Origin of the sequence: Bifidobacterium sp. ESL0704 (assembly GCF_029392075.1) — a bacterium.
In the GTDB taxonomy this organism is placed as follows: Bacteria; Actinomycetota; Actinomycetes; order Actinomycetales; family Bifidobacteriaceae; genus Bifidobacterium.
Genome location: NZ_CP113929.1, coordinates 115,343 through 173,013 on the forward strand (window position 1 = coordinate 115,343; position 57,671 = coordinate 173,013).

General features: G+C 55.0%; 28 protein-coding genes, 5 rRNA genes and 1 pseudogene (2 of these 34 running past the window's edge). 25 read left to right on the plus strand and 9 right to left on the minus strand.

Features of this window, described 5'->3' with window-relative positions:
- Both OZX64_RS00385 and OZX64_RS00390 read left to right on the plus strand, forming a co-directional pair.
- A protein-coding gene (locus tag OZX64_RS00385) for a SpaA isopeptide-forming pilin-related protein (protein WP_277172981.1) crosses the window boundary here: on the plus strand, window positions 1-1,844 show its 3' portion. The gene continues 187 nt to the left of window position 1, outside the view; 1,844 of the gene's 2,031 nt are visible here — the last part of the coding sequence; its start codon lies beyond the left edge, outside the window; it ends in the stop codon at window positions 1,842-1,844.
- A 211-nt stretch (window positions 1,845-2,055) separates the two neighbouring features.
- Window positions 2,056-3,075, plus strand: coding sequence for a class C sortase (locus tag OZX64_RS00390; RefSeq protein WP_277172983.1), 1,020 nt, complete (start codon window positions 2,056-2,058; stop codon window positions 3,073-3,075).
- 633 nt (window positions 3,076-3,708) lie between these two features.
- On the opposite strand, the gene OZX64_RS00395 is transcribed toward OZX64_RS00390, so the two are convergent.
- Window positions 3,709-8,622, minus strand: coding sequence for an InlB B-repeat-containing protein (locus OZX64_RS00395; RefSeq protein ID WP_277172986.1), 4,914 nt, complete (start codon window positions 8,620-8,622; stop codon window positions 3,709-3,711).
- A 288-nt stretch (window positions 8,623-8,910) separates the two neighbouring features.
- Here OZX64_RS00395 and OZX64_RS00400 point away from each other — a divergent pair, with 288 nt between their 5' ends.
- A complete protein-coding gene (locus tag OZX64_RS00400) occupies window positions 8,911-9,612 on the plus strand; it encodes an ABC transporter ATP-binding protein (RefSeq protein ID WP_277156650.1) in 702 nt (233 codons plus the stop codon).
- Between the two features lie 29 nt (window positions 9,613-9,641).
- On the plus strand, window positions 9,642-13,967 hold the full coding sequence (locus OZX64_RS00405; protein WP_277172988.1) for an FtsX-like permease family protein: 4,326 nt from the start codon (window positions 9,642-9,644) through the stop codon (window positions 13,965-13,967).
- 303 nt (window positions 13,968-14,270) lie between these two features.
- Here OZX64_RS00405 and OZX64_RS00410 read toward each other — a convergent pair whose 3' ends face one another.
- Window positions 14,271-14,630 carry a hypothetical protein gene (locus tag OZX64_RS00410; RefSeq protein ID WP_277172990.1) on the minus strand — a complete coding sequence of 120 codons (360 nt, stop codon included), beginning with the start codon at window positions 14,628-14,630 and terminating at the stop codon, window positions 14,271-14,273.
- Window positions 14,631-15,257: 627 nt separating this feature from the next.
- Between OZX64_RS00410 and ugpC the strand changes: the two genes are divergently transcribed.
- On the plus strand, window positions 15,258-16,385 hold the full coding sequence (gene ugpC / locus OZX64_RS00415; protein ID WP_277156653.1) for a sn-glycerol-3-phosphate ABC transporter ATP-binding protein UgpC: 1,128 nt from the start codon (window positions 15,258-15,260) through the stop codon (window positions 16,383-16,385).
- Between the two features lie 571 nt (window positions 16,386-16,956).
- Window positions 16,957-18,330, plus strand: a pseudogene (locus OZX64_RS00420) (DUF4032 domain-containing protein); the annotation flags it as partial.
- A gap of 590 nt (window positions 18,331-18,920) precedes the next feature.
- Here OZX64_RS00420 and rlmB read toward each other — a convergent pair.
- Window positions 18,921-19,925, minus strand: coding sequence for a 23S rRNA (guanosine(2251)-2'-O)-methyltransferase RlmB (gene rlmB, locus OZX64_RS00425; RefSeq protein ID WP_277172991.1), 1,005 nt, complete (start codon window positions 19,923-19,925; stop codon window positions 18,921-18,923).
- Window positions 19,926-20,495: 570 nt separating this feature from the next.
- Window positions 20,496-21,077, minus strand: a complete 582-nt coding sequence (gene dcd, locus OZX64_RS00430; RefSeq protein ID WP_277143171.1) for a dCTP deaminase — start codon at window positions 21,075-21,077, stop codon at window positions 20,496-20,498.
- Between the two features lie 1,182 nt (window positions 21,078-22,259).
- Between dcd and OZX64_RS00435 the strand changes: the two genes are divergently transcribed.
- Window positions 22,260-22,913: a hypothetical protein gene (locus OZX64_RS00435; protein WP_277172993.1), complete on the plus strand. Its 654-nt coding sequence runs from the start codon at window positions 22,260-22,262 to the stop codon at window positions 22,911-22,913.
- Window positions 22,914-23,286: 373 nt separating this feature from the next.
- Window positions 23,287-24,102: an alpha/beta hydrolase-fold protein gene (locus OZX64_RS00440; protein ID WP_277172995.1), complete on the plus strand. Its 816-nt coding sequence runs from the start codon at window positions 23,287-23,289 to the stop codon at window positions 24,100-24,102.
- 705 nt (window positions 24,103-24,807) lie between these two features.
- Here the strand turns inward: OZX64_RS00440 and OZX64_RS00445 are convergent.
- Window positions 24,808-26,886, minus strand: a complete 2,079-nt coding sequence (locus tag OZX64_RS00445) for a Na+/H+ antiporter (RefSeq protein ID WP_277156658.1) — start codon at window positions 26,884-26,886, stop codon at window positions 24,808-24,810.
- A gap of 401 nt (window positions 26,887-27,287) precedes the next feature.
- On the opposite strand from OZX64_RS00445, the gene OZX64_RS00450 reads away from it, so the two are divergent.
- A complete protein-coding gene (locus tag OZX64_RS00450; RefSeq protein ID WP_277175043.1) occupies window positions 27,288-27,812 on the plus strand; it encodes a nucleoside deaminase in 525 nt (174 codons plus the stop codon).
- A gap of 300 nt (window positions 27,813-28,112) precedes the next feature.
- Here the strand turns inward: OZX64_RS00450 and OZX64_RS00455 are convergent, their stop codons facing one another.
- Entirely contained in the window at window positions 28,113-28,880 is a 768-nt protein-coding gene (locus OZX64_RS00455) for a sulfite exporter TauE/SafE family protein (protein ID WP_348519426.1), read from the minus strand.
- A gap of 440 nt (window positions 28,881-29,320) precedes the next feature.
- Here OZX64_RS00455 and OZX64_RS00460 point away from each other — a divergent pair, with 440 nt between their 5' ends.
- Window positions 29,321-31,681 carry an alpha-galactosidase gene (locus OZX64_RS00460; protein ID WP_277172999.1) on the plus strand — a complete coding sequence of 787 codons (2,361 nt, stop codon included), beginning with the start codon at window positions 29,321-29,323 and terminating at the stop codon, window positions 31,679-31,681.
- A gap of 139 nt (window positions 31,682-31,820) precedes the next feature.
- Here OZX64_RS00460 and OZX64_RS00465 read toward each other — a convergent pair whose 3' ends face one another.
- Entirely contained in the window at window positions 31,821-33,089 is a 1,269-nt protein-coding gene (locus OZX64_RS00465; RefSeq protein WP_277175044.1) for an ROK family transcriptional regulator, read from the minus strand.
- Window positions 33,090-33,423: 334 nt separating this feature from the next.
- On the opposite strand from OZX64_RS00465, the gene OZX64_RS00470 reads away from it, so the two are divergent.
- From OZX64_RS00470 to ilvA, 5 genes are all read left to right on the plus strand, one after another.
- Window positions 33,424-34,767, plus strand: coding sequence for an extracellular solute-binding protein (locus OZX64_RS00470; protein WP_277173001.1), 1,344 nt, complete (start codon window positions 33,424-33,426; stop codon window positions 34,765-34,767).
- Between the two features lie 30 nt (window positions 34,768-34,797).
- Window positions 34,798-35,751 carry a sugar ABC transporter permease gene (locus OZX64_RS00475; RefSeq protein WP_277173003.1) on the plus strand — a complete coding sequence of 318 codons (954 nt, stop codon included), beginning with the start codon at window positions 34,798-34,800 and terminating at the stop codon, window positions 35,749-35,751.
- Window positions 35,752-35,765: 14 nt separating this feature from the next.
- Window positions 35,766-36,671, plus strand: coding sequence for a carbohydrate ABC transporter permease (locus OZX64_RS00480; protein WP_277173005.1), 906 nt, complete (start codon window positions 35,766-35,768; stop codon window positions 36,669-36,671).
- 630 nt (window positions 36,672-37,301) lie between these two features.
- Entirely contained in the window at window positions 37,302-40,034 is a 2,733-nt protein-coding gene (locus tag OZX64_RS00485) for a bifunctional alpha,alpha-trehalose-phosphate synthase (UDP-forming)/trehalose-phosphatase (RefSeq protein ID WP_277173006.1), read from the plus strand.
- A 296-nt stretch (window positions 40,035-40,330) separates the two neighbouring features.
- Complete coding sequence (ilvA, locus tag OZX64_RS00490; protein WP_277173008.1) at window positions 40,331-41,596, plus strand: threonine ammonia-lyase; 1,266 nt, start codon at window positions 40,331-40,333, stop codon at window positions 41,594-41,596.
- 144 nt (window positions 41,597-41,740) lie between these two features.
- Here the strand turns inward: ilvA and OZX64_RS00495 are convergent, their stop codons facing one another.
- Both OZX64_RS00495 and OZX64_RS00500 read right to left on the minus strand, forming a co-directional pair.
- On the minus strand, window positions 41,741-42,160 hold the full coding sequence (locus OZX64_RS00495; protein ID WP_277173010.1) for a pyridoxamine 5'-phosphate oxidase family protein: 420 nt from the start codon (window positions 42,158-42,160) through the stop codon (window positions 41,741-41,743).
- A gap of 14 nt (window positions 42,161-42,174) precedes the next feature.
- Window positions 42,175-42,933, minus strand: a complete 759-nt coding sequence (locus OZX64_RS00500) for a Sir2 family NAD-dependent protein deacetylase (protein WP_277173012.1) — start codon at window positions 42,931-42,933, stop codon at window positions 42,175-42,177.
- Between the two features lie 798 nt (window positions 42,934-43,731).
- On the opposite strand from OZX64_RS00500, the gene OZX64_RS00505 reads away from it, so the two are divergent.
- The 10 genes from OZX64_RS00505 to OZX64_RS00550 form a co-directional block, all read left to right on the plus strand.
- Window positions 43,732-45,254 (plus strand): 16S ribosomal RNA (locus OZX64_RS00505).
- A gap of 423 nt (window positions 45,255-45,677) precedes the next feature.
- Window positions 45,678-48,744: ribosomal RNA gene (locus OZX64_RS00510) — 23S ribosomal RNA — on the plus strand.
- 160 nt (window positions 48,745-48,904) lie between these two features.
- A 5S ribosomal RNA gene (rrf, locus tag OZX64_RS00515) occupies window positions 48,905-49,021 on the plus strand.
- Together the 16S, 23S and 5S rRNA genes form the textbook arrangement of a ribosomal RNA operon.
- A 360-nt stretch (window positions 49,022-49,381) precedes the next feature.
- Window positions 49,382-49,822 carry a GNAT family N-acetyltransferase gene (locus OZX64_RS00520; RefSeq protein ID WP_277173014.1) on the plus strand — a complete coding sequence of 147 codons (441 nt, stop codon included), beginning with the start codon at window positions 49,382-49,384 and terminating at the stop codon, window positions 49,820-49,822.
- Between the two features lie 225 nt (window positions 49,823-50,047).
- The gene (locus tag OZX64_RS00525) at window positions 50,048-50,311 is read left to right on the plus strand and encodes a type II toxin-antitoxin system Phd/YefM family antitoxin (RefSeq protein ID WP_277156667.1); all 264 of its coding nucleotides are present in this window, start codon (window positions 50,048-50,050) and stop codon (window positions 50,309-50,311) included.
- Window positions 50,308-50,571, plus strand: coding sequence for a Txe/YoeB family addiction module toxin (locus tag OZX64_RS00530; protein WP_277173016.1), 264 nt, complete (start codon window positions 50,308-50,310; stop codon window positions 50,569-50,571). Before OZX64_RS00525 ends, OZX64_RS00530 begins: the two co-directional genes overlap by 4 nt.
- A 469-nt stretch (window positions 50,572-51,040) precedes the next feature.
- The gene (locus OZX64_RS00535; RefSeq protein ID WP_277173019.1) at window positions 51,041-53,698 is read left to right on the plus strand and encodes an AAA family ATPase; all 2,658 of its coding nucleotides are present in this window, start codon (window positions 51,041-51,043) and stop codon (window positions 53,696-53,698) included.
- Entirely contained in the window at window positions 53,695-55,257 is a 1,563-nt protein-coding gene (locus tag OZX64_RS00540; protein WP_277173021.1) for a hypothetical protein, read from the plus strand. The genes OZX64_RS00535 and OZX64_RS00540 overlap by 4 nt, the downstream gene beginning before the upstream one ends.
- Window positions 55,258-55,718: 461 nt before the next feature.
- A 16S ribosomal RNA gene (locus tag OZX64_RS00545) occupies window positions 55,719-57,241 on the plus strand.
- Between the two features lie 425 nt (window positions 57,242-57,666).
- Window positions 57,667-57,671 (plus strand): 23S ribosomal RNA (locus OZX64_RS00550) (it continues 3,095 nt past the right edge of the window).

Below are 57,671 nucleotides of genomic sequence, written 5' to 3' on the forward strand. Positions count from 1 at the left end.
AGGCAAAAAATCTGTCTGGTCATACTTTTGCAGCAGTTCGACTGGGAACCTACAAGGCGGCTTCAGTCGACAGCAATGGCAATCTGACAGGTTTCATGCTTGATACTGATCAGGCTGTGCTCAATGGATCGAAGGCAGCACTGAAGAGTATCAAAGATTTCACGCATGATTCCAATTATTCCTTGGACAACCCGGTTGGTGAGTTGGCTTCGAATTATCTTGGTTATAAGGCGACTGATAATTCGAAGAACGATGATGAGACCTCTTATGATCCCACTGCAAACAATAATGCTACCTCTCAGTGGGCTGGTGGAGTTCGTGATTTTGTGACGTCATTGACTAAGCAAACTGACTTCATTACCAAGTTCACGTCTGCCTCAGCTGATGCACATACAGCCAATTCGGGTATGCGCGCTCCTCTGAGCAGTACCAATACTAGCTTTACCTTCTCTGTCAAGCAGCCTGGTCTTTATGCAATCGAAGATGTGACTGGCGGAAGCACCAATGGTAGAACGGATTCCATTCCTATGCTTGTTGGTACGGCTGTTTTCGAAGATACAGGCTCTGGCAATTCCAAGGCTTATGCCAATGTTGCTAATGGTGGTAATAAATTGGGTGAAGTCGCCATGAAGGCTGATATGCCGACCATTCTCAAGGAACGTGTGGACCCTTCAGCATCTTTGGATGCCAATGGTGGTTATATCCAGTACTACATTAAGACCCAAGTGCCGCTGACTACCGGTTTTGACCATTATGTGTTCAACGTGAAGGATGATTCTACTGAACCGTTGACGTATGTCAATGATTCAGATCACAAGACAGTTGTCTATGTGAGTGACACCACTCCGGATCCGGATACCTCTGAGATTATTCCTTCGGGGACATACAAGATTTATAACGGTGACGTTGATGGCACAGCTATAACAGGTGAACCCAGCAAGGGATATTCGCATCGTGTTCTTTTCAACTTCTATGATACATTCGTTGGACATTACAAGCACGGTCAAAAGCTTCTCATCTCTTATTGGATGAAGTTCGATACCAAGAATGGCGATCGTAAGAACGTCAAGAATAAGGCGTTGCTGCAATATTCCAATAGTGTCAACAAGCAGCCGAATAGTGATGGAAACGGAAACGACAATAATTCCGGCAACAACGGAAGTACTGGAGGTTCTGGTAGCTCTGATAACGGAGGAGATAACAATAACGGTCCAGGTGATGGCGACGGTAGCTCTTCTGAAGTTGGTACTCAGCTTTATGACTTCAATTTGTTCAACAAGCTGTATGGTGATAAGGGCGTGGCACTGACTGGATCGGAGTTCCAACTGTTCAAGTCTGCTGACAATTCCGCTAGCAAGGCCGCTGATTTGGGCGAACCGCTTCATTTCGCAGCTGGTGCTGACGGCTCGGGTGTTTATTCGCGTTCGACCAAGCCGGAAGATAAGGTGACTAATCTGACACCTTCTACTACTAAGGGTGATGAAGGCAAGATTACCATCAAGGATCTTGATGCTGGTGACTATGTCGTCAAGCAAGTAAAGGGTGCCACCGGTGTGCGTAATCTGTTCCTGCCGCAATTCACTGTTACGGTCGGTGCGGATACTGCAGGTGCTGCGTACGTCAAGAATTCGAATGATAACTGGAACTTGAAGCTTGTTACCGCAAGTGATAATGCTCCTAATAAGACCGTCACAGTCAATAATGTGACCGCTGTTTCTCAGCTGCCTCTTACCGGTAGTGCTGGAATCGCACTGGTCTTGCTCGCAATCGTTGTACTCGCAATGGTAGCAGTCGGTACCACGGTGCTTGAGCGTCGTCACAAGGCCGCTCGTAGGGCCAAGTGATTGCCGATTCCCGCAAGTGAATGTTAAGATTTTGACATTCATGATAAGGGGATAAGGTAAGGATATTACGTCTGCTGGAATGGGTTGATTCCTGTTCCGGCAGGCGTTTTATTGTTTGATGTACTAATATGGTTCTGCAGAATATAAATCCTCGTTGGGCATAGTATTGTCCATTATTCAAACTTTCCGGCTAATAAGGAATGGCGTTAGATTGACCGAAACATCACCCTATAGCAACGATTCAACGGAGAATTGTGCCCCTAATGTCTCTCATGATACGACTGCTTCCTATCCTTTCCCTGCGTTTCGGGATTTCATCTCAAACTTGAAAGACGACGACAGAGACGTTTACGGGATGGTCATTCAGATTATCCATGATATTGTTGTGTTGGCGCTTATTGTCGCCGTGCTGTGGATACCGATCAATCGTGTCTATAGCCATCAGCAGGAAAGCAAAGCCATTGCCATGTCTAAGCGTGCGGCCGGCAAATGGCCGCAGAGCAATGTTGTTGGCGAGTTGAACGCTGACCGACAATACAACGCTAAAATCGCACAGTCGGGTCAGCTGTTGCTGGGTGACAAAATCGATCCTTTTTCAGATGACGACTCTCATAAAGACCTTCAATCGGCCAATGATAAGGAATATCAGGCTAGGCTCAACACCGTCGACGGCATTATGGGGTCAATAAGGATTCCTAAGATTTCGGTGAAGTTGCCAATCTATCATGGAACTTCGGATGCAGCGCTTGCGCAGGGTGTAGGCCATCTTTACGGCACTAGCCTGCCCGTGGGAGGAGCATCCACAAACGCTGTGCTCTCAGGGCACCGTGGGCTTGCTAGCGCTACTATGTTTACGCGTCTAGACGAACTGCGCATCCACGACATCATCTATGTCGATACGCTTCAGCACACGATGGGCTATCGCGTCACCGGCATCCATGTTATTTTGCCTGAAGACACACATCTTTATAAGGTCGTTCCAGGTAAAGATCTGCTGACATTGATGACCTGCACCCCGTACGGTGTCAATTCCCATCGTCTCATCATTACCGCTCAACGAGGGCGGATTCCGGAAGATATTCCTTCATCGACACCTGGCGATGCCTTGTTGTACAGCCTGTTGACGGCCGCTGGAGTGCTGTTGGGGGGAGTGGTCATCGTTATGGTGCGCCATGCACGCTATAATTTCTCGCCGATTCCATGGCATTCTTCCGGCGAATTTTCACGCTGAGAAGTCCGGTTTTCCATTTACGAGGCTACGAGCTAGGACACGGTGCTTTAGGTTTTTGGTTTCGCTGGTTGGCTGAACAGTCATCATCGATGTGGCAAGCATCCGGAAGTATCCAGTTCTCTTGAATTCTTAGTTAGCTAATGCTTATTGGTGGCTTCGATGGTGTCAGAATTGACGTGAAAGACCGTGTTTCCATGCCCGTGTACACTTATTAGCACAAGTGCTGCTTAGGGCCAACTAGCGGCGTTGCTGGCTTATTTCGAGTGAATAACGAGAACATTGAGGTATCTATTGAGGAGGATTCGAAGGCACCACGGTGTTCATGTCTGTATTTGCCACATAGAGATCTACGGCAAGCCCCTCGGCAGGTTGCAATCGTTGCTGTGAGTTTGGACGTTATGAGGTGGAAGAAGACGCCAAATGTCTGCGTCGCATCAACCGAAAACGAGCAACTTGCCGAAGGATATTCGATCACTTGCAATCAAAAACCGCAGTACGCAACGCTTAACCCACACATAATTGGGCTGTGTTTCTCGGTACTGCGTTTCGGTGCTTTGACATAGTAAATGGCCGGCCACTTTTTATGGCGACCGGCCATTTACTTAGATAGGGAAGAAATCCCTAGTGCTCAGCTTAGTAGGCTATGTGCTGTGAACCTATCGGCTGTTCCTTCTCTGCCTTGTTCCTCTCGTAACGGTGGTACGTGTACATCGCCACGATTACCAGTACAAACAGGAGCAGCAGCCACCAGAGCCACATGAATGAGCTGTGCTGTGTGGTCTCTTGGGAAACGGTGCTGGCCTGGACGCACTTCGGGTTGATCTTTGCCATCTCGACGTTGCCGGCCGCATCCTCAAAGTCAGCGGACTGACGCAGTACGTAACCGGACGGGCAGACAGGAACCTTATGCTTCTTGGCGGGCTTCTTCTGCTTATCCTTCGGGGTGACGACCTGATCCTGAGACGTCGAATCCGGAACCGGAGCAGTGGCGTTCGGATTGACTCCGTTCGCATGACTGCTGCGATGCCTCCAAGCATAGTGGCGGCTGGAACGGCGACGGTTACTCGTGTTGCCGTTGTTGGCGCCACTGTTGTTGCCGTTGGCACCGTTACTGCCGTTACCACCGTTGCCGTTGGCACCGTTACTGCCGCTAGTACCAGAGTTACCACCGTTTCCGTGGTCGCCATGATGACTCCACTGTGCGTAGAGGATGAGGTCGGAGGTGACAGGCGAATCGAAGTCATAGGCTCGTCCGCCATCTTGCTTGAGAGTCCAGCGCTTAAAGGTGTAATGCTCACTCTTCGGAGTCAGATCTTTAGGCGCGGTCACCTTTTCGCCGGACTTGACCGTCATGATTTCCTCGGTCGTTCCGCCGGAGAAGGTGCCGCCGTTGGCCTCGAACTTCACCGTGTACTCGCTGCTAAGCTTCCACTGCGCGTAGAGGGTGGTCTTGCCCTTAACGGTGTCGGTGTTGAGGTTGAACGGTTGGGTTCCCTCCTGGTCGGTGGTCCAGCCTGCGAACGTGTAGCCGTCGCGGGTCGGGTCGCCGGGATTGGTCACCTTGCTGCCGTAGTCGACGGTCTGGTCGACGGTGCCGTCGGCGAGCTTGCCGCCGTTGGCGTCGAAGTGAACCGTGTAGGGAATGGCCTTCCACTGCGCGATGAGGTTGACGTTCGCGGTGATCGGCTTGGTGAAGTCGAACGCCGAGGTGGCACCCTTCTTGTACCAGCCGGCGAACGTGTAGCCGGTGCGGGTCGGGGCCTCGGGCTCGGTCGCCTTGTCGCCTTCCTTGACGGTCTGGTCGACGGTGCCGTCGGCGAGCTTGCCGCCGTTGGCGTCGAAGGTCACCGTGTAGGTGACGGTCCAGTGGGCTTGCAGGGTGGTGCTGTTGGTGATCGGCTTGGTGAAGTCGAACGCGGTATTGGCGCCCTGTTCGTACCAGCCGTCGAACGCGTAGCCGTCGCGGGTCGGGTCGGCAAGCGGGGTTGTGGTCTGGCCCTTATTCACCTTGACGGTCTTCTTGTTCGTGCCGTCGGCGAGCTTGCCGCCGTTGGCGTCGAAGGTCACCGTGCAGTCGCTTGCGGTCCAGTGGGCTTGCAGGTTGACGTCCTTGGTGATCGGCTTGGTGAAGTCGAACGCGGTCTTGGAGCCGTTTTCGAACCAGCCGGCGAACGTGTAGCAGTCATTGGTCGGGTCGGCGGGCTTGGTCGCCTTGTCGCCTTCCTTGACGGTCTGGTCGACGGTGCCGTCGGCGAGCTTGCCGCCGTTGGCGTCGAAGGTCACCGTGTGGGTGACTGTCCATTTGGCTTGCAGGGTGGTGCTGTTGGTGATCGGCTTGGTGAAGTCGAACGCGGTATTGGCGCCCTGTTCGTACCAGCCGTCGAACGCGTAGCCGTCGCGGGTCGGGTCGGCAAGCGGGGTTGTGGTCTGGCCCTTATTCACCTTGACGGTCTTCTTGTTCGTGCCGTCGGTGAACTTGCCGCCGTTGGCGTCGAAGGTCACCGTGCAGTCGCTTGCGGTCCAGTGGGCTTGCAGGTTGACGTCCTTGGTGATCGGCTTGGTGAAGTCGAACGCGGTCTTGGAGCCGTTTTCGTACCAGCCGGCGAACGTGTAGCAGTCATTGGTCGGGTCGGCGGGCTTGGTCGCCTTGTCGCCGTCATTGACGGTCTGGGTGGCTGCGTCGGCGAGCTTGCCGCCGTTCGGGTCGAAGGTCACCGTGTGGGTGATTTCGGTCCAGTGGGCTTGCAGGGTGACGTCCTTGGTGATCGGCGTGGTGAAGTCGAACGCGGAGCCGTTTTCGAACCAGCCGGCGAACTTGTGGTGCGTCCAGGTCGGGTCGGCAGGCTGCTTAGCGGTATCGCCTTCCTTGACGGTCTGGTCGACGGTGCCGTCGGCGAGCTTGCCGCCGTTCGGGGCGAAGGTCACCTTGTAGGTGGCGGTCCATTTGGCTTGCAGGCTGACGTCGGCGGTGATCGGCGTGTCGAAGTCGAACGCGGTATCGGCACCCTGCTCGAACCAGCCGTCAAACGCGTAGCCGCTCTTGGTCGGGTCGGCGGGCTTGGTTGTGGTCTGGCCGTCCTCCACCTTGACGGTCTTCTTGTTCGTGCCGTCGGCGAGCTTGCCACCGTTGGCGTCGAAGGTCACCGTGTGGATTTCGGTCCATTTGGCTTGCAGGCTGACGTTCTTGATGATCGGCTTGGTGAAGTCGAACGCGGTCTCGGAGCCGTTTTCGAACCAGCCGTCGAACTTGTAGCCGTCCTTGGTCGGGTTGGCGGGCTTGGTCACGGTCTCGTTGTCCTTCACCTTCACAGTCTGCGTGGCCTTGCCGTCAGCGAACTTGCCGCCGTTGGCGTCGAAGGTCACCGTGCGGATGGTTGTGATGCCTTTCCACTTGGCGCTCAATGTGACTGGACCTGTCACCTGCGTGCCGAAATCATATTTGGTGCCGTCAGGTGCAAACCATCCGATCAAGTCGTGTGATTCGCCCAAGGCGTCTGTGTAGACGAGTTTACCGGGGTCTGTGGCGTGCTGGAAGCGAAGGACATGCTGTTTGTTGACGACTGGCCCATCTTTGAGCCCAGTATCGAACGTCACATCGTAGCTGTCGGTGGACCACAGGGCGAAGAGTGTCAAATCCTTCGTCATCACGGTATTCGAATAGTCTATAGGTTCGGCCTTTTCGAAAGTGCATTCGTTCGTATACGGCTCACCGCTACCTTCGCCCAGATAGTTCAGATTGACTGAACGCTGAGTGGCGCAGCCGACCCATCCTTCGAATGTGATGTTCGGGTTCTTGCTGCCATCGTCGTTGAACATTACCGGATTCCACATCTGTGCCGGTTTCTGGCCGTATGGTGTCGTCCTAGGCCTGGTTGTGTGGCTGCTTCCATTCGGGGTGCTGCCTCCGCGCAAATCAAACGTCGCCTGCGGATTGTGGAAGTCTTGATTGTTGATGATTTCAAGAGATCCAAGGTTCTTGCCGCTCTTGGTGACGATGTTGTCGCCGAGCGTATAGCTGACTTGGCTGCTGCTCGAATCGATCTTTGACACCGTGAAGATGTGGCTCGTGGTGTCGTTGTGGTACAGGTCCGTCGGAAGGGGTGACATAGCGACGCCGCCGCGAATGTAATTCACCGACTTCAAGTGGGGCACTGAGCCGTCGATGTTGTAGTTGTTGCCATAACTGAAGCTGGCGGACCCGTCTGCTCCGATTACGGAAACCTCTGCTATTCGCGGTATCTCTTGAGTTGCTATAACTTTGTTGAGGTTCGACAACGACTCGTCAGCGAGCGGCCGCAAATCGGTTATCTGATTATCGCTGATATCTAGGGCCTCGAGATTGCTCATTTTTGACAGAAACTCAACGTTATAGATGCTGTTGGAGCTCAGGTCAAGGGTATTGATCTTCGAAAGCTGTGCGATTCTATTGAGAATCGGGTTCTGATAAAGGAACAGCGCTGTGAACCCGAATGACTTCAAATGCTCTAGTTTATTCAATATCAGCACGCTGTCCGGGTGAGATTTCAGGTTGTAGGCATTGCTGAATGACAAACTTTCCAAACCAGGGAAATGGTCAACAATAGCTTGGATGTCCGAGTCGCCGTTTCGACCGACGTCGGTGTTGCTCAATGACAGTGTTTTAACATTGTGGAGACCGTAGAACATGCTTGCATCGGAGAAGGCATGGTCTACATCATAGGTATAGATATTGGTCAGTTTCGGTGCTGTGGAGTCTTTGAGATTCTTGCAGCTGTCCGCTATGGCAGCGGTGAAGTTCTGAAGTTTCAAGGTCTCCAGATTTGGCATGTTGTTTAAAGTGATCGGGTCTAGACTTTCAACCCCGTAAAAGCCGGGAGAAGAAACCGCGATCTCATGAGCAGTGGAGGTGTCATATTCCATATTAAAGGATTTGAGGTTCTGGAAAAGATTGATGCCTTCGATGCTTTTTATACTCACGGGAAGGTCAGCAGAGCCCGTCTGTGGGATTCCATCGCTGGAAATGCTGGTTACCGAGTCGAGCCATGCCTGTGTTACAGGGAACTCATCGAATGATTTCGTTTGATTTCCGGTCAAAAACCAGCCGGTTTGTTGCTTAGGATTCGGGTACTGCTCGGTATTGATGAACTTGACAAGGTAAGCTCGGAAGGACGGATCGGGGAAGCAGCCTTTGAGCGTGCCGCAGGACACGGTGGTGTCATTACCTTGGGCTGCGGGCTGCGACGCCTGCTGCTTAGTGTTCTTGGCGTCTTTGCCCTGAGGCTGCGTCTTGTCGGTTGTTTCCTTCGAAGCTGTGTCTGTCTTTGCGGCATCACCGGAAGCGGGCGTTGTCGTTTCTTTCGAAGTCGAAGCCAAGCCACTGGTTGCAGGAATTTGCGCAGACTGTTTGTTGCCACTGTTGTTCGGCGCTACAGGGGTGCTGGTACTCGGTGTCTGCGAAGATCCAGCAGCATTGGTGTTCTCTGGTTGAGCACTTTGTGTTTGGCTGCTTTCGGCAGCTGGACTCGCTGTTTCATCGGCGTTGGCAACAATCGCCGGGCTTGCTACCATACAAGCCGAGGTTACTACCGTCGTTAGTAGAACGATTAATCTTCTAATCGGATTTCGTTTCGTTTTTTTCATCTTTCTCTCTTCCTGGTCGCGCGTGCACTGAAATGCATCGCAGTGCCATGATTTGAAATCCATGTTTTTTATATTGCGTGTATTATAATATCACAAAAGAATAATTATTTTATAGGAAGAGATTTTTTTTGATCAGCAATGATATGATTAATTTTGTTTGTTATATTTGTCATAAAACTTAGGGACAGACTGAAGCTTTTTGGGGAGAGGAATGAGATGGGTTATATCGATGTAATCCACGAGGTTAAACGATACAATACCGGTGGCAAAAGGCTGGTCGCAAATAACGATGTTACTTTTTCCATCGCGCAGGGCGAGCTGGTGATGATTCTTGGGGCCTCTGGCACCGGCAAGTCGACATTGCTCAATGTCATCGGCGGCATGGATAGTTGCGATGAGGGCGATGTGATTGTTGATGGGGAGAACATCGCCAAATATAACGCCAAGCAACTCACCGAGTACCGGCGGCTCGACGTCGGCTTCGTCTTCCAGTTCTATAATCTGGTTCCTAATCTGACCGCACTCGAGAACGTCGAGATGGCCTCCGAAATCGTCCCGTACGCCAATGATCCCATGGAGGCGTTGGCCAGCGTCGGGCTCGCTGACCGTTGCAACAACTTCCCGTCCCAGCTTTCCGGCGGCGAACAGCAACGTGTCGCCATCGCGCGCGCCGTGGCGAAAAGGCCGAAAATCCTCCTATGCGACGAACCGACCGGTGCCCTTGACTACAAAACCGGCAAGCAGGTGCTGCACATCCTTCAGGACATGAGCCAAAAGAACGGCGCCACGGTCATCATCGTGACCCATAATTCCGCCATTGCCCCTATGGCCAATCGCGTTATACGAATGCATGATTCGCGTATCGCTGAGGTCAAGCGCAATGTTAATCCTTGTAATGTCGATCAATTGGAGTGGTGATTTTGCAATCCTTGAGTCCGCACAGTGTCATGTCACAGCGTTCGGCCGCCGGCCGGAACGCCAGTAAGGATGCGTCTGATGCCGAGGTAGAGCTTGCCGATACCACCGCCCAAGGCTTCAGGTCTTCGCACAATAGCGCCAAATCGGAATTCTCGGCACAACGTGACTGGAAGGCCGGTTCTGGCTCGCAAGCAGAAGTCGGAGAAGAAGGGGACGATACCGAGGATTCGCAATCCGAATTTCAGGTCACGCTGACTATTCCTCACTTGCCGCTCCAGTCGGCGCCATCGCGAAAGCCGAATTCCGATTTAGACGAAACCGTTGTTTTCCCTAGGCATGCAGCTGCGAATGTCAACGGTTCCGCGCGAGACCACAAGGAACTTCCCAAATTTGCGCCGCGTGATACGCAACAGGCAACGCAACGGGCGCATAGCCACCTTCAGCAGCCGGCTCAAGCTCAGGCGCAACAGCCGGCGCAGGTTCAGCCGACTCAGGCCAAGCAGGCGCAGCCGGTTCAGGCTAAGTCGCAGCTTCAATCAGTGCATTCTCAATCTTCGCGCCCGCAATCTTTGCAGCCTCAGTTGCAGCCGGTTCATGCCACGCATACGTGGGCGGAGTATGATCCGTGGGCTCTCGACGGTGGCGAACCCGCAGGCGGTTCGGTTCCGTTGCCAAAACGTCATCATTCCATCGTGGCGCATCAGACTTCTCAGGCCGATGCGGTGAGTGTGCCTCAGCCGCAGCAGCCCGCGCAGGTGCGGAGGGACGCGCCTCAGCCCCGGCAACAGCAGCAAACGCAACGGCCGCAGCAGTCGCAACAGCGCGTTCAGCGGCCTGTGAAGGTGCAGCAGGATGTGCAGCGCACCCAGCAACCGCACCGGCAGCAGAGTGCGTGGGGAGCGCAGCAGACTCAGTCGCAGCCGCAATCTGCCCGTCCACAATCTGCGCAGCCACAATCAGCATATTCTCAATCTTCGCAGCCTCAGTTGCAGCCGGTTCATGCCACGCATACTTGGGCTGAGTATGATCCGTGGATTCTCGACGGTGGCGAACCCGCCGGCGGTTCGGTTCCGCTGCCCAGTCATCATCGTTTCTTTGTCGCTCATCGGGCTTCTCAGGCCGATGCGAGCGTGCCTCAGCCTCAGCCTTTGCCTCTGCCGCAACCGCAGTCGCAGCAGCGCATTCAGCAGTCCGCGCAGGTGCGGCGGGACGCGCAACAGCCTCAGCAGTCGCAGCAGCGCATCCAGCGGCCCGTGAAGGTGCAGCAGGATGTGCAGCGTACGCAGCAGCCGCAAAGGCAGCAGAGCGTGTGGGGAGCGCAGCAGGCTCAGTCGCAGTCTCGATCAGCGTATTCTCAATCTTCGCGCCCGCAGTCTTCGCAGCCTCAGTTGCAGCCGGTTCATGCCACGCATACGTGGGCGGAGTATGATCCGTGGGTTCTCAGTGGTGGTGAGCCCGCAGGCGGTTCGGTTCCGCTGCCCCGTCCTAATCGGGTATCGTCGTTCGGAGGTCATACAAACCGTCGTTCGCCCGGGCAGGGAATGTCGGGAGCGCCTCGTCGGTACAGCAAACCGAACGATTCCTTCTCCTTCCATGCTCCGAAAGATGAGCGGTCGTTGTCGTGGTCGGTTTCGGCTCCGTCGACCAATCGTCGTCCGGCTCAACGTGTCAACAATTCCGCTACGCTTCCGCCCATTCCCGCGCGGCCTCACGCATTCGGCGCCTCCGCGGTCGTCGCAGCCGCGTCCTCGAAGCTTCATGCCCGCGCTTGGGATAATTTCCAATCAAGCGGCAAACACAAGATTTCGCATCGTATGCTTTGGCGTGATACCCGCCGTTCGCTGGGCAAGTCGCTGGGCTGCTTCATCTCGATCGTGTGCATGGTGGCGCTGGGTTCGTTCGCCCTCGTCGGTCTGAATGTGACCGGACCGGATATGCGCAACACGGCCGACCAGTATTTCGAACAGCACCAGCTTGCCGATATTTCTGTGATCAGCAAAACCGGTTTCGACGATTCGCAGATCAAAGCGATTAAAAAGGCCTCCGGGGTCACGAAGGTCGAGTACGGCTTCTTCAAGGATGTCGCCGTTCGCCATCGCGATGAGAGCATGCGTATTTTCTCGAGTACCCACAGTATTTCCAGTTACGCCTTGCGCAGCGGCTCGATGCCGAAGAAAGCCAATGAGATCGCGATCGATGCTCAGCAGGCCAAAAAGCATCCGGTCGGTTCCACCGTGTCTTTCATGGAGAAACCCGGTCCGAACGGACGGACCATGCTCAAAGGCACTAAATATAAAGTGACCGGTGTGGTCGATTCCGTGGAAATCATCGGTTCGGTCAATCGTGGTCTTTCGGATTCAGGCTCGGGATCTCTCGACGGCTATGGCGTGGTCCTTCCGAAGGCGTTCGCCGCCTACACGTCATATAATATTGCGCGTTTGCGCTACAAGGCCCTTGACGATATGCCCAATCATATTTCAAGTGATTATGACAAAAAGGTCCAACAGGAAAAGGATCTGCTGGCCGATTCGCTCGACAACCGTGATGCCGAAGTCTCGCAGACTTCCGATTCCCAAGCCGCGCCTTCCACTAGTAGCGTTGTTCCTGCTTCCTACGGCAACGCCTCGGCAGCAGCCCAGACGCAGTCCGAATCTACGTCTGTGCTTCCTACCTACTCGATCGATTCAAGGCGCGATGTTCCTGGCGGTGCCGGATATGTGGCCTATGATTCCATTTCCCAAATCATCGATTCGCTCGGTGGTCTTTTCCCTATATTCATGTATCTGATAGCCGCTCTTCTGACGTTCACCTCCATGACGCGTTTCGTCGACGAGGGACGTGTGGGTGCAGGCACGCTCAAGGCGTTCGGCTATTCGGACTGGGATGTGATGAAGAAGTTCATCGCCTACGGTTTCATAGCTGGCTTGACCGGCGGCATTATCGGTGCCGCAGCAGGGCAATTGGGTATGCCGCGGATCGTCTATAACGCCTACAGCACGGGCTTTGATGTGCCGTCCTCACATCTGCGGCTTGGAGTCGTGGCCACGGTGGTTGCGCTCATCCTTGCCTTCGCGGCCACTGTGTTGCCGGCCTATATCGCGGCCAGCCGCCAGCTCAAGGAAAAAACGAGTGCGCTTCTTGCGCCGAAGCCTCCGACAGGAGGGGCTTCCATCGCTTTGGAGAAGGTTGATTGGTTCTGGAGCAAGCTTAACTTCAAGAACAAGATCACCTTGCGCAACATTTTCCGTTATAAGATTCGTACCATCACCACGATAATCGGCGTCGTCGGAGCACTTGCACTGCTTGTTGGGGGCGTCGGCGTGCAGCGTTCGGTCGATTCGATCAATAATCTGCAATACGGCAATGTCATTCAATATGACCTCATCGCCGGGCAGAGCAATCAGGTGACCAGCACTCAGCAAAAGCAGATATCCAAGGAATTGCACAGCAACAGTATCAAGCGGTTCACTTCGATTCGTTATGAGCAAGGCAACATGAACGCCGGCCCGTACCGCAACAATCAGGACCTGACGATTATCGCTGCCAAGAACGCAGGGGCTTTTGATGGTTATGTGGACCTGCACGAGAGGTCCAGCAAGCGTCATCTTGACCTTGATAATTATGGTGCTGTGATTTCCGAGCGGCTCGCGAAGCTCAACAATGTCAAAGCGGGCGACAACATGACCATTCAGGATGCGAACGGCCACAATCGCGTGATCCCCATCAGCGGGGTCTGCGAAATGTACATCGGCCATTTCATCTTCATGAATTCGCAGTCGTACAAAAAGATATTCCACCAGGACTACGTTCCCAACGCGAATATGATCGGACTGAAAAACCGCAGTTCCTCCAACGCGAAGCATGAGGCGGCAAAGTTCATGGCGCTCGACGGCATTACCCAGGTCTCGCAGAATTCGATGCTCGTTGACCAGACCAATATGCTCGTGCGTTCGCTGAGCCTTTTGATGCAGGTGCTGATTGCCGTATCGGTTCTGCTCAGTGTCGTCATTCTCTATAATCTGAACAATCTCGACATCTCCGAACGTTTGCGTGAGCTGAGCACCATCAAGGTGCTGGGTTATTACAACCGCGAAGCCACGATGTATATCTACAGGGAGACTCTCGGGCTCACCGCCGTTGGCGTCCTGGCCGGTGCGGGTGTCGGTGTTTGGCTGCATGAACGCATCCTCAAGCAGGTTTCAACCGAGAACATGATGTTCAACCCGAGCACCACTGGCGGGCAATTCCTGTTCCCGATCCTCCTGATTGTGGTGATCACGCTTATTCTGGCCTTCTACGTGTCGGCAAGAATAGCGAGAATCGACATGCTCAAGGCTCTGCAGTCCAGGGAGTAACGGACGGGGCCTTTTAGCCTAGCCGCGCTTCAGCGTTCCTCGGGTGTTCCTCGGGAGGCCTTTCATTAGGCTTCCCGGGGCTGTTGTCTCTCGGAGGCTGCTGCCCAAGGGGCGTCGTCTGGCGCCGCAGCCCAGGGGATGTCGCCCGAGGGTCGTTGTCTGAGGCCGTTACGTAGGAAGTTGCTACCGGGAAGCTGTTGCGTAGGAAGCTATTACCCTCTGAGCCCGTTATCTAATGTCCGAGGCTGTTGCATAGGAAGTCGCATCCAGGAAGCCGTTTGTGTATGGCTGCTGAGCGCGTAGTCAGCTGTTCGGCCGATGCTGGTCGTTGTTCATCGGAGCCGTGGCGCCTTCGTTGCTGCGCCGCACGATTTCCTTCGTCAAGGCCTCTATGCTGAACAGTCTTAGTGAGTTGTTGCCGCGTACCCCAGCGGCTTCGTCGATGCTGATGACGCCGGTGTCCACCAAGGCGTTGATGGGGTTGATTCCATAACAACGGGCTATGGTGATGATCTCGGAGGTCGCCAGCTCGTCGGATTGGAACCGCTTGTAAAGCGTCGCGTACGGGATATTGGTACGTTTGGCGATGCTGTTGATGGAGTCGTCGTGGGTGATTCTGCGTAGCCAGGCAATCTGCTTGCCGGATGTGTTTGTTTTTTCCATATTCTTATTTTCCGATAATTGCGTAAAAAAAGTAAGACTTTAAAAATAGTGCTTACGTTTGACGTTTACGTATAGCGTATTAAAACTGGTTGATGTTTCGCCTAAAATAATAATATGTATTGCATTGATAGCAAGAAAAGCCAATTGGCAGTAAGGTTTACGGCGGATTTCTTCACAAGATAATATTAATAATTTATTTGTAATAAATAAAAGTAAAATACTCAAAAGAGGACTGCAAATTCACAGAAACACTTTACGTCAAAAGTTTTATTTAATTTATAAAAATATTTAGTAAAAATGAATAACGACTCAAATTTTCGTCGACAGCATAAAACAATAGCGCTTTTTGCACTGTATATATTGCATATCGCCATGCTCTTGCTGTCATGTTAAGTGCTTGGACTGGCTCGCGTCAGGCTTGTACCTTTTGTGGCGTGTTGTGCGATATTTCGACATTGACCGTGTATAGTTGTTTTTGAGTCCGATGGGGAAGGAACCTCGAAAGGCTTCACTCATAATGAAATGAAAGTGCGGAAATTCGCTTGCCGAGGTTGGCTTGCGGGTGGATGCAAACCCCTTCACAACGGATCGTTCGGCACGTACCTGCCGATGAAAGGAAATTAAATTATGGCAAAAGTCGTATTTGACCATGTCACTCGTATCTACCCGGGCAATACGGAGCCCTCGGTATCCGATCTCTCGCTTGACATCAAAGATGGCGAATTCCTCGTGCTCGTCGGCCCCTCTGGCTGCGGCAAGTCAACGACCCTGCGTATGCTCGCGGGCCTCGAGGAAGTCAACAAGGGCAAGATTTTCATCGGCGATAAGGACGTCACCACGATGCAGCCGAAAGACCGCGACATCGCTATGGTCTTCCAGAACTACGCACTCTATCCGCACATGACCGTTGCCGACAACATGGGCTTCGCCCTGAAGATCGCCGGCGTTCCGAAGGATCAGATTCGCCAGCGCGTCGAAGAGGCCGCCAAGGTCCTCGATCTGACCGAGTTCCTCGACCGCAAGCCGAAGGCTCTCTCCGGTGGTCAGCGTCAGCGTGTCGCCATGGGCCGCGCAATCGTTCGTAAGCCTAAGGTCTTCCTGATGGATGAGCCGCTTTCCAATTTGGATGCAAAGCTCCGTGTGCAGACCCGTACGCAGATCGCCGCCCTGCAGCGTCAGCTCGGCGTCACCACCCTGTACGTCACCCACGATCAGACCGAGGCTCTGACGATGGGCGACCGCATCGCCGTCATCAAGCTGGGCATCCTCCAGCAGGTCGGCGCTCCGACCGAGCTCTATGACAAGCCGCAGAACGTCTTCGTCGCCGGCTTCATTGGCTCGCCGTCCATGAACATCAACACGCACCCTGTCGTTGACGGCAAGGCGAAGATCGGCAGCGACACCGTCGAGCTCGACAAGGACGCCGTCGCCAAGCTTACCCCAGAAGACAAGGGCCGCATCGTCGTCGGCTTCCGTCCCGAGGACGCAACGCTCGCCGCTCCTGACGAGGCCAACGCCTTCTCGCTGAAGGTTGAGAACGTCGAGGATCTGGGCAGCGACGGCTACATCTACGGCAACATCATCACCGATGGTTCCGCAGCCGAGTCCTCTGCGATGATGTCCGACCAGAACAAGCTGACCACGATTCGCGTGAACCCGCGTCAGCTGCCGAAGGTCGGTGACACCGTCAAGATCAAGATTGATCCGTCCAAGATGCATCTGTTCTCCCCGGCCACCGAGCTGCGCCTGAACTGATTCGCGTTTCGCATCGCTTAACTAAAAGGTCCGTACATTCGTGTGCGGGCCTTTTCTTTTGATCGGCGCCGGTTCGCTGATGTCTTGCTGATGTCTTGATCTACTGATTGTGCTGGCGGCTGGCTACTGGCGTTTTTACGACGTTATGCGGCGTTTTTGCGTCGTGAATCCTCCATTAACTCAGGATGGTGGCGCTTATGTGACGCTGGGGGAGGCTGTTGTGTCGTAAATCCTCCATTGACTGGAGGTAGTGGCGTTTTCGTGACGTTATGTGGTGGTGGGGCGTCGTGTTTGTTCCGGTAGCCCAGGTTGTTGGAGCTTTTGCGACGCGGTGTGGTGTTTTTGCGTCGTAAATCCGCCATTGACTCAGGTTGTTGGTGTTTTTGTGACGCTGGGGGGAGGCTGTTGCGTCGTGGATCCTCCATTGGCTGGAGGTGGTGGCGGATTTGTGACGCCAAGGCTTGCCATTGCGTCGTGAAACTGCCAGGAGCCTAATGGCGGATGGCGGATGGCGGATGGCGGATGGCGGATAAAGCCGCCACTATCCTGCGCGGGCGGTAGATTGAGAGGTATGGAAATAAGTGGTGGGATGCAAGGAATGCAAATGGACCCAAGAGCGCTGAAAGCGACATCCGTAACTGCCTCCGAGGTGGGAGGCACCGATGTCGCCGAGCCGCATGCGCTGCAAATCACTGCCGCCAGCTCAAATCCGAAGATGTTCACCCTGCCTTGGGAGAAGCCGCTGGCGACCTGGCCCAAGGAACTGTTGGCCAACCTGCCGCGAGGCATCTCCAGGCACGTGGTCCGTTTCGTGCACGTCGGTGACGAAATCTATGCAATGAAGGAAATCACCAGCCGCGTCGCCGCACACGAATATGAGCTTTTGCGACGCTTACAGAAGCTTGAGCTGCCTACCGTGCGTCCAATCGCCGTGGTCACCGGACGGCATACGCGTGAGGGCGAGCCGCTCGAATCCATGCTGGTGACCAAGCAACTCAAGTTCTCGCTGCCTTATCGCGCTTTGTTCGCCGGAAATCTGCGGCCCGACACTGCCGACCGTCTCATTGACGCGCTCGCCGTGCTGATGGTTCGTCTGCATCTTTCCGGTTTTTATTGGGGTGACGTTTCGCTTTCCAACGTTCTTTTCCTGCGCGACGCCGACGCGTTCTCGGCCTTCCTGGTCGACGCGGAAACCGGTGCGCTCTATACAACGCTGACCGAGGGCCAGCGCAACTACGACATGGATCTTGCCCGCACCAACATCATCGGCGAACTGATGGACCTGGCTTCCGGCAAATTGCTGCCTGACGAGGTCGACGAGGTCGGGGTCGGTGACAGGCTTATCGAGCGCTATGCCTCACTATGGGGTGCGTTGACCGATCAGGAGGACTTCGGTCCCGACGAGATGTGGAAGATCGAGAAGCGCGTCAACAAGCTCAACGATTTGGGCTTCGATGTCGATGAGCTTGAAGTCAAGACCGCTGATGACGGCAAGCGCGTGCTTGTCCGTCCACGCGTGGTCGATGCGGGCTACGCTTCACGCAAGTTGCTGCGTTTGACGGGCCTTGACGTGCAGGAGAACCAGGCTCGTCGGTTGTTGAACGATTTGGACGCCTACCGTGCCTCCACTTGGCGTGATGGGGAAGAGCTGGAAATCGTGGCGACCGATTGGATGCGCGAGGTTTTCGAGCCCGTTGTTCGCATGATTCCCAAGGAATACCGCTCGAAGATCGAGCCGGCGCAGTTCTTCCATGAAGTCTTGCAGAATCGTTGGTTCATGGCCGAAAGGGCCGGACATGACGTATCTACGGCCGTGGCGGCAAGCGACTACATCAAGCACAATCTGCCTAAGTATAACCTCGATTCGAGGGCGCTTGCCGAAATCAACGAGGACGCCGATTCGGGCGTGGTCGACGATAGCTCGACGTATGACAATCCTGCTGATGGCACGGTGAATGGCGACAACGGGGAAAGTGACGTTACGGATACCGTTGGTTTCGACAATGACGACGTTGACAGTATCAATCGCGGTGATTACGCCGATCTCGGGGACGGTCTGGGCAACCTTGGGGCGACTCTGAGCGTTGGAGCCGATGACGGGATTGACCGCGATACCCAAGTATCCGAGGACTTGTGGCCGACCTCGCCTGATCCTGCGCCCACAGAGAGAAGCGCGCGTGGGCCGAGTCAGGCTGATGCTGACGGCGGGGAATCCGCAGGTGCCGGTGATTCAGCGGCCGGTGCTGGTTCTGGCTCTGGTTCTGGCACCGCTACGGAACCTGGCTCTGTTGCAGGTGCTGGTGATTCTGGTTCCGGTCTCGCAGCTGTCGGCGATGGCGAGAGCTGCAACACTGCCACTTCTGCTGACAACGCATATGACGATGATGACTATGATCCGGCCGAATACGATCAGGATGCCGCTGTCTGGAGTCATTGAGCTTTGTAAGTAAATATGAAAATCTCCCATTGGGATTATTTCCATGGGAGATTTTCATATATCGGTTGGTGCGAAGAAATCAGCAGAAAAATCGTTGGCTATTCGGCGCTATCGGCCTTTTCGCCGGCCTTGCTGCGGGCTCGGGAGACGGCGTAGAGGCTGATGCCCGCCGCTACCGAAGCGTTGAGTGACTCGACTTCGCTGGAAATCGGGATGCCGGCGATGGAATCGCAAGCCTCGCGCACCAAACGGCTCAGGCCCTTGCCTTCCGAACCGAGCACGACGACCAATGGATCGGTTTCGAAACCGGACTCGCCGACAATGGCGTTACCGCCGCCATCAAGCCCGACCACGTAGTAGCCGCGTTCTTTCAGCGCCTCGATGGCCTTGGTCAGATTGACCACGCGGGCCACGGGCAGATGTGCGGCGGCGCCGGCCGAAACCTTCCATGCAGCTGCGTTGACGGAAGCCGAGCGGCGTTCCGGCAAGATGACGCCATTGGCTCCGAATGCCGCCGCCGAACGGATGACGGCTCCGAGATTCTGCGGATCAGTGACGCCATCGAGGGCGATGAAGAGCGGCCTGGCGTTGATGCGTGCGCTGCGCGAATCGGCCTCCTCCATGGCATGCGATTTCTTGTCGGCCTTATCCGCCAGTTCCGCAAGCGTGTGGTACTGATAGGGTTGCACTTTCAGGACGATGCCCTGATGGTTGCGCGAATGCGCGATGCGATCCATCTCCAACCGGTCGGCCTCGAGCAGATTGAGCCCCTGCATACCGGCGAGCTTCACGATTTCGCGGGTGCGATCGTCGTGCTCGATGCGATTGGCGATATATAGCTGCGTGCTTGGTACGCCCACGCGCAGCGCCTCAAGCACCGCGTTGCGTCCGACCACCAAATCGTCAGAATCCGAAGTGTAGTGTGCCGCGCGACGGCGTGCTGCCAGCCGAGGGTCGGCGAAACGGCGCTTTTCGTTCTGCTTCTTGGCGCGATATGCCTTGTGATACACGCGGTCCTCGGCTTTGGGCGTCGGTCCGCGGCCCTTCAATGCGTTGCGATGTTTTCCGCCCGAACCTTTGACCGGGCCCTTCTTGTTAGTCATACTCCCAATTGTCCCAGCACCCCGCGCCAACGTGCTCGGCGAATGCAAGCTGCGAGCAAAATCAGGATTAGAGGACCGAAGTCTTGATTTTCATCGCATGAGCGGTACGTTTAGGGTTTTATCGGTCGTGCGGATTGTGATTATCTCTGCGTTGAGCCTGTTGGTGCAGGGGTAATCACGGAAATGGGCTGGAAAGTGTGATTGTCTCTGTAAAAGTGTCGGTTGTGCAGAGAAAATCACGGGAATGGGCTGGGAGGTGTGATTGTCTCTGTAAGGGTACCGGTTATGCAGAGATAATCACGGAAATAGGCTGGAAAGTGTGATTTTCTCTGTAAAAGTGTCGGTTGTGCAGAGATAATCACGGAAATAGGCTGGAAAGTGTGATTTACTCTGTGGATAGGCTGTTGATGCAGAGATAATCACGGGAATGGGGCCAAAACCGTGATTATCTCTGCATGTGGGGGCAGTCGGCTCAGCCGAAGGTGTGTAAGAGAGCCCAAAGCGGCGGCAATCCTTGTGCCGACAAGATGCCGGGCGGGGTGGCTGATGCCAATGGGCCGAACTTCTCAATCAGTCCTTGATTTCGGCCTTATAGAAGTTGACGTATGAACGCGACGGAGTAGGGCCGCGCTGGCCTTGGTAGTGCGAGCCCACGCCGGTCGAGCCGTAAGGATGCGCTGCCGGCGAGCTGAGCTCGAAGAAGCACATCTGCCCGATTTTCATTCCCGGCCAGAGCTTCACTGGCAGGGTGCTCACGTTGGAAAGTTCCAGCGTGATATGCCCTTCGAAGCCGGGATCGATGAAACCTGCGGTGGAATGGGTCAGGATGCCGAGACGGCCCAGCGAGCTCTTGCCTTCCAGCCGTGCCGCGATGGTGCCATCGAGCTTGACGTATTCCCACGTCGAAGCCAGTGCGAATTCGCCCGGATGCATGATCCACGGTTCGTCCGGCCCGACCTCGAATTGTTCGGTGAGGTCGCCTTGATTTTCGGCCGGATCGACGTAAGTGTACGCATGATTGTTGAAAAGCCTGAAATACCGGTCGAGGCGCACGTCGATGGAAGCCGGCTGCACCATTTCGGGCGTCCACGGGTCCAGCGAGATATGGCCGTCGGCTTGGGCGGCGAGGATGTCGCGATCTGACAGCAGCATACGTTCCTCCAGATTGGGTTACGCTCCGAGCGCTCGGCTAGACAGAACCGTGGAAACCGCGATGTTGTCTAGTCAACGTTGGATTACTTTCTGCTTCCAAGTGTAGACGTTACCGACGTCGAAACAGGCTTGATGCCCGTACGTAGCGGATTCGTGAGTCGGAATAGGGCCTCGAGGCATTTTGGCATTGTGCTTTTACCCGCTGTTCCGGTGCCTGTTCCGTGCCTGTTCCGGTGCCTGTTCCGTGCCTGTTCCGGTGCCTGTTCCGTGCCTGTGCCGGTGCCTGTTCCGTGCCTGTTCCGTGCCTGTTCCGGTGCCTGTTCCGTGCCTGTGCCGGTGCCTGTTCCGTGCCTGTGCCGGTGCCTGTTCCGGTGCCTGTTCCGGTGCCTGTGGGCCATGTTCGTCATCGCCTTTTTGCCGATTGAACTTCGCCCGGCCTTGATGTTTGATGTCTAGTGTCGGAATCTTGAATCGAGGGTGTTTGCCGCTGGTGGTAGCCGCCTGGCCGTTGATGCTGGCCGTTAATGTCTGGCCTATGGCATTTACACTGATGTATTTGCGCGCCAGGGCACGGAGGCACGGCGTTGTGGGCTTGCGCTCGAATCGTCAGGTTACGGAGGTTTCGTATATGCTTGGGGACGGGAAATTTTGGCGAAAATCCGGGAAAACAGGCGGAACGACAATAATTTTCAGGTAATTTTCAGGTAATCCGATTCTTGCGCCAAGGATAGTGTAGTTATATAAGAGTTGTCAGCAAGAGCTGACCGGTGATCTTGAGATTTTGGATCTTGCCGATAATTGAACCCTTTCTTCTTCTCTCTTCTCTTCCCCGGTACGTTCTAGTACCGGGGTTTCTCTTTTCTTGTAGGTTTGTCGGCTGTCGGTTTGTCGGTTTGTCGTTCTGTCGTTCTGTCGTTCTGTCGTTCTGTCGGCTGACGGCTGACGGCTATTGGTCTGCCGATGCGGTTGCCATCTACGATATTGCAATACAATACACGGCGTTGCGTGTGGCGCAGTGGCATTGACGCACGAAGCGTGACCAAAGTACGTTATGTTGGCCTCTTGCGATGTACACTAAAGCCAGCGGTTTATTCCGTAGACGAATCTGCCAGCAGGTTCGCCTTTGGATTTTCGGCTGCGTACACGCAAATATGGATTTGAACAGACAGGACAGATGGCGATATGAAAGAGGATTCCGACCATCAAATCAATCAGGCTGACGCGCAGGTTCGCAATGGTTCCCAGCTCGAGAACGCCCATATGTATAACGTCGACGAGTTGCGTCGTCACAGTCCCGCATCACAACGCAAGGCCCGGCATCGCAAGTCCTTTATTATCAGTGCGATAGTGGTTGTCGTCGTTCTCATTCTTATCGCGGTGGCGCTGCAGGTATCGCTCAAAACGCTTAAGCATAATACGGATCCATTGTTTGCAGATGGTACGTCCAAGACGGTTCAGGGAAAGACCAAAGCGCCGGAAAACGATGCCAATCAAATGAAGCAGGGTATCGAGCAATTCGCCGGCACCTGCACAGGCGGTTGGATGGATGTCGATATTGCCAGCCAGCTGCCAGGCGTGGGCGCCGCATCGTTCTGCAAGGCCACGCAGGTCGCGTTCGTTACGTTCCAGACGAAGGCCGCGGCATCGATGGACGGTGACATGGTGCGCTCGCAGGCGCCCAATCTCATCAACCGATATGCGGGCGACAAGATTGACCAGAACGATTTGCGCGTGCTGAGCAACGACCAGTGGATGGCCGTTGGTAAGAAGGATGCAATGACGGCTTTGCAGCAGCAGTGGGGTGGCAAGCTCGAGGAGCTTAGTTCCGGCGATTGAAACTGAAGAAACACCCGTGCTGACTGGACGATGGCGCGGTTTGGAAGAGGGCTGCCTGTTGGTCGCGTGTTGGCAAGAGGAGATTGCTCGTTTCTGAAGGCGGTTCACGGATTATCAGCCTTTTCGTGGTTCGGAATCGTGGTGTTGCTTGTTGCTTGTTGCTCAAGGCGCGCAATATACTGGCTCAACAGGCTCCCCCCGAATTCGATGTCGTTGAATGCGATGTGAATGCGATGATGCCAGCTCCTCTCTCTTTTTTCCCTACCCAAAAAGCGCGCGTTCAATATCGGTCGGTACGATGCCATCCGTTTGTCTTGAATCTGCAAGTGAACATTTTTAGCCGCTGTTGGGCTGGCCGTTTATCATGGTGACTATGAGCGATGAAGCAGTAAACAGCGAACATTCCGACAAACCAGGTTCGAATGGAGGAAACGTGGAAAACGTTGGAAACGGCTTAGTTGGCCGTCAATCCGATGCTATTCCCGGGCGTTTCGGCGACCCGATGGAGATTTCCCATGTCATCTATTCCCAAGGCGGCGGCAGGGCTCGGCCCACGCGGCCGATGTTCCTGTGCCTGCACGGCTGGGGTTCCAACGAACAGGATCTGGCCGGGATGATGCGTTACGTCGCTCCCGGCAACGATTACGTTTCGCTGCGTGCGCCACTGGTGCTGCAAGCCGAGGGGCCGGGCGAGTTCGGCAGCGGTTCCGGGGCCTACAGCTGGTTCCATGACGGCGTGCCCGCCGGCGAGGATTTGGACAGGGACATTTTCGCTGCGGCCACCGCTGTCGACAACTGGGTCAACGAACATGTCGACGCTGACCGTGAGCTGGTGCCTATCGGATTCTCGCAGGGTGCGGCGCTTGCGATTCATCTGTTGCGCGTGCATCCCGAGCGTTACCGTGCGGTCGCAGCACTTTCCGGTTTTGTGGCTCCGGGGCAGGTTGCCGGGACGACTCCGGCCGACGATCGGCTTGCAGAGATGGAAAAGCCGGTTTTCTATGGTTACGGAGACCGCGACAACGTCTTGCCGAAGTATGAGATTTACGGCGCGACCGCCTGGCTTGAGGAACATACATGGCTGACGGTGAAGAATTATCACCAGCTCGACCATGCCGTAAGTCCAGCCGAATTCACCGACCTGACCCAATGGCTCCTGCTCAACAACATCTCATCGGGTGTGGTGTGATTTACTGCTTGGCAAGCGTGATTTCAGAACGCAAGCGTTACATAGTGCCTTTTCCAGTTGCTCGGATCCATTACCGATTCCTTTAGTGCTGGAAAACGGATTTTCCGAGGAAGTTGTATGCAGTTTTCCAGCACTAATGTTAATGGCATGCGTGCTAGTGCTGGGAGACGGGCTCTTGTGGCTGCGTATGTGCAGTTTCCCAGCATTAAGCGTGTTGGCCAAACCGTTAAGCGGAGAATCCGGTGGACTCTCTGTAGGCTTGGTGAGTGCGATGCCTCGAGTGCAAAAGAGCGATGGGAGCCCAAGTAAAGTATGTTTTTCCAACGCCACCAGCCCCATGGGCTCCGTGTAGGCGAGCTGAGCGCGATGCATCGAGCACGAATGATGCAGGTCGAAATGAGTGCCATTGTACAGTTGAGTGCCGGTTACGGTTTCGCCTCAGTATCAGCTGGCTGAGGCGTTAAGCTTGAAGCCTTGTGGGCTCCGCGTAGACGGAGCTGAGCGCGCTCGAAGCGCGCGAAGGATGCAAGTTGAATGGGGCCTCTTGCGCAGTTAGATAACTTCTTACAGTTCTGCTTCCGCATCAACCTGGCGAGCCGTTAAGTAGAAAGTCCAGTGGACTTTCTGTAGGTGAACTGAGCGCGATGTATCGAGCGCGAATGATGCAAGTTGAAATGAGTGCGGTTGTAGAACCGGATATCCTATTTACAGTTCCGCCTCAGCATCAACTTGCATCACATACACGTTCCTTCTCAGACGCTTCGCTTGGTTGCGTGAAATTTCTCCGGAATCAAGCATGTCCTGAATGACGCTGAGCTCGATGGAATAGCTTTCGTGCTTGACCTCGTCGATTTGTGGAGCGTTCTTGGCTGCGGCCACAATGTCCTTGCGGCTGCGTAGTTCGGCACGTGCGCGCTGGTAGTCGCGCAGCAACAGCGTGCAGTATTCCGATTTGTAGGTATCGCCGTGCATTTCCTTGTAGAGCCGGTTAATGACGTGGTCGATGGCATCGATTTGGGTGGCTCGCAGATAATAGTAAATTTCATGCTCGTTGAGCATCGGCGCTGAACGGCGGAACTTGTTGTTGGCTCGCCTTGCCAGCGTGGTGATCTGACGCCGTAGCGCATGCGCTCGCCCGCGAATCTGCGAGACTGCACGATGATGGGTCTTCTTGTCGGCCGTGTGCCGCAGCGTGTTCATGATCTGGTCCATCATGCGCTCGCACGCCTCGATCTGCAGCTTCTGATTGTGCTCATTCATTTGCGTGTCGGCCTGGGTGTTGGCGAGTCGGTCGCGTACGTAATCTTTCTCCCAGTGCAACGCATCGATCTGCAGAGTCTCGAATTCCTCGATGTCGAAGCCGCCGATGCGTTGGCGTAGGCGGGTGATGCGGCTGTTGTAGGAATCGATGACGGGCAGGATTACGCGGCGATTGTCATCGGTGACGCGGTTCGAAAGTTCCTGCACGGTGCGGGTCAATTCCTCGATGGTGATTTCGATGAGCTTTTCTGATTCGTCGGCATCGTCTTTGGCCGGTGCGAGCAGCGGCAGCATGAAATTGGCCAGCAGCAGCGTCAGCACGATCACACCGGAAGCAATGAAAATAAGCTCGTTGCGCATCGGGAACGCGTCGCCGGAGATGACGCTATACGGGATGGTGAACATCAAGGCAAGGGTGATGGTGCCCTTCGGCCCGCCGAATGTCATCACCGCCGCGTCGCGTAGGGAACGCGGTTTCAGAGGTACGCGTTTGCCGGTTTCGGGGTCGCGGGTCGGGGCGGCGATGAGCCAGACCCACAGGAATCGAATCGCGATGGCAACGACGGTGACGAGCAGGATGATGCTGATCAGCGCGGTATTGCTGACATTATGGCTCAGCCAACTGGCCCGCATGGCGCTCGGCAGCTGCATGCCGAGCAGAATAAATACAGTGCCGTTCAAAACGAACGAGAGTACGGCCCACACGCTGTTCGAAACGATATTGGTGCGCGCGACGTTCGGCCCTCCGATGCCGTTGCGGTCGAAATGAACGGTCAAGCCGAAAGCAACCACCGCAAGAATGCCGGAGATATGAAGTTCCTCGGCTCCTAGAAATACCAGGAATGGCAGGAAGAGCTCCATGAGAATGCGCGTGGTCATTGTCTCCCAGCCCAGCTGTCGCGCCAAGGCGAAAATCCAGTTGGCGAGGAAGCCCGCGACGATGCCGACGATAATCCCGCCGAAGAACGAGAGCAGGAAATCCTTGGTAGCGTTGGCCATCGAGAAGGAACCGGTGACCGCTGCCAGAATCGAGAACTGGAAGCCGATGACGCCGGAAGCGTCGTTAAAGAGCGATTCACCGGTCAGTATTCCGGCCTGTTGCTTGGTCAGTGTCGCTTCGCTGGAAAGCGAGGACACTGCCACGGCGTCGGTCGGCCCGAGCGCCGCGCCCAGCGCAAACGCCGCCGCCAATGGAATCACCGGCCATACGGCGTGCAGCATGAAGCCGACGACAGCCATGGTTCCCAGCGCCAGCCCGATGGCCATGGGCAGCGAGAATCTCAACGTTTTGAAGAGCATCCGTTTGTCGATTTCGTGCGCTTCGACGTAAAGCAGGGGAGCGATGAACAGCACCATGAACAGTTCGGGGTCAAGCTTGACGTGCGGGAAAACCGGCAGGAAGGCGAGGGCGATGCCGAGCGCGATTTGGACAAGCGGGGTCGATATTCGCGGAATAAAACGGCTGACGAACGACGAGAGCACAACGGCCCCCAGAATGCAGAGGATCAGCTCGAAAATTGCCACGGATTATCGATTCCTTTCTTGGTTTGGCTTCATTGCGGTTCGGCGGTTTAACGGTTCGGACATATGCGGACACTTCTTATATTCACTATAACGAATGGATGTTTCGGCATTATGCCTCAAGCTTTGCCGATTTGAGGAATCGTAAAGGTTCCGGGTCGGGCCCTCGATGATTTTCTTGGTAATACGGCCTATTTTGTTTGATAAACACCGTTTACAAGAATTTGTGGGCGCTGAAAGTAATGCATTATTCTGTACAATCTTTTCACGTTTTTATCTTGATCGCCGGTTGGATTGAATCAGACTATCGGACGCTGTTACCTCGAACCCGGCCGTTTCCCGTATTTGGTTGTTGATTGCTTTTACACTTAAGGATTATGGACACTGCGAGTTTGCGCTGCGCGATGGATGCCGCGCTTGACTTGGCGCGTGAAGCGGCAGATGTCGGCGAGGTGCCGGTGGGTGCCGTTGTGCTTGATGGCGACGGCGTGGTTATCGGCCGTGGCCGCAACCGGCGTGAAGCCGATGGTGACCCACTTGCTCATGCCGAGGTGATGGCGCTGCGCGAGGCGGCGGACTCACGGAAAAGTCGGATGAACGAGGGCGCGGGTCATGCTCGCAGCAATGACGACGATAGCCGCGATGACCAGACTATGAACAAGTTTGCCAGGCAAAATGCTTGGAATCTGGCCGATTGTACGTTGGTGGTCACGCTTGAGCCATGCCCGATGTGCGCAGGAGCCGCTCTGCAGACACATGTTGGGCGGATTGTGTTCGGCGCGTGGGACGCCAAGCTGGGTGCATGCGGCTCGGTCTGGGATATTCCGCGTGATCCCCATGTCGGTGCTCGCCCCGAGGTGGTCGGCGGGGTGCGCGAGGCTGAGTGTGCGCAAGTGCTCGCCGATTTTTTCGTCTGTCGTCGTAAATGATTCAATTATCGAACCCGTTGACAGCCGTTCCGGCAAATAAATCATAGAAATCGTTCATCATCGTGTGAAATTGCCTCATTATAAGAGATGTTGGTGCCACCAAGTTGCTCTTTTTTGAGGGAATTGCCTTCATAATGTGCGTTTTTGGGGGTCTTGGTGCACCAAGACCCCCAAAAAACGACGAAATTCACACTTATTCTTTCAAAACGGCCTGCTTGGTGGCACCAACATACTGAAATGTTGGAAATGTTGTTTACAAGAGGATGGCATACGCGGGGTAGTGGCTGTACGAGCAGTGAGTTATTTGCGTGACGGCAACGGCGCGATGCCGGGCGTGATCTTCAGGGCGGTCCAAGCGGAGCGCAACATAATGACGAAAAGATAGGCCGCAAGCAGATATGAGCCAACTTTTGCCGAGACAAACGCGGCAACCCAAGCTCCCAGCGGCGTGGCACAAGCCGCTGCAATGCCAATGATCAAGCCGTTCTTGAGATGCACCAATCCGCGCTTCCAATTGGCGATGGTGCCGGTGATGGCGCTGGGGAACATGGCCAGCAGCGAGGTGCCACGGGCGATGAGGTCGCTTGCTCCGAACAGCAGTGAAAGCGCCGGCACGGTGACGGCCCCGCCGCCGATGCCCAGCAGCGCTGAAAGTACGCCGATGAAAATGCCAAGCAGCACAAGCAGAATGCCCTTGATCGCGGTCAGATGGATACTGGAGTTGCGCGAAGGCGTCAGCACCAGTTGGCTGACTAAGACAAACGCCAGAAATACCACGAAGAACCAGCGCAGGAACACTTCGGAAAGCCGTGAAAGCAGCCAGCTGCCGATTTGTGAGCCGATAATCGTGCCGACGACCATCAACAGTGCCGCAATCCAATCGACGTGCCCGCTCATCGCGTAGGAAACCACGCCGGAAATCGAAAGCGGGATGATTGCGGCCAGCGAAGTCGCCGCTGCGTGGCGCTGGGTCATGCCGAGCCACACCAATACCGGCACGATGATCGATCCGCCGCCGATGCCGAAAAGTCCGGAGAAGAAGCCGGCGATCAGGCCGACGACAATCATTACGACGATTTGCTGCGCTGGTCCGAGCGTAACGGGCGTCTCTTCCTTGATTTCCGTTTCCGTTTTGGTTTCGTTCGCCTCGTGTTTCTGCTCGTCCATTGCGTTCCTCATTTTCTTGTTCGTCTCGATGCCGCTGCGTGCGTTGCCGCGGTCGATGGCCGTACACCATACACCATATTGTATGGAGGCCGGCAAAGTTTCCGCCTTGATTCGCGGTGAAAAGTCATGATGTGGTCAAATCGAGGAGAATGAATCGATATTTTCCTTCTGAAAGCCGACCGGCCCGTCATCAAAGGCCGGCGATATAGTTGCCTGTTTCGCAGACACGCGCATCTTTGGGAAAGGAAATCGTACTGTTTTATCATCAAAAGCAATATGGTGACCGGCTGATTCAATCTGGACTGTTCATGAACGCAGCCGCTTTACGGCAAAGGACCACGATGGCGCGTATGCAATTGTTCACAGGCATTTCGGCGGATGGCACGAAGGTTCGTGTCGCGTATGGCGAAGACAGCCCCGCCAGCGTCGCGCTCGCATTGCTGTTTGCTGGCGACGAACTGCCGCGTCTGGTGTACTGGGGCAGACCTTTGCCATATCCGGAAACGTTGATCGATTCGTATGCCGCGTTACGCCCGCAACGTGTCTCCGGCGCGTTGGATGAAACCTCGTGGCCGACCGTTTTGCCGACGCAAGCCGAAGCGTGGAGTGGTGCGCCGCGTTTTGTGGTGCGTCGCGGTGGCGTGGAGCTTTTCTGCAAGTTTGCCGTTGAAGATATCGCGATTGAGAACGGCCCAGAGGCTTCGCGGGTAACGCTAAAAGCCGCGGATCGGGAGCAGGGAGTCGGCCTCACCTGGACTTGCGAATTGGTGACGGGCGGTTTGATCCGCCAGCGTGCCATTGTCGAGAACGTGTCTGCCGAGGCCGCTGCCGGGTTCTCTGGTATTGCTCGATCTGGTGATGCTCGATCTGACGATACCCGATCCGGTATTGCTCGATCCGGTGATGCCCGATTCAGCAACGCTCGATCCGGTGATGCCCGTCCCAGCGAGAACCAGTATGCTCTGTCATCGTCCCCGCTCGAGATCGACAAGGTGGAGCTCGGCTTTGCGCTTCCCGCTCAAGCCTGCGAAATTCTTACGACCACCGGCCACCACCTTCGCGAGCGCTCCCCGCAGCGCCAACCGTTCAATATCGGCCGCTTGGAACGTCTCTCCTTGGTCGGCCGCCCAGATTTCGACGCCTCGCTGCTGCTGGTGGCAGGTGTGCCGGGCTTCGGTTTCGAGCGCGGGGAGAGCTACGCGGTCCACGTCGGTTGGAGCGGCAACAGCGCGCTGAGCGCCGAACGCCTGCCCTATACGCAGGGAGTCATCGGCGGCGGCGAGCGGCTTTTCGGTGGCGAAATAACCTTGGAAACCGGTCAGGAATATAGCACTCCGTGGGTGTACGGTTCATACGGCGACGGCCTCAACGAGGTGGCTTCGCGCTTTCACGCTTACGTTCGCAGTCTCCATCCCAATCTCCGCCAAAAGTCGCGTCCGGTCATTCTCAACACTTGGGAAGCCGTTTATTTCGATCAGAATTACGAGACGTTGCGGGCGCTCGCGGACAAGGCGGCGGCCATCGGTGTCGAACGGTTCGTGGTCGATGACGGCTGGTTTGGCTCGCGTCGAGACGACACTTCCGGGCTTGGCGACTGGCAGGTTTCCAAGGATATCTGGCCTGATGGCCCTCGCAGTCTGAAGGCTCTTTCCGATTACGTACACGGCAAAGGCATGGAATTCGGCCTGTGGTTCGAGCCGGAGATGGCCAACCCTGATTCCAACGTGGTGCGCAATCATCCGGACTGGCTGCTGCGCCCGACTCCCGGCCGTCTGCCGATGCAGGGGCGTAGCCAGCAGACGCTCGACCTCAGTAATCCTGAGACTTTCGCCTACATTTTCGAAGCAATCGATAAAGTCGTGGCCGACCTCAAACTCGATTACATCAAATGGGATCACAACAAATACGTTACCGAAGCGGTTTCCCCGTATTCCGGCCGTCCTGCCGTGCATGCCCAGACGCTTGCGGTCTATAGGATGTTCCGTGACCTGAAAGCCAACCATCCCGGCCTTGAAATCGAGAGTTGCGCGTCCGGGGGCGGCCGCATCGGCCTCGGCATTCTCGCTCTGGCCGACCGTGTCTGGGTTTCCGATTGCGTCGATCCGTTGGAGCGGGCCGATATCCAGCGCTATACCTCGCTGCTCGTTCCGCCGGAGATGATGGGGGAGCACGTCGGTGCGAGCCCGGCCCATTCCACCGGCCGCGTCACCAGCCAGGAGCTGCGCCAGGCGATGGCGTTCTTCGGGCATATGGGCGTGGAATGGAACCTCTTGAAAGAACCGGAAGAAGATGTCGAAAAACTCGGCCGCTGGATTGCCGAGTTCAAGCGGTACCGAGATGATTTCGCCACCGGTTTCGCGGTTCATGGCGACGCTCCGGATTCCTCGGTTCGTCTTGACGGAGTGGTTTCCGCCGACCGGAGCCGCGCGGTTTACCGCTTTACCCAGGTCACCACATCTCAGGTCTATCCGGCCGCTCCGGTGCGTTTGCCGGGCTTGGATTCAAGCGCCGTTTATCATATTCGCCCGCTTCCCATCGATATGGATCTGGATATTGACGGCCAATCCAACGGTCAAACCCCGCTTGGTTGGTGGAACGAACAAGGGATTACCTTGCCTGCAACGTCATTGGAGGCATACGGCATCCGTCCGCCGAGCCTCAATCCCGCGCAGGCCGTGCTGTTCCTTGCCGAGTGTGTGTAAGGTCTGTCGCAAAGAAATCGGGTTTGCCGAGAATTTCTTGGGATAAGCGGAAGTATCGGCAACGGCAGGTGCGTTTTTGCAGTTTTTATTTCCGGACCAAAACCAATTCGTAATGGCCGCACTACATAACACCCGGCCGTCAGCCGATGAACCGCTCGATGACGCGGCTTGCGGCGGCCAAGGCCCAATTGTTCCAAGAGAAGTTAAGGATTTCGAAATCGACCGATGACGCCTGGCTCGGCCGGTACCAGTCGATGCCGCTGCGTATCGATTCCGTGTTCAGTTGTGCGAGCGCCGAGGTTTCGCCGTCGATAAGGATTTTCTCGGGCATTGTCAGGTTGGCGACCGTCGAGATCAGCGCTCCCAGCCGGAAGCACAGGTTGTTGATTAGCAGTCTTACCTGTGGTTTGCCGACCTGTGCGTCGGCGATGATGTCGTGAATATCGGCCGGCCGTCCGATGGTTGTGGAATATTCCTGCGAAAGGGAGTCGCTGGTCAGGCATTGCGAGCACCCGACGTGCCCGGCGTAGCAGCGCGGTCCGTTCGGATCGACCAGAATGTGGCCGACCAGTCCGTAGCTTTTGTCGGGGTAATCGACCGGTCGCCCGTTCTCGCACAACGCGTAGCCGACCCCGCTGCCGATGGTGAGCATGGCGAAGCGCGGCAGGCCGACCCCACGCCCGAACCAGCTTTCGTGGTTCAACAGCGAGTCCATATCGTTGAAAATCGCGGTGGGAATGCCGCAGCGTTGTTCGATCATTCCCGCGAAATCGATGGCGCCGTCCCAGTGCAGGAACGGGGCGTGGGTGATGATGCGGTCGTGGTCGATATGCCCGCCGATGCTCACGGCGATGGCCACGGGTTTTTCCGCCTTCGCATCGTGGTGATTGTTTTGAATTGTTGCGGCTGTTTTGTGTTCGTTGTCAGCGGGAGTCGACCGGGTTGCGCTTAATGCTGCGGTGAGCTGCTTGACCATAGTCGCTACACAGGAAGCCACGGTCTCGGGGTCGGTGGAAGCTAGAGGCTGCGAAATTGGTGGGCATACCGGCCGGCACGTCATATCGGCCAAAGCGGCTGTCGCCTCCATGTCGTGGATATTGATTCCGATGACCGTGTGCTCGCTGGCCTTGAGCCGCAACCTGGTTTGGGGCCGCCCGCGCTTGCTGCCATTTTCTTTCGCATGGAAATCAAAAGGAAGTTTGCCTGGTCTGGAGTCGCTTTCTGGTGCTTCCTCGATGACGTTTTCATATTCCAGGTCACTGGTGATTCGTGACAGTGCCCCTTGCGAGAGCCCGAGAATCTGGGCCAGCGTGGTTCTGGAGATTGGCCCGTATTTTGTGATTGCCCGCGCTACACGATGGGTATAATCCGAGCCTTTGAACCATTGTGGCAGAGGCATTGCCGGCATGCGTGACGAATTACTTGCCTGTGCTGTGTTGTCGGCTGCGGTGGAACCTCGAACGCCGGTAAAGTTGGTCGATAGCCTGCTTTTCTTATCGCTGTTCATGATGTCCTGGGCTCCTTGAGTTGGCGGATGAAACAATTTCGTCAGCTTTCCCTTTATTGATTACCTTGGGTATCGATAATAATTTCTTTCCTAAAAATCAAGAATACCTCGAATTTGTTTCTATAAAGAAAGAAATTAACGGAGTTGGAATGAAATTTTCGCTGTTCTATAGTCTTTGGAACAACAAAACATTGTGGCGAAGGCGTCGCGATGACAAGCCAAAGGAGTCCGTGAGATGAAAGATATCGTCCATACACGTGGCAGTGCTACTAAAGGTAGTGGCGGCCACGCGAATCGAACCTCGCCGCATGCCTTGGCCTGCGTTGCCAAGGTTTTGCGCAAGGGTCTTGTGCTGCTTTGCGCGCTCACAGTAGGTTTGTCACTGGCTGGTTGCGGAGCTTCCAATAGCCAGCAGGTAACTCTCGATTTCTTCCAATACAAATCCGAGGCTGCCGACCAGTTCAAGAAGATGGCACAGCAGTTCGAGCGCGAAAACCCCGATATCCGCATTAAAATCAACAATTCCGCGAGCGCACAGACCGACCTGCGCACCCGCTTCGTCAAAAACCGCGTCCCCGATGTCATCACCTTCAACGGCGATATCAACTTCGGTTCCTTCGCGGCGACTGGCGTCTTCCACGATTTCACCGGTGATCCGCTCGTCAAAAGACTGAACCCCGGCATGGTCAAGATCGCCAGGAATCTCGTGCAAACGACCGATCCCGCCAAGAAACGCCTTTACGGTCTGCCATTCGCTGGTAACGCTTCGGGGTACATCTATAACAAGGCGATTTGGCGCAAGGCCGGCGTCGACCCAAACAATCCGCCGAAAACATGGACGGCCTTCACCCAGATGCTCGACACGTTCAAAGCGCAGGGCATCGATCCGTTGCAGGCCACGCTTGCCGAATCTTGGACCACGCAGGCGCCGCTCGCCTCTTTTGCTGGCACGCTTGTTCCCGAAAGCAAGTACGTCGACTTGAAGGAAGGCAAGACCGATTTCAAGAAGCTCTGGACACTTGCCGGCCAGCGTGAGATCGACCTTTACCGGTATGCGCAAAGCGACAAGGGCGTCACCTATCAGCAGGGCACGCAGAATTTCGCCAAAGGCACCGCTGCGATTATCCCGCTTGGCACCTATGCGATTCCGCAGATCACGATGATCAATCCCAAGGCCGACCTCGGCTTCGCCCAGCTTCCCGCCACCGACAACGCCAAGGCGCAGGTGCTTACAGCCGGTGATGACGTGATGCTCACGATGGGCGCGAACACCAAGCACCCGCAGGAAGCCATGCGCTTCATCCGCTTTTTGATGCAAAAGAAACAGCTCGACGCCTACGCCGACGCACAATCCGCCATCACACCACTCAAAGACACGCATTTCGGCAACAAGGCGCTCGCCACGGTGCGTCCGTTCTTCAAGTCCAACCGCGTCGCCGATTTCTGCGACCACTACATACCGGCATCCATCAACATCGGCGGTTACCTGCAGGGCATGGTCAACAGCGGCGACGTCGGGCAGTTCACCGATTCCATGCAATCCGAGTGGGACAAGGTCCAGGCTCGGACGTTCGACTGAGACAAGATCCAAGAGAATAGGGAAATAATCATGACTTCTGCAACACCTAGCGCAGCGTCAAGTGCCGCGCCCTCGCTCAGCAAATCGACGACTGTGCCAAAACGCAAGAAATCTGCCTTCTCCGATCGCAAGGTCGACCACGCCTTCTACTGGATGGCGGTTCCCGCGGCCATCGTTTTCGCTGTGTTCCTCTACTGGCCGTTCCTGCGTGGCATCGGCTATTCGTTCACGAATTCCAAGGGCTTCGGCGACTATAAATGGATCGGTTTCAAGAACTATGGCGCACTGTTCCGCGATAGCCGCGTCGGCCATGCCTATCTGTTCACCTTCCTGATCGCTGTGTTGATCACGATGCTGATCAATGCCATCGCGCTGTTTCTCTCGGTGGCCTTGAACGGCCGCATCGCCTTCAAAAACGGTTTCCGCGCGATTTATTTCGTGCCCTATACCCTTGGTGTGCTGGTTATTGGCTATGTTTTCAAGTACATTTTCATGACGCCTCTTCCGTCGCTCGGCAAGACGCTTGGCATTAGCTGGCTTTCGCAATCGCTGCTGACCAGCGAGCAATATGCGTGGGTGCCGATCGTCTTCCTGTCGGTCTGGCAGGGCGTCGCTTATTCCGTGCTCATTTATCTCGCCGGTCTGCAGACTATTGATGAGGAAATCTACGAGGCGGCAGCCATCGACGGCGTCAATGCGTGGCAGAAATTCTGGAAGATCACCTTCCCGTTGATCGGCCCGTTCTTTACCATCAACCTGGTGCTGTCGCTCAAGAACGCGTTCAACACCTTCGACCAGGTCGTCGCCTTGACCGACGGCGGTCCCGATTCCAAGACCGAAACGGTCACCTACCTCATCTGGAAGGGCGGCCTCACTGGCGGCGAATACGCTTACCAGACCGCGAACGCCGTGTTGTTCTTCGTCGTTCTAGCCGTCATCGCATTCATCCAGCTCAGGATTTCCAACAGTCAGGAAAAGGTCTGAGGAAAGGTCCAATCATGTCTGCAACTACAATTCCCGCAACTTCTGTTTCGCCGGCTTCCGTTTCTTCAGTCCCGTCCGGCTCAGGAGAGAAACCCAAGAAATACCGCCGAGACCACAACATCAATTGGTGGCTTACCGCGCTTATCGCGGTACTTTCACTGACGGTGCTTGTTCCGTTGTATTTCACCGTTGTCACCGCATTGAAGACGCCGGCCGAAGCTGGTACGTTCGCTTTGCCGACGAGCTGGCAATGGCATAATTTCGCCGACGCCTCGGCCAAGGTGAACTACCCCAAGGCCGCGCTCAATTCGGCGATCATCACCGTCGCGTCCGTGCTGTTGACGCTGCTGACCAATACCTTCGTGGCCTACGCCATCGCCCGCAATATGGATAAGCGCTTCTTCCGCTTCCTGTATTACTTCTTTATCGCCGCGATGTTCGTGCCGTTCCCCGTCATCATGCTCCCGCTGGCCAAGCAGATGGGTTCGTGGCACCTCGACAACCAGCTCGGTCTAATCATCCTGTACACCGTGCTCGGCCTGGGCACGAACCTGTTCATTGCCACCGGCTTCATCCGTTCGATTCCGGTCTCGCTTGAGGAGGCCGCGCGTATCGACGGGGCAAGTACCTGGACCATTTTCTGGAGGATCATCTTCCCGTTGATGGGCCCGATCAACGCCACCATCGGCATTCTCACGGCGCTGTGGGCTTGGAATGACTTCCTGATGCCGTTGATTGTCTTGACCGACCAATCGAATCAGACCATTCCGTTGGCTCAGTATGTCTTCAGCTCGCAGTTCGCCACAAACTATCCGATGGCGTTCGCCAGCTATCTGATGGCCATGGCCCCAATCCTCATCGTCTACATCTTCGCCCAAAAGTGGGTTGTAGGAGGGGTGATGCGTGGGGCCTTAAAGTAAAAAATCGAAGATTTTTAGAAGAACCCTGTGGGTTCTTCGGCTTTAAGGCCCTTGGCGGGACCGCCAAGAAAGAATTGAGTCCGCCCGTAAGGGCGGTCAAAAATGGCAGGCGCGGTTAAGTAAATCCTTCGGATTTAGAAAAGCCCTGTGGGCTTTTCGACTTCACTGCCCTCGCCGGAACCGGCGAGAAGGTATTGAGCCCGTCCGAAGGGCGGTCAAAAATTGCAGGACCGGTTAAATAAAAAATCGGAGATTTTTTAGGGGAGCCCTGTGGGCTCCCCGACTTTACTGCGCTGGCCGGAATCGGCCAGAAGGGATTGAGTCAATCCGAAGGGCGGTCAATAATGGCACGAACCCGTCAAGTAAAAAATCGAAGATTTTTAGAAGAACCCTGCGGACTCCTATCTCCAACAGCCCTCGCCCAGATCAACCCTCCTTCAAACCCGTTTCATCGGGCGCCGATTCAGAAATGCCCAATGAAACGGTTTCCGGGGTTATGCCTTCATTCAAAGGGCTCTCACTATTGAGTTTTGTGAGGTAAGATACATATATAGGTATGTGCCTTTGTGAGGGCAGACCTGAGTCCGCCTCTCGCATGCAGCAGTATCCACGGCGAAGTGAGGAGTAATTATGGCTCGTTTAATTATTGTTTCCAATAGACTTCCGGTGTCTCTGCATGCCAAACCCGATGGTACTTACGCACTGAAGCAAAGCATCGGTGGTCTGGCCACGGCAATTGGCCCGTACCATAAGTCCCATAACGATTGTCTGTGGGTCGGCTGGAGCAGCATCGATCCCGAAACGCGCACGAAGGTCGAAATCGACAAGATTCGTGACGAATTCGCGCGTCGCCGCTGCGTTCCGATTTTCCTGACCCAGCGGGAGATCGACGGATATTACGCCGGATATTCCAACGATACGCTGTGGCCCCTGTTCCACGACTTCGCGCATGAGGCCAAGTTCGATTCGTCCACTTGGAAGATTTATCAAGAGGTCAACCAGAAGTTCGCCGATACCGTCGCTCAGCTCGTCAACCCTGACGATACCGTGTGGATTCAGGATTATCATCTTTTGCTGCTCCCGGCCATGCTACGTGCTAATTTCCCCAAGCTCAAAATCGGTTGGTTCCTTCATATTCCGTTCCCGAGCCCCGAGATTTTTCGCCAGCTTCCCAACGGCAAGGATTTGCTCGAAGGCCTGATGGGTGCGGATCTGCTGGGCTTCCACACCGAAGATTTCTGTGTGAATTTCCTGGCTTCTGTCCGTGCACTTATAGGCATCGAGGTCGACAAGGATGGCCGCATTCCTGTCGGGAACGGCGCGTCGCAACGTTTCGTCACGGTCGACGCCTTCCCCATAGGCATCGATTACGGCCTTTACCGCCGCAACGCCCATTCCAGCCTCGCACAGGCCATGCGCCACGGCATCGAGGCCGTCAGCGGCAAGCGCACAAGGCGAGTCAGCACCTCGTTGACCGCAGAATCCCAGGCCGCAGCGGAGGCGAGCGATCAGGAAGAAAACTGGTGGAGCGCCCATACAGGTGACGAACTTCCCGAGGTCGAGCTTGCACAGTCGGCCGCGGCCAAACGTGGCACCGAAGACAACAAGGTGGTCGTCTCTGTCGACCGCCTCGATTACACGAAGGGCTTGCCGGAGCGTCTGCGTGCATTTGATTTGATGCTGAGCCGCTATCCCGAGTGGGTCGGCCACGTTACGTATTACCTTTTGGCGACGCCTACGCGCGAGGACGTGGAGACATATCGCAAGTTGAAAGATCAGGTCGATCAGCTCGTCGGTGAGATTAACGGCAAGTATTCGCTTCTTTCCTGGGAGCCGATCCATTACATCACCCGTTCCCTGCCCATCAAGCCGGTTTGCGGTATCTATACGGCAGGCGACGTGGCGCTGGTCACCCCGCTTCGAGACGGCATGAATCTGGTCGCCAAGGAATATCTGGCCGCTCGCGATGGCCGTGACGGTGCGCTGGTGCTTTCCGACGAATGCGGTGCCGCCCGTGAGTTGACGGACGCGTTCATCGTCAACCCTTATGACACCGAAGCGGTGTGCGAAGCGCTGCATTCGGCCTTGGAGATCAGTTCTAGTGAGGCCAAGCGCCGCAATGCCGCCATGCAGGCCCGTCTGAAGTATCGCACCGCAGGATTGTGGAGTGCGGAATTCCTGAGCACATTGCGTCAGGTCAGTGATCCGCGTATGGCCGATCGTCGCCTGCAAAGTGCCCAACGCGACCATCTGGTTCGCGAGTGGGGTCAATCGAAGCACAAGCTTGTGCTGTGCGATTACGACGGCACCTTGACGCAAATCGTGCGTACGCCGGGCCGTGCCAAGCCGACGCATCGTTTGCTTGATTTGCTGCGCGAGGTTGGCTCCATCCCTGATGTCGATCTTTATCTGGTCTCCGGCCGTACCCGCGAGACGATGAACGAGTGGTTCGGTTGCCTGCCGATCGGTCTGATTGCCGAGCACGGGGCTTGGCACACCAAGCCGATTGCCGGGGAAACCGCCAAAAACGCGGACGGCAGGACGATTACTCCCAAGCGTTACTGGCGGCGTGCCGACGGTCTTCCAGACCCCGACGAGTGGCGTCCGATTATCGAGACCATTATGAACAAATCCGTCTCCCGCGTTCCGCAGTCGTTCATCGAATACAAGTCCACGGATCTGGCGTGGCACTATCGCATGAGCGACCAGAAGCTGGCTCTGGAGCAGCGCGAACGTCTGGTTGACGAGCTGAACAAGGTCTGCCCGCAGTATGGCTTGACGGTCATGCGCAATGCTAAGGTCATCGAGGTCTGCCCGGCTAACGTCAGCAAGGGCGAGGCGGTAAAACCCCTGTTGGGAAGCGGTCGGTACGATTTCGTGCTCGCGTTGGGTGATGACACCACCGACGAAACCATGTTTACTGCGGTATCCGGCTGTGCGCCCGCCAAAGATCAGGACGATGTGCTCGGGGCGTTCGAAGCCGACAACGCTGGTGCTGCTAAGGTCGGTGTCGCGCAGTCATCTGCCACTGTCGGTACGACGATGTCTGAAAGTGACGCCGCGAAACCCGCCAAAAAGCCCGCAGAGCCCGAAGTCGCGTGGACCATCAAGGTCGGTGCCGGAGAGACCAACGCCCATTCGCGCATCGCCACCCCGACCGATACCGCGCGATTGCTGGGCTACCTGGTGGCTGAATCCGAGGCCGTCGCCGCCGGTACAGCACTTGACGATAAGCCGCAAACCAAGCCTAGGAACAAGAACAAAAAAGCCTCGAAGGCGAAAACTCCGACGAAAATGAAAGCTTCTACGAAGGTTAAGGCCGCGGCAAAAGCCAAGTCCGCTTCCAAGGCGACGTCGAAATAATCGAAGGCATTGATACAGTTATTGCCGCGGTGGCTAGTGGTAAGTAGTAAGTATCGGTATCTTTTCTGCGTTGAAGCTGTAGGAAAGATTACAGTGCGACTTTGCTGGGTTCATTGGACTTGAGACGCTGGTGGATGCGTTGACGGGTGAAATCTGTGACAATAACTCCATCATTGGTGGGTTGACCGTCAAGTTCGTCAATAAAGCCAGCGTCCTCAAGCGTGCATTTTCGAACGCGTATTCGTATTTTGGAATATCATGCCGGCCGTCATGCCGTGCCGCCGTACAATTCCGGTATGAAACAGGAAGACGTTGTCAAGGCACTGCAGCATGATCATGCGGCCGAGTTGAAGAAGGCTGCCGAGAGACTCAAAGGCACCGCTCGTCACACGCGTATTATGCCTTCACCGGCTCTTTCCGAGGCGACCGGTCATGAGATTCTTTTAAAGCCGGAGAATCTTCAGGTTACCGGTTCCTTCAAGATTCGTGGAGCATACAACAAGATTGCCTCTTTGTCGGAAGAGGAATTGGCCAAGGGCATCGTCACCGCGTCTGCGGGCAATCACGCACAGGGTGTTGCTTATGCGGCACGCGAGCGCCACGCGAAGGCGACCATTGTGATGCCCGAAAGCACCCCGCCCTTGAAGGTCGACGCCACGAAGTCCTACGGCGCCAACGTCGTGTTGCACGGCAACCTTTTCGACGATGCCGCCGAATACGCCTCCGAGCTTTCGCGGCGTGACGGATTGGTCTACGTCCATCCCTTCGACGATTACGAGGTGCTGTGCGGGCAGGGCACCATCGGCCTTGAGATTCTTGAGGACGTACCGAATGTCACCGATGTCGTGGTTCCGCTGGGTGGAGGCGGCTTGGGTGCCGGCGTGGCGCTCGCCATCAAGACGTTCAAGCCGGAGGTTCGCGTCATCGGCGCGACCCCAGAAGGTTCGCCTGCTTTCAAGAACTCGTTTGCTGCCGGCACGGTCGTTCCGGCCGACAAGGTGGTCACGTCCGCCGAAGGCGTTGCCGTCGGCCATCCCGGCGATCTTACGTTCGCGATTTTGAACGAATACCTTGATGACCTGATTACTGTATCCGAGCGTGACATCAACGAGATGATTCTGTTGATGATGGAAAAGCACAAGCTGGTGGTAGAGGCCGCCGGTGCGGTATCGCTGGCCGCGCTCGAGCATCTGAGCCTGCGCTCGCGGGTTTTTGCGCAGGCCAAGGGCAAGCACGTCATCGTGCCGATCATTTCCGGCGGCAACATCGACACGGTCACCATCGGAGCTGTCATACAAAAGGGTATGATCGCCCGCGGCCGCATCATGAACTTCGAGGTCGAACTGCCCGATACCCCGGGCCAGTTGGTCAAGGTCGCGCAGGTGCTTGCCGATGCCCGCGCCAACGTCATCGAGCTCAACCACGACCAGTTCAAGGCCTCCGGGCACTATACGGACTCGGTATCGCTCGGCGTCACCGTCGAGACGAACGGCCCCGATCATATCGCCCAGGTCCTCAAAGCCCTCAAGGCCGCCGGTTTCGACCCGAAGCGCATCTACTGATACTCATGCTTTGCCAATAAAGGTGTGGGTACCTTCCGCGGATTTCATTCCGGCGAAGGTACCCACACCTTTATTTAAGGCTCGCAACTTGTTTTGGAGAAGCGACCGGTAAAGATGCGCGCGGAACGGCAGGTCGCCTCATCCTCATCGAATCGTCAAGGTATCGATATGCTCGAGGTCTTGGGTCACGGTCGCCGTCTCGAAGCCGATTTCGTAAAGCAGCATATCGTCGCCCCCGTATTGCAAGGTCTCGGCATAGCCCGGAATCTTGGCGTCGAACCGATCGGCGATGTCTTTAATGGCCCTGTTGCTCGGACGTGCGACGCCTTGCGCTTTGACATGTGCGTTGCCGGTGTGAGGAACGGTCGTGAACGCGACGTGGCCGTTCGCCCGAATTTCCGCTACTTTGTTGTTGTCCTTGAAGGTTGTGAAATACAGAAGATTGTCGTCCGGATCGAAATAGAAATTGACGATTCTCACGTCAGGCATGTTGTCTACAGAAGTGGCGAGCGCGATTTCCGTCTGTTCCGCCATGATATGCAAAAAGGTCTCTTGAGTTTCCATGACAATACGTCCTTTTATTCTTTGTTCTCGGCGATGGTCCGGTCCACCAGTTCCGGCAGCGCCTTGGCGATGTCGTCGTGGATGAGCGTGGTGGCGATGTTGTCATATTGCGTGCGTCCCATATTCATAATGGTCATCGGCACCCCGGCCTGTACGGCGGTCGGCGCCAGCGATGCGGCAGGGAAGACCTCGAGCGTCGAGCCGATCACCCAGAACTCATCGGCCTTGGCCACCCGCGCCATCGATTTTCCCATCGCCCCGTCCGGCAGCATCTCACCGAAGTAGACCACGTCGGTTTTGATCAGCCCGTTGCAGGGCATGTTGCCGCTATACGGCAGCTTGCGGTGGCAATGTGGGTCCGGCTCGTTATCGAGATTGTCCATAATATCGGCGGTTTTATATTCGGCATGGCATTTCATGCAGTGCGAGGTGCCGATGGTGCCGTGTAGGTTGACGATCAGATCGCTGGAATTACCGGCCTTCTCATGCAAAGCATCGAAGTTTTGCGTGGCCAGCAGCGTCAGCAGTCCTGCTTTCTCCAGCTTCACCAGTGCTTTGTGCGCTTCGCCGGGCTGCGCGTTCCACACCGGCGACGCCTTCTGCCAAGCCCAGGAATATTCGCGTGCCTTCTTGTCGCTTATGAACGCGTCGATGTCATAGACGCTCATTTGATCCGGGTGTTTGGTCCACACCCCGTCCGGTCCGCGAAAGTCAGGGATTCCTGCCGAAGTTGAAATGCCGGCACCAGTCAATACCGCAATTTTTTTAGCCATATAGAGTATTGTAGCCGGGCTTCATAGAGCTTGATTGTGTGCCCACGTATATAAAAGGGTCTTTTTGCCGTGGAAGTCACGCCGGGTTTGGTTGGTTGCGATCGACGATTGATGTGCAACAACATGGACTGAGGGGATAAGTGTGGAGAGCGGCGGGTCATGCGCGGTACTGCACGTCAGGCGGTATCGGGCGGACGTACGCCTGGAACGTGTGGTGCGTAGAGCGCTGCAAGGCCGCAAGCCGCTTGTAGGTAAATAAGGAATTGCCATTGCCGTGCGTTGACCCGTCTCAATAGCTGAGACAAGTTCATTGGGGAGGGGAAATGAAAAAGGCTTTGTTTGCCGGTACTTTGCTTTGACACGCCGTAAAAAGGAATTAAGTCGATTTGATTCTTGATAGTAAGGGTCTAAAATAACGCGTAAAGGTGCAGAGACACCTGAAGTGACACGCCGAAAGAATCGCATCATTGCAACGGTTCTTAAGGTTTTTGCGCCCTTCGACTTGCGCGATATCGGATTGTCGCGTATATTTACATCTTGCTGCTCAACACGACAGCTTCTCTTCCAAGAGTTAAGTTGTTTGTTGGTGTGGTGGTGGTTTGAGAACTCAAGAGTGTGTCTGTACTACTTTTTATATGTAAAGCTTTTTTTGATTGCCAGTCCGGCGCGTGCCTCGTTTTCGGGGTGTCCTAGGGGGCTTAATTCGTGTCGGGGTTTTTAGTGTGGACCATTCCCCCTTATGGAATGGTTCCGTCAATTATTATTATGAGAGTCGTTGAACGGCTTTTCTGCAAGTTTTTTGTGGAGGGTTCGATTCTGGCTCAGGATGAACGCTGGCGGCGTGCTTAACACATGCAAGTCGAACGGGATCCGGAGTGCTTGCACTCCGGTGAGAGTGGCGAACGGGAGAGTAATGCGTGACCAACCTGCCCCATGTTCCGGAATAGCTCCTGGAAACGGGTGGTAATGCCGGGTGTTCCGCGTGATCGCATGTGATCGCGGGAAAGGGTTACCGACATGGGATGGGGTCGCGTCCTATCAGCTTGTTGGCGGGGCAACGGCCCACCAAGGCTTTGACGGGTAGCCGGCCTGAGAGGGCGACCGGCCTCATTGGGACTGAGATACGGCCCAGACTCCTACGGGAGGCAGCAGTGGGGAATATTGCACAATGGGGGGAACCCTGATGCAGCGACGCCGCGTGCGGGATGAAGGCCTTCGGGTTGTAAACCGCTTTTGTTGGGGAGCAAGCGAGAGTGAGTGTACCCTTCGAATAAGCACCGGCTAACTACGTGCCAGCAGCCGCGGTAATACGTAGGGTGCAAGCGTTATCCGGATTTATTGGGCGTAAAGAGCTCGTAGGCGGTTCGTCGCGTCTGGTGTGAAAGCCCATCGCTTAACGATGGGTCTGCGCCGGATACGGGCGGGCTTGAGTGCAGTAGGGGAGACTGGAATTCCCGGTGTAACGGTGGAATGTGTAGATATCGGGAAGAACACCAATGGCGAAGGCAGGTCTCTGGGCTGTTACTGACGCTGAGGAGCGAAAGCGTGGGGAGCGAACAGGATTAGATACCCTGGTAGTCCACGCCGTAAACGGTGGATGCTGGATGTGGGGCCCATTCCACGGGTTCCGCGTCGGAGCTAACGCGTTAAGCATCCCGCCTGGGGAGTACGGCCGCAAGGCTAAAACTCAAAGAAATTGACGGGGGCCCGCACAAGCGGCGGAGCATGCGGATTAATTCGATGCAACGCGAAGAACCTTACCTGGGCTTGACATGTTCCGGATCGCGGCAGAGATGTCGTTTCCCTTCGGGGCCGGTTCACAGGTGGTGCATGGTCGTCGTCAGCTCGTGTCGTGAGATGTTGGGTTAAGTCCCGCAACGAGCGCAACCCTCGCCTTGTGTTGCCAGCACGTTATGGTGGGAACTCACAAGGGACCGCCGGGGTCAACTCGGAGGAAGGTGGGGATGACGTCAGATCATCATGCCCCTTACGTCCAGGGCTTCACGCATGCTACAATGGCCGGTACAACGGGATGCGACATGGCGACATGGAGCGGATCCCTTAAAACCGGTCTCAGTTCGGATTGGAGTCTGCAACCCGACTCCATGAAGGCGGAGTCGCTAGTAATCGCGGATCAGCAACGCCGCGGTGAATGCGTTCCCGGGCCTTGTACACACCGCCCGTCAAGTCATGAAAGTGGGCAGCACCCGAAGCCGGTGTCCGAACCCTTGTGGGCGGAGCCGTCTAAGGTGAGGCTCGTGATTGGGACTAAGTCGTAACAAGGTAGCCGTACCGGAAGGTGCGGCTGGATCACCTCCTTTCTACGGAGAATTCAGGATGCTGTTTGGCATCCGGTGTCGGACGCGCCGGGGATGTTCCCCGTCCGTGTCCTGCTGGTGTGGAAAAGATCAGAAACATTCGGCTTTGCTTTTGGTGAAGTGGTGCGGGCATGCTTTTGGGCTCCCGGATCGCCACCCCGACCTTTGGTCGGTGCGATTCGATGCCTTCCGCGGGTGGCGTTCCCTTGATGGGTCGTCGGATGCGGTCGTGCGTGGTGGCTTGAGAACTGGATAGTGGACGCGAGCAAGATATGATTCTTGCTTTGTTAGATGCAATTTTTAAGACCGGTCTCCGATTTTCTAATTGGGGATTTGGTCGATCGTTTTGTGATCATTTTAGTGTGATGATGTGTTGTCCAGAGTTTTTCGCAGTGGTCCTTGCGGCATGCATTCCTTGTGTGGGTGTGTGTTGCTGGTAAGGGCGTATGGTGGATGCCTTGGCAGACAGTACCGATGAAGGACGTGTGGGGCCGCGATAGGCCTCGGGGAGCCGCCGACAGGGCTTTGATCCGAGGATTTCCGAATGGGGGGACCCGCCGGCCGTATGGGCCGGCACCGCATTCGTGCGGGGGGTACGCAGGGAAGTGAAACATCTCAGTACCTGCAGGAAAGGATATTCCGTGAGTAGTGGCGAGCGAAAGCGGATCAGGCCAAACCGGCCGCGTGTGATAGCCTCCAGGCGTTGCGCGGCGGGTGTTGTGGGGCCTGGTGCCCGGATGCTGGAGCGTCCGGCGGAAGTCATAAAGCGGCGTGCTAGGCGAACGGGATTGAATTCCCGGCCGTAGAGGGTGATGGCCCCGTAGCCGGTCGCGCGCTGCCTTCCGATCCAGGTTCCCAAGTAGCACGGGACTCGTGGAATCCCGTGTGAATCCGCCCCGACCGTGGGGTAAGCCTAGATATGACTGTCTGACCGATAGCGAACGAGTACCGTGAGGGAAAGGTGAAAAGCACCCCGGGAGGGGAATGAAATAGTTTCTGAAACCGTGCGCCTACGAACCGTCGGAGCCTCCTTGTGGGGTGACGGCGTGCCTATCGAAAAATGAGTCTGCGAGTCAGTGGCAAGTGGCGAGGCTAACCCGTCGTGGGGGAGCCGTAGCGAAGGCGAGTCTCAAAAGGCGTTTGAGTCGCTTGTCCTGGACCCGAAGCGGGATGATCTAGCCCTGAGCAGGTTGAAGCGCGGGTAAGACCGCGTGGAGGACCGGACCCACCTAGGTTGAAAACTGGGGGGATGACTTGGGGCTAGGGGTGAAAGGCCAATCAAATTCCGTGATAGCTGGTTCTCTCCGAAATGCATTTAGGTGCAGCGTCGCGTGGTTCCACCGGGGGGTAGAGCTACTGGATGCCTGAGGGCGCGTATCGCGTACCGACGGCAACCAAACTCCGAATACCCGTGTGGTAGAGCGCGGCAGTGAGTCGGCGGGGATAAGCTCCGTCGTCGAAAGGGAAACAGCCCAGATCGTCGTCTAAGGTCCCGAAGCGCGTGCTAAGTGGGAAAGGATGTGGAGTCGCATAGACAGCCAGGAGGTTGGCTCAGAAGCAGCCATCCTTGAAAGAGTGCGTAACAGCTCACTGGTCTAGTGGTTCCGCGCCGACAATGTAGCGGGGCTCAAGCACGCCACCGAAGACGCGGCAGTGCCTTTTGGCACTGGGTAGGAGAGCGTCCCGTACGGGGTGAAGCGGCAGCGTAAGCTCGCCGTGGACCGTGCGGGAGCGAGAATGCAGACATGAGTAGCGAGAGACGGGTGAGGATCCCGTCCGCTGGATGACCAAGGGTTCCGGGGCCACGTTCATCGTCCCCGGGTGAGTCGGGTCCTAAGGCGAGGCCGACAGGCGTAGTCGAATGGACGAACGGGTCGATATTCCCGTACCGGCGCAGGACCGTCAAGACCGAAAGTCGGGTACTAACCTCCCGCTCCGCGGATGCCTCCCTTCGGGGTGGCTGATGCGGTGTGGTTGGGACAGACCTTCCGGTAGGCCAGCGCAGGAGTGACGCAATGGAAGAGCCGGCCGCGGCGGTGGTAGTCCGTGGCCAAGCGTGCAGCCGGTGTCGTAGGCAAATCCGCGACACAATACGGCGAGGCGCGATGGTGGGGCCCGTTGGGGCCGAATCCGGTGGTTTCCGTTGCCGAGAAAAGCTTCGGCGCGAGGTGCTGCGGCGCCCGTACCGCAAACCGACACAGGTGGTCAGGTAGAGAATACCAAAGCGATCGAGCGAATCCTGGTCAAGGAACTCGGCAAATCACTCCCGTGCCTTCGGTATAAGGGAGACCCCTTGGGGTGAACCGCCTTGCGCGGGGAGCCTCGGGGGGTGGCACAGACCAGGGGGTAGCGACTGTTTACCAAAAACACAGGTGCATGCGAAGGCGCAAGCCGCTGTATATGCACTGACGCCTGCCCGGTGCCGGAAGGTTAAGAGGATCCGTCATCCCGACTCGTTCGGGGGCAGCGGTGAATTCAAGCCCCGGTAAACGGCGGTGGTAACTATAACCATCCTAAGGTAGCGAAATTCCTTGTCGGGTAAGTTCCGACCTGCACGAATGGCGTAACGACTTCCCCACTGTCTCGACCAGGAGCTCGGCGAAATTGCAGTACGAGTAAAGATGCTCGTTAAGCGCAGAAGGACGAAAAGACCCCGGGACCTTTACTATACCTTGGTATTGTCATTAGGTGGAAACTGTGTAGCATAGGCGGGAGGCTTCGAAGCGGTGGCGCCAGCCATCGTGGAGCCGCAAGGTGAAATACCGCTCTGTCTCCATTTGATGTCTAACCTCGACACGTCATCCGTGTCAGGGACAGTGCCTGGCGGGTAGTTTAACTGGGGCGGTTGCCTCCCAAAGGATAACGGAGGCGCTCAAAGGTCCGCTCAGCCCGGTTGGCAATCGGGTGTTGAGTGCAATCGCACAAGCGGGCTTGACTGTGAGACTGACGGGTCGAGCAGGGACGAAAGTCGGAGATAGTGATCCGGTGCCGGCGCACGGGCGCGGCATCGCTCAACGGATAAAAGGTACCCCGGGGATAACAGGCTGATCATTCCCAAGAGTCCATATCGACGGGATGGTTTGGCACCTCGATGTCGGCTCGTCGCATCCTGGGGCTGTAGCAGGTCCCAAGGGTTCGGCCGTTCGCCGATTAAAGCGGCACGCGAGCTGGGTTCAGAACGTCGTGAGACAGTTTGGTCTCTATCCTCTGCGCTCGTTGGAATATTGAGGAGACCTGCCCATAGTACGAGAGGACCTGGGTGGACGAACCTCTGGTATGCCGGTTGTCGCGCCAGCGGCACGGCCGGTTGGCTACGTTCGGAAGGGATAACCGCTGAAAGCATCTAAGCGGGAAGCCTGCTCCGAGATCAGTATTCCTTGAGGCTTCGAGCCTCTGTAGGCCCCAGGTCAGAACACCTGGTTGATAGGCCGGACGTGGAAGCCCCGCGAGGGGTGGAGCCGACCGGTACTAACGGCCGAAAGGCAATCACACTCCAACCATCGCGGTTGGGCGTGGGGATTCCTCTGCGAATGACATTCGGGCGACACTAGCGCTGGAATGGCACAACTCGATATGCATCAGACACGCGTCCGCTTTCCGGTTCCCGAGCCGCCACATGCCGCGGTCCCCCGGGACCGTGATAACATAAGATTTGCGGCGGCCATAGCCCAGGGGAGACGCCCGGTCCCATTCCGAACCCGGAAGCTAAGGCCTGGCACGGCGATGGTACTGCACCCGATAGGGTGTGGGAGAGTAGCCCGCCGCCGCATCACACTTCACAAAGGGGAAGGCCTCATGGCCCTCCCCTTTTTCGTATGCCCGCGCACACCCGCACGGCCCCGCGGGCACGGGCGTGCAGGCCGCCGGGCACACGCGGCGGGCCGGCGCCGCGCGGGCACGCACGGGACGGGGGCACGGCAGGCCGGACACCCGCCGGCGGCCGTCCCCCCGGCCCGGTCCCGCGCTTCGCCGCCGTCCCGCCGTTCCCCGGCCGGAGGCCCCCGGCCATGCGGGACCCGCAAGAAAACACGGTTTCCCCTACCGCCCGGGCAGGTGGCTGAGTTAAAAATTTTGCAGTTGCAATCGCCCAGGTACATCTTGTCGGAACCTGCAGAAGCTAACATTGCACTATGACAGTAGCGCTGCGCAAGATCGACAAATCGAATTTCTATCAAGTCCTTGACTTGCGTCGTCCTCAAGGCGAGGATTATGTGGCTTCCAACAGCGTTTCCCTCGCCGAGGCATGGCTCTATAGGGATGAGCACACTGTCCATCCTTTTGCAATCTATGACGATGACGTCTTGGTGGGCTTTGCCATGACCCATGACGATTGGGATCACAGAATTTGCGATATCTGGCGGATAATGATACCCGAAGAATATGTGAACCATGGGTATGGCTCACATACGCTGGAACTTTTGGCTCAAAAAGCGAAAGCTGCCGGTATGGTTCGCTTGCGTTTAAGCTACGTACCTGGCAATGCCATGGCCGAACACGTATATGCCAAGGCGGGTTTCACTGCTACCGGTGAGATAGATGACGGTGAGATCGTCATGGAGAGGCCCTTGTAGCTTTTATGTTTCATGGTAGAGCCATGGATGCAGGCGGGTAGTGTAGACGTTGTGTTGTGAGATGCCGAAAGATTTTTCAACCGTCTTGTTTGCACTCCAACTTCATGCTGTGGATTTCGCAATGAGTACCATTGTTCTGTACTCGTAACGGATATGTTAGACTCTCTATAAAACGTACACGAATAGCGTACGTTAATGGAAACAAGATTTATTGCAGGTGAAAATATGGATACGTATACACCAACAGCGGCCAGAAAAAACCTCTATCAGATTCTCAAAGACGTTAATGTCCAGCGCAAGCCCGTGGTGATTTCTCCAGCGCGGGGAAACAAGGATGAGGAGGCTGTAGTCGTCAATCGAGCGGATTGGAACTCGATGATAGAGACGCTGTATCTGGAAAACACTGGTACGTTGGCTACTGCAGAAAATCGACGTGCGGATAACTCTGGAACCACGGATATCGACGATATCGATTGGGATATGCTGTGACCTACCGAGTAGCGATCAAAAATTCCGCCAAAACCGATCTCAAAAAACTCAAGCGTTCACATCTCCAGCAATCGTTCATGCAGGTGGTGGCGGATTTGGAATCCGACCCCTACCAGCCGACCCAATCATTTGAAAAGCTTCAGCCTGCCAGTAGAGGTTTGTATTCGCGTAGGATCAACAGCCAGCATCGTGTGGTCTATGATGTTGATGATCGGACCAAGACGGTGACGATTTATGCTGCTTGGAGCCATTACGAATAAAAGCAGACGAGGGTTTAACAGATCTTGACAGCGTGGTTGGGACTTTTCTGTTCGACCGATATGACAGGCAGCGTGGCCAAACCGTTCAACGGTTGAACCGGAATGCAGATTGGTCGAGGCGATGAGTTTGCAGCTTTCTCGTTTGATAGGGCTCTTCTGTCTTTAGGTATTCGATGAGCTGATTACTGGTCAGGTGTGGTTTCATATTTCGATTGGAACGATGGCTGCGAAAGGTCTCAAGGAAGCGAACATAATGTCCATTATCGGCTCTTCTGGAGAGCGGATGAATAATTCTTCTGTATAGCTCTCAGTTTGAGAAGCAGATTTTTAAATATGGGATTAAGGTGTAAATAGGAAATTTTCATTTTGAACAAGGTGCTCATTTTTGTGACTTGAGATAGTGTAATCAAAGAAAATAACCTGTTGTAATATTTTTAGTCATAACAGAATCCAGCAAGGGGTAAAGCTGATGTCGAACAATCAAATTGATACTTGGACGAGTTTTTATGGTGAGCTTTCGTCTAAACTTGAGCAATATCAAAATAAACGGGTTGATTTGGCAAGGCATATTACCAATATTTATGCATCTTTGAAGGAGCAGAACTGGGAAGGAACTGACGAGAGCAGACATATACAGGGGGATATCGATCCGTTCACAGTATTCAATCTGTTTAACGGCTCGAAAGCGATGAAGACGCGTAAACAGTTCATGGGTGCATTGCGTCAAGAGCTGGGTCTGAAGGCTAAAGTACCTGAAAGTCTTAATGGTATCCCAATCCGGCATATCGGAGTGCCGACATTTTACAACGATCAGCATCAAAGACGAAGCTGGGAAATTGATCAGTTGTGGCACCTGTTTACCGTGGCGCGTAAGTTGTCCTCCGGGGCTCATCGAACCGACACGCAAGTAGAGGAGTTCATACAGGCGTTCAATGATGTGAAGCGAATTAACAGGATGGGATGGAATCTTTCCACGGGGTTGAGCTGGATTCAGCCGTACTACTTTATCTCATTGAACCAATATAACCGCAAATTCATATTGTCTGAACGGAACGGATTCGATGAAGCTGCCAAGCGCATACGGGATTGGGGCAATGTTCCTGATGGCCCTGATGGCAAACAGTATCTTGCGTTCCGTGACGATTGTGCTAAAACAATCGAAAAGGTCCCCAATCGGTATTCTAACTTTGCGGATTTGACGTATCAGGCATGGAAAGCTCACGTCTCTCCCCATAAATCTCAGTTGTCTGAGCCGCATCAGTCCGCGTCTTGGATTCCGTTCTATGAAGAATTGGCTGATAAACTCTTGCCATTTCACTCTAATCGGGGCACGTTCTCCACCGCGGGCTCGCTTCTCGGACATATCCGGCATGCCTTCGATACGCTTCAGGAGGGTGGAATCGGGCTACCGAAACTTGAAAATGATTGGAATCCTACGGATATAGATCCCTTTACGGTTTTCGGTACTTTTAATAAGAAACTAAGCGAATCACATCAATGGATGATAGCTGAGGCGTATAAAAAAGAATTTGGCGTGAAAGCCGATGTACCCCAATCGTTTGAAGGTATACCTAAAACCAGTAACCAGCAGGCGACGTTCTATCTGTTTCAGGATACCAGACCTCAGAATGAGATAGATAGTTTCTGGGAACTGTTCCAGCGAGGTATCGAGCTGGCGAGAAACAATGATGAAGTGAGTCGGTCGGCGTTCATCGAGGCGTACGATTCAGCCAGAATTTTCAGGCTTATTAAGTGGAGGCTAACGATTGGATTGTATTGGATACGGCCAAATACATTTGTCAGCCTTGACGACAAGACCCGAAACAGTATAGAAAATGGGAGCTTAGGGCCAGAGTGTTCACGTCTCATTCGTAGTTGGAATGGTGCCAGACCGACTGGCGAACAGTATTTGGAACTATGCGAGGCATCTCAAAAAGTCATCAATAGCGACGTCAGTAAGTATTCGTCATTTTCTGATGTTGTTGGTGAAGCATATGAGGCATCAAGACATAAATCGTCGGATACAAGTACTGGCGCCGAAACATTCTCAGACGGAGCCATGTCTACTGACGATGGAGACGGCGGTGTCCCAATAGCCGACGGGTCTATTGGAGCAGAAAGCGCAGAATCCAGTAATCCCAACGGGAAAGGTGGCAAGGGCCCGATAGATATCGACGAAGATGGAACCGACGAACAAGACAGGGTTGTCAACCCGATGGTTGACGACATTGTCGATTTATTGACGAAACACAATTTCCCGAACATTATCCTTCATGGCGCTCCGGGTACAGGTAAGACTTATCTGGCTAAGCAAGCTGCTGCGAAGATCATCAAGGTCGACGATATCAGGGCGCTCGCGGAAACGCAGCAGTTCGGTTTTGTGCAATTTCATCCCAGTTATGACTACACGGATTTCGTGGAAGGGCTGCGGCCAGTCATTTCGTCAACGTCACAGTCTGGTTTTGAATTGCGCCCTGGCGTTTTCATGAAATTCGTTGATCAAGCGCGCAAAGACGAGGACAATCCTTACGTTTTTATCATTGATGAGATCAACAGAGGTAACATTTCTCGAATTTTCGGTGAATTGTTCTTTACGCTGGATCCTGGTTACCGCGGGCCCAAGGGACGGGTAAAAACGCAGTATGCCAATTTACATGACGATTGCAGAAAGGCCAAGGCGTCATATCAATTCAATGAGTGGTTCTGGATTCCTAAGAACGTATATATTCTCGGTACGATGAACGATATTGACAGGTCAACGGAGAACATAGATTTTGCTATGCGTCGCCGTTTCCGGTTCAAACAGGTCGATGCGGAATCGAGCAGATTCATGTTGGAACCTGACGAACAGGATGAAGACCAAACGGTAACCAGGAAAAAACAGGCTTTGGCGGGAATGAACGCATTAAACCATAAGATTGAAACCCAGCCTGGATTGGGTAGAAGCTATTGTCTTGGTGCCGGATATTTTAAGGGCGTTGCAGCGGGTGATGAAGAATTCGACGATCTGTGGCATTATGCGTTGGAACCGTTGTTGAAGGATTACCTTTACGGTGTTGCCGCCGAAGGTGTCTTGCAGGAGTTCCACAGTGAATACCTCTCTGCTGTGAATAGTGCGAAACAATGACAGATCCGGTGCAGAGACCTGAGGATGCCAAGCAGGGCAATTATACGCAGATTGAGCTTGCCGACAATAGCATTGTTGCCGATTCCGTTCAATTGTCTGGCAGCGAGTTGGTGAAAAACATTGGTAACCGTACCTTGAAAAATCTCTCTGATAACACCGGTAATACGGAATTCAGCGCTTCTGGCATATATCGTGTGAAGCGTCCCAATCGTCTTTTTATCGTTTCGGGAAGACTAGGAAAGTACAACGATCTCGAAGAGACCAATGTTGTTCTGAGAAAGATTGACGGAAAATGGAAGACGGGGAATGTTATGGGTTTCCTTGGCTACAAGGATGAGCGGCTCACCATAACCTCTCGTTTTCTCAAGGAATCGGACGAGGGGGAGCTTGGGAAACCCTCGAGGGACTATTTCCTGCAGTACATGTTGCAGAAAGTGCTCGGTTGGAAACAGAACCTGGTCAATCTATTGGCGAACGATGACAGAAATGCTCAGATATTTGATTTGCTATTGCTTTTGTTCCCGCAAAAGCTGCATCAAGCATTGCTGAAAGGCTCCTATCGTGAATATGTGAGGAAAGAGCATAACGACACTTCGGTACGAGGCGTCCTGACATTCAATGAATACATCAAGTACGACGCCCACCAACACCCTGACCGAATATGGTATAGGACATCCGAATTGAGCCCGGATAATGACTTGATGCAGTTGATACGTCATACGATAGAAGTCATTAACAGTTTTTTCGGTGAGCTTGGACGGGCAGTGTTGTCCGATTATCGTGTCGTGCAGGATATAAAAACGGTACGGATGGAGACTAATCCGTCATATAACCGGTGTCGGCGAGATGAGCTTATCAAGCGCAACAAGGCCAAAACGGTTCGCGGTAGCTATGCCGTTGAAGAATATTTTGATTTGAAGGAGTTGTGCATTGCTATCCTTGAGCACCGTAACGTGGGGCTTGCGGGTCGTGATGATGACGAATTGAGTGGTGTTCTGTTTGACGGAGCATGGCTGTGGGAGGAATACATCAATAAGCTGTTTCAAGAGAATAAAACGTTGAAGGGCAAGATGTTTCATCCGGAAAATCGTACAAAGAAAGGACAGCAAAAGCTGTTTGCCAAAACCAAAGGTGTCCCGCGAAAGGTTGGAGAAATATATCCGGATTTCATCAGCAATGACGGGCGCACAGTCATTGATGCAAAGTACAAGCGTACTACTGGGATATACGGCCGTGATTATCAGCAAGTACTGGCGTATATGATTCGCTTTGGCGCAGAGCATGGATATTATGTGCATCCTTTGGAAGTTGGCGAAAAAGAAGAAATAGTGACGATGAATGTACTTAAGGGAATCGACACGAGTTGTTGTACCGACGGTACCGCGCTTAACCCGGATACGGATATTCAACAGGTGTGGGTAAAAAAGGTCGGTCTTCGGATACCGAGGAATGCTGAGGACTATGAGTGCTTTTGCAATCTGATGAAAGAGGAAGAAAGGAAGCTGATAGATGGGATATTGCACGACAGTGATGGGGATGGAAATGAGAATGATGGATGATGCAGAAAGAGTTTCAAAAAAAGTGTGGCCATAACCATTGTCTTTTGATAATTTTTTATATATTGAAAACTAAGAAGATTGTTGTAACGCTAAACAGATGGAATTTCGACACGCCGAAGAAACGTTGAAATTTCACCGAATATTGACCTTTTGTTCGAATGCGACTTGCGTAAGTGAGACACCTCGTGTAAGTTATCTACTTGCTGCCTGACGGCGACAACAAATCTTCGAGATTGATTGAAGTTGTTGGTGTGGTGGTGGTTTGAGAACTCAAGAGTGTGTCTGTACTACTTTTTATATGTAAAGCTTTTTTTGATTGCCAGTCCGGCGCGTGCCTCGTTTTCGGGGTGTCCTAGGGGGCTTAATTCGTGTCGGGGTTTTTAGTGTGGACCATTCCCCCTTATGGAATGGTTCCGTCAATTATTATTATGAGAGTCGTTGAACGGCTTTTCTGCAAGTTTTTTGTGGAGGGTTCGATTCTGGCTCAGGATGAACGCTGGCGGCGTGCTTAACACATGCAAGTCGAACGGGATCCGGAGTGCTTGCACTCCGGTGAGAGTGGCGAACGGGAGAGTAATGCGTGACCAACCTGCCCCATGTTCCGGAATAGCTCCTGGAAACGGGTGGTAATGCCGGGTGTTCCGCGTGATCGCATGTGATCGCGGGAAAGGGTTACCGACATGGGATGGGGTCGCGTCCTATCAGCTTGTTGGCGGGGCAACGGCCCACCAAGGCTTTGACGGGTAGCCGGCCTGAGAGGGCGACCGGCCTCATTGGGACTGAGATACGGCCCAGACTCCTACGGGAGGCAGCAGTGGGGAATATTGCACAATGGGGGGAACCCTGATGCAGCGACGCCGCGTGCGGGATGAAGGCCTTCGGGTTGTAAACCGCTTTTGTTGGGGAGCAAGCGAGAGTGAGTGTACCCTTCGAATAAGCACCGGCTAACTACGTGCCAGCAGCCGCGGTAATACGTAGGGTGCAAGCGTTATCCGGATTTATTGGGCGTAAAGAGCTCGTAGGCGGTTCGTCGCGTCTGGTGTGAAAGCCCATCGCTTAACGATGGGTCTGCGCCGGATACGGGCGGGCTTGAGTGCAGTAGGGGAGACTGGAATTCCCGGTGTAACGGTGGAATGTGTAGATATCGGGAAGAACACCAATGGCGAAGGCAGGTCTCTGGGCTGTTACTGACGCTGAGGAGCGAAAGCGTGGGGAGCGAACAGGATTAGATACCCTGGTAGTCCACGCCGTAAACGGTGGATGCTGGATGTGGGGCCCATTCCACGGGTTCCGCGTCGGAGCTAACGCGTTAAGCATCCCGCCTGGGGAGTACGGCCGCAAGGCTAAAACTCAAAGAAATTGACGGGGGCCCGCACAAGCGGCGGAGCATGCGGATTAATTCGATGCAACGCGAAGAACCTTACCTGGGCTTGACATGTTCCGGATCGCGGCAGAGATGTCGTTTCCCTTCGGGGCCGGTTCACAGGTGGTGCATGGTCGTCGTCAGCTCGTGTCGTGAGATGTTGGGTTAAGTCCCGCAACGAGCGCAACCCTCGCCTTGTGTTGCCAGCACGTTATGGTGGGAACTCACAAGGGACCGCCGGGGTCAACTCGGAGGAAGGTGGGGATGACGTCAGATCATCATGCCCCTTACGTCCAGGGCTTCACGCATGCTACAATGGCCGGTACAACGGGATGCGACATGGCGACATGGAGCGGATCCCTTAAAACCGGTCTCAGTTCGGATTGGAGTCTGCAACCCGACTCCATGAAGGCGGAGTCGCTAGTAATCGCGGATCAGCAACGCCGCGGTGAATGCGTTCCCGGGCCTTGTACACACCGCCCGTCAAGTCATGAAAGTGGGCAGCACCCGAAGCCGGTGTCCGAACCCTTGTGGGCGGAGCCGTCTAAGGTGAGGCTCGTGATTGGGACTAAGTCGTAACAAGGTAGCCGTACCGGAAGGTGCGGCTGGATCACCTCCTTTCTACGGAGAATTCAGGATGCTGTTTGGCATCCGGTGTCGGACGCGCCGGGGATGTTCCCCGTCCGTGTCCTGCTGGTGTGGAAAAGATCAGAAACATTCGGCTTTGCTTTTGGTGAAGTGGTGCGGGCATGCTTTTGGGCTCCCGGATCGCCACCCCGACCTTTGGTCGGTGCGATTCGATGCCTTCCGCGGGTGGCGTTCCCTTGATGGGTCGTCGGATGCGGTCGTGCGTGGTGGCTTGAGAACTGGATAGTGGACGCGAGCAAGATATGATTCTTGCTTTGTTAGATGCAATTTTTAAGACCGGTCTCCGATTTTCTAATTGGGGATTTGGTCGATCGTTTTGTGATCATTTTAGTGTGATGATGTGTTGTCCAGAGTTTTTCGCAGTGGTCCTTGCGGCATGCATTCCTTGTGTGGGTGTGTGTTG

What these genes read in the sequence shown, in the direction of transcription:
- OZX64_RS00395 (WP_277172986.1), bottom strand. Translation starts at nt 8,622, where the DNA reads ATGGTAGCAAGCCCGGCGATTGTTGCCAACGCCGATGAAACAGCGAGT.
- OZX64_RS00400 (WP_277156650.1), top strand. Translation starts at nt 8,911, where the DNA reads ATGGGTTATATCGATGTAATCCACGAGGTTAAACGATACAATACCGGT.
- OZX64_RS00405 (WP_277172988.1), top strand. Translation starts at nt 9,642, where the DNA reads ATGTCACAGCGTTCGGCCGCCGGCCGGAACGCCAGTAAGGATGCGTCT.
- OZX64_RS00410 (WP_277172990.1), bottom strand. Translation starts at nt 14,630, where the DNA reads ATGGAAAAAACAAACACATCCGGCAAGCAGATTGCCTGGCTACGCAGA.
- ugpC (WP_277156653.1), top strand. Translation starts at nt 15,258, where the DNA reads ATGGCAAAAGTCGTATTTGACCATGTCACTCGTATCTACCCGGGCAAT.
- rlmB (WP_277172991.1), bottom strand. Translation starts at nt 19,925, where the DNA reads ATGACTAACAAGAAGGGCCCGGTCAAAGGTTCGGGCGGAAAACATCGC.
- dcd (WP_277143171.1), bottom strand. Translation starts at nt 21,077, where the DNA reads ATGCTGCTGTCAGATCGCGACATCCTCGCCGCCCAAGCCGACGGCCAT.
- OZX64_RS00435 (WP_277172993.1), top strand. Translation starts at nt 22,260, where the DNA reads ATGAAAGAGGATTCCGACCATCAAATCAATCAGGCTGACGCGCAGGTT.
- OZX64_RS00440 (WP_277172995.1), top strand. Translation starts at nt 23,287, where the DNA reads ATGAGCGATGAAGCAGTAAACAGCGAACATTCCGACAAACCAGGTTCG.
- OZX64_RS00450 (WP_277175043.1), top strand. Translation starts at nt 27,288, where the DNA reads ATGGATGCCGCGCTTGACTTGGCGCGTGAAGCGGCAGATGTCGGCGAG.
- OZX64_RS00455 (WP_348519426.1), bottom strand. Translation starts at nt 28,880, where the DNA reads ATGATTGTCGTCGGCCTGATCGCCGGCTTCTTCTCCGGACTTTTCGGC.
- OZX64_RS00460 (WP_277172999.1), top strand. Translation starts at nt 29,321, where the DNA reads ATGGCGCGTATGCAATTGTTCACAGGCATTTCGGCGGATGGCACGAAG.
- OZX64_RS00465 (WP_277175044.1), bottom strand. Translation starts at nt 33,089, where the DNA reads ATGCCGGCAATGCCTCTGCCACAATGGTTCAAAGGCTCGGATTATACC.
- OZX64_RS00470 (WP_277173001.1), top strand. Translation starts at nt 33,424, where the DNA reads ATGAAAGATATCGTCCATACACGTGGCAGTGCTACTAAAGGTAGTGGC.
- OZX64_RS00475 (WP_277173003.1), top strand. Translation starts at nt 34,798, where the DNA reads ATGACTTCTGCAACACCTAGCGCAGCGTCAAGTGCCGCGCCCTCGCTC.
- OZX64_RS00480 (WP_277173005.1), top strand. Translation starts at nt 35,766, where the DNA reads ATGTCTGCAACTACAATTCCCGCAACTTCTGTTTCGCCGGCTTCCGTT.
- OZX64_RS00485 (WP_277173006.1), top strand. Translation starts at nt 37,302, where the DNA reads ATGGCTCGTTTAATTATTGTTTCCAATAGACTTCCGGTGTCTCTGCAT.
- ilvA (WP_277173008.1), top strand. Translation starts at nt 40,331, where the DNA reads ATGAAACAGGAAGACGTTGTCAAGGCACTGCAGCATGATCATGCGGCC.
- OZX64_RS00495 (WP_277173010.1), bottom strand. Translation starts at nt 42,160, where the DNA reads ATGGAAACTCAAGAGACCTTTTTGCATATCATGGCGGAACAGACGGAA.
- OZX64_RS00500 (WP_277173012.1), bottom strand. Translation starts at nt 42,933, where the DNA reads ATGGCTAAAAAAATTGCGGTATTGACTGGTGCCGGCATTTCAACTTCG.
- OZX64_RS00520 (WP_277173014.1), top strand. Translation starts at nt 49,382, where the DNA reads ATGACAGTAGCGCTGCGCAAGATCGACAAATCGAATTTCTATCAAGTC.
- OZX64_RS00525 (WP_277156667.1), top strand. Translation starts at nt 50,048, where the DNA reads ATGGATACGTATACACCAACAGCGGCCAGAAAAAACCTCTATCAGATT.
- OZX64_RS00535 (WP_277173019.1), top strand. Translation starts at nt 51,041, where the DNA reads ATGTCGAACAATCAAATTGATACTTGGACGAGTTTTTATGGTGAGCTT.
- OZX64_RS00540 (WP_277173021.1), top strand. Translation starts at nt 53,695, where the DNA reads ATGACAGATCCGGTGCAGAGACCTGAGGATGCCAAGCAGGGCAATTAT.